The following is a 57,326-nucleotide window of genomic DNA, read 5'->3' as shown; positions in this document are numbered from 1 at the left end:
CCGTGAAGAGCCGCTGTGCACGGGGCCGGGCACGGCTGCTTCCCCTGCTCACCCATCTGCGCGGGGACACCGGGGATAACAGCAGAGACGAGGGGGGAAGGAACCGGACGCCGGGGACATCCGTCCCACCGGCGACGGGACCAAGGGACGCAGGAACGATTGATCCTGCTGCTGTGAAGGGCGGAGGTGGGCGCGCGTGACCTCCTCGACCGGTACGACTCAGCACCCGGACGTCTCTGAGATCTCCGATCTCACCGAGGGGCTCCTCCCACCGTCCCGTCAGACCGCGGTGCGGCAGCATCTGGACGGCTGCCCCCTGTGCACCGATGTACAGGCCTCCCTGGAGGAGATTCGCGGCCTCCTGGGCTCGCTTCCCGGCCCAACACGTATGCCGTCCGATGTCGCCGGTCGCATTGACGCGGCACTGGCCGCCGAGGCCCTGCTCAATGCCACCGCACCGGAGGAAGAACCGGTCGATGTTTCACGTGAAACATCGACCACGGCTCAGCAGAGCGAGAGCGCCCCTGGAGACCGCCCGGCCGGACGCCCCCGCGCGACCACAGGCCCCGGCCGGAGTCGTCCAGCCCGTCGTCGCCGTACCGCTGTCCTGGGCGCTGCCTTCGGCGCTGCTGCCGTAGGGGTCAGCGTGCTGCTGCTCCAGTCCATCGGCACCGGCAGCGACGAGGCGCAGAAGTCCGAGAGCGGCGTCAGCGCCTCGGACACTTCCGACTTCTCGGAGAGCAGGCTCGAGTCGCGCGTACGCACACTGCTGACCCCCGACACCGGGTTGCCGGAAGCCTCGCCGGGTGGAACAAAGCCACAGCCGCGCACGGACAGGGAAACCTCGCTCGGTATCGAAGCGAGCCCCAATTCCCCGTTGCGCACGCCGAACGCGGCGGTTCCTGCCTGTGTCCAGAGAGGTATCGGCCGGACCGAGCAGGCTCTCGCCGTCGATCAGGGCACATACGCAGGCACCAGGGCGTATCTCGTCGTGCTCCCGCACTCCAGTGACGGCTCTCGGGTCCAGGCCTATGTCGTCGATGCGAAGTGCGTCGACACGGCACCGAACGGCAAGGGAGAACTCTTGCTGACTCGGGCCTATCACCGTCCCTGAGATTGCCGCCGTGCCGCTCGTACCTGGCGGGAATGCGCGCCCCGTAGGATCCGTTGGGTGGGGTGAGAGTCGTTGACCCGGCCCCACTGGGCAGTAGGCAGTCTGCAGAGACGAGGAATAATCCCGTGAGCGACGTCCGTAATGTGATCATCATCGGCTCCGGGCCGGCCGGCTACACCGCGGCGCTGTATACCGCGCGTGCGTCGCTGAAGCCGCTCGTGTTCGAAGGCGCCGTCACCGCCGGTGGCGCGCTGATGAACACGACCGAGGTGGAGAACTTCCCCGGCTTCCGCGACGGCATCGTGGGACCGGAGCTGATGGACAACATGCGGGCCCAGGCCGAGCGCTTCGGTGCCGAGCTCATCCCGGACGACGTCATCGCCGTTGACCTGACCGGCGACATCAAGACCGTCACGGACACCTCGGGCACTGTGCACCGGGCCAAGGCCGTCATCGTCACGACCGGCTCCCAGCACCGCAAGCTCGGTCTGCCCAACGAGGACACGCTCTCGGGACGCGGTGTCTCCTGGTGCGCGACCTGCGACGGGTTCTTCTTCAAGGACCAGGACATCGCAGTTGTCGGCGGTGGCGACACCGCGATGGAGGAGGCCACCTTCCTCTCACGCTTCGCCAAGTCCGTCACGATCGTCCACCGCCGCGACAGCCTCCGCGCCTCCAAGGCCATGCAGGAGCGCGCCTTCGCCGACCCGAAGATCAAGTTTGCCTGGAACAGCGAGGTCGCCGAGATCCACGGCGACCAGAAGCTCTCCAGTCTGACGCTGCGGGACACCAAGAGTTGTGAGACTTCAGAGCTGCCGGTGACCGGTCTGTTCATCGCCGTCGGCCACGACCCGCGCACCGAGCTCTTCAAGGGTCAGCTGGACCTGGACGAGGAGGGCTACCTGAAGGTGGACGCGCCGTCCACGCGAACGAATCTGCCTGGTGTCTTCGGCGCCGGCGACGTGGTCGACCACACCTACCGGCAGGCCATCACCGCGGCTGGCACCGGCTGCTCCGCAGCCCTGGACGCCGAGCGATTCCTGGCTGCCCTGGCCGACGAAGAGAAGGCCGCGGCCGCCGTGACCGTCTGACGCTCGACCGGACTCTCAACGACCCCACACCCCACACCCCGTAAGTTAAGGAGGCCGCCGTGGCCCTGAAGACTGTGACCGACTCCAACTTCGAAGAGGAAGTCCTGAAGAGCGACAAGCCGGTGCTCGTCGACTTCTGGGCCGAGTGGTGCGGTCCCTGCCGTCAGATTGCCCCGTCGCTGGAGGCTATCGCCGCTGAGCACGGCGACAAGATCGAGATCGTCAAGCTCAACATCGACCAGAACCCGGCCACGGCCGCCAAGTACGGCGTGATGTCCATCCCGACGCTGAACGTCTACCAGAACGGTGAGGTCGCTCAGACCATCGTGGGCGCCAAGCCGAAGGCCATGCTCGTTCGTGAGCTCGATGCCTTCCTCGGCGATGAGGTCCCCCAGGCCTGACGTGACTGCGCCTCGTTTCACGTGAAACACGAATGGGCCAACCCCTTGAGGGTTGGCCCATTCGACGTCTTCGATCCCGATCAGCAGACGCTGTTTCACTGGTTCACAGGGGACGAAGTGCCGGTTCCTTCTGCACGGCCCCGAGGAGCCGATCCAGTGCCAGCTCCACATCTTCCTTCCATGAAAGCGTGGTACGCAGCTCCAGCCGCAGCCTCGGGTGGGCGGGATACGGACGGACTGTCTTGAAGCCGACCGCCAGAAGATGGTCGGCGGGCAGCACACAGGCCGGCTCGGTCCACCGGGCGTCCCCGAACGCCTCGATCGCCTTGAACCCTCGGCGCAGCAGATCCTTGGCGACGGTCTGCACCATCATCCGCCCAAGCCCCTGCCCCTGGTACCCGGGCATGATCCAGGCAGTCATCAGCTGCACGGCATCCGGCGACACCGGGCTCGTGGGAAAGGCCGTGGACCGCGGCACATAGGCGGGCGGTGCGTAGAGCACGAACCCGACCGGCACCTCGTCGACATAGACGACGCGGCCGCAGGATCCCCACTCGAGCAGAACGGCGGAGATCCATGCTTCTTTCTCCAGCTCGGGTCTACCCGCTTTTACTGCTGCTTCTCCGCTGACTGGATCAAGCTCCCAGAACACACACGCTCGGCAGCGCTTGGGGAGGTCTGAAAGGTTGTCCAGTGTGAGCGGTACGAGCCGACGCCCCATGAAGGCTGTTCCTCACTTCCTTCGACTGCCGCGCCAAGGGCAGCGGACAACACGCTCCGTTCCCGGAGCAGGCTGCCGATGAACCCGCCGACTGCGCCAATGCTCAGGCCGGCTGTCAGTAGCTGGCTGCGGCTCACCGATCGCATGGCTCGCCTTCCTCTGAGATGGGTAAAGGTGGATGCGCCATACCAGAACGCATCGTATCCACCCAGCGAGGACACGCCTACCGTGAGACGGCAAAGGGCGGATCGTGTTCCGCCGACTGCCGGACACGACCCGCCCTGATCACCGCATCGAGGTCCTAGACCTCGTCATCCTCCGTGCCGTCCTCGGCGAGTCCCTTCTCCATGACTCGCCCCTCACCCGGAGCGAGGGTCCCGAGGATGCGGTCCAGATCCTCTATCGATGCGAACTCGACGACGATCTTTCCCTTCTTCTGACCGAGGTCGACCTTCACCCGGGTTTCGAAGCGGTCCGACAAGCGGGACGCCAGATCGCTGAGGGCGGGCGAGAGGCGGGCACCTGCACGAGGTCCCTTCGCCTTGGCGGTGCTCGTAGGCCGCGAACCCATCAGGGTCACGATCTCCTCGACAGCCCGGACGGACAGGCCCTCCGCGACGATGCGGTGTGCCAGCCGGTCCTGCTCCTCCGAATCCTCCACGGAGAGCAGGGCCCGGGCATGACCGGCCGAGAGCACTCCGGCGGCGACCCGGCGCTGGACCGGGGGTGAAAGACGGAGCAGACGCAGCGTGTTGGAGACCTGTGGACGCGAGCGCCCGATTCGGTCGGCCAGCTGGTCATGCGTGCAGTTGAAGTCCTTGAGCAACTGGTCGTAGGCGGCTGCCTCTTCCAGAGGGTTCAGCTGGGCCCGGTGGAGATTCTCCAGAAGGGCGTCCAGCAGAAGCTTCTCGTCGTCAGTCGCCCGCACAATCGCCGGAATGCGCTCCAGGCCCGCTTCGCGGCAGGCCCGCCAGCGACGCTCACCCATGATGAGCTCATAGCGGTCGGGCCCCAATTGCCTCACGACTACGGGCTGAAGAAGGCCGACCTCATTGATCGAGGTGACCAGCTCGGCAAGCGCATCCTCATCGAAGACCTCGCGTGGCTGCCGAGGGTTCGGAGTAATGGCGTCCAGCGGCACCTCGGCGAAGTGCGCCCCGGCGGGGGAGACAACCTCAGACGCCGGCTCCGGCTCCGGCTCGGCGGACCTCGGCTCCGGCGTCAATGGCCCCGCCGACAGCGTGGCCACCTTGGCGGCTGCCACACCCCGCTCCGCCGTGAGAACCTGGCCGGCACCCGTAGATGCCGTGCCTCCATCGGAGGGCACCGGCTTCTCCTGCGGAGCGGCCGGGATCAGTGCACCGAGCCCACGCCCCAGCCCTCTACGTCGCTCGCTCACTGGATCCCCTCCGACATGCTCTGCTGATTGTTCTGCCTGACCACATGCGCGGCCTGGGCTTCGTAGTGAACCCCGACCCCTCGCAGTGCGATCTCACGGGCGGCCTCAAGATACGACAGCGAGCCGCTGGAGCCCGGGTCATAGGTGAGGACCGTCTGCCCATAGCTGGGCGCCTCCGAGATACGCACGGACCGCGGAATGCTCGTCCTGAGCACCTCCTCGCCGAAGTGGCTACGGACCTCGTCCGCCACCTGCGAGGCGAGCCTGGTGCGGCCGTCATACATGGTGAGCAGAATCGTCGACACATGCAACGCAGGGTTGAGATGGCCGCGCACCAGGTCGACATTGCGCAGAAGCTGGCCCAGACCCTCGAGTGCGTAGTACTCGCACTGGATAGGGATCAGCACCTCGGCCCCTGCGACCAGGGCATTTACCGTCAGCAGGCCCAGCGACGGCGGACAGTCGATGAGGATGTAGTCCAGCGGCTGCTCGTAGGCCTGGATCGCCCGCTGCAGTCGGCTCTCCCGTGCCACCAGCGACACCAACTCGATCTCCGCACCGGCGAGATCGATAGTGGCTGGGGCACAGAAGAGGCCTTCGACGTCCGGGACCGGCTGGACCACATCGGAGAGCGGCTTGCTCTCCACCAGGACGTCATAGATCGAAGGGACTTCGGCGTGATGGTCGATACCCAGGGCCGTGGAGGCGTTGCCTTGCGGGTCCAGGTCGATCACCAGGACTCGGGCGCCATGGAGGGCGAGAGAAGCGGCAAGGTTCACCGTTGTGGTGGTCTTACCGACTCCACCCTTCTGGTTGGCGACCACGATGACGCGTGTCTGCTCAGGTCGGGGGAGACCTTCACCGGCACGGCCCAGAGCCTCCACCGCCAGTTGGGCAGCACGACCAATGGGGGTGTCGTCCATCGGCGGCGGTGTTTCACGTGAAACATCCTCCCCCGCCGATTCGGTACGGGGACCAGGGACCGGGTCGGTCATCGGTCCCGCGATGTTGGCGTCGGACCGCAAGGATTCACTCTCCTCGACTTCAGGCTCGCAATGAACAGAGCCTCCCATGCTTTCGGGGTCGTGAACCAGCGAGGACGGTGGTTCTGTGGAGAATTCCACCTCTGTGGACAAGTCCGTAACCCTCGCGAGGGGCTTGCGGTCGCGCGGCGTGGCAGCGCGACCACGGCTGATGATTCCCTGCAGAAGTGAGCGACGTTTCACGTGAAACACGATGCACGCGCCACAGGGTCATATCGTTACGACACTCCGAAATGCGTACGTACGGGGACGTGGGCCGACGACCGGGCCGACCGGAACCCGGACAGGCTGCAGTCCTCAACGCCGCCGACGAGTGCGTCCCGTCCTGGCGGCCTTGGCCCGCTTGGCCGCGAAGCGCACCCCGCCGGGACTCTCTCCGACCTCGACCCGCACCACTGTGGACAGTGGATCGACGATCCCTTCCCCGACGTGCAGGACGGAGGTCTCCACAACACCGAGCTTGCTCAAGGCCGCACGGGCACCGCTGATCTCCTCCTCAGCGGTATCACCCTTGAGTGCCAGCATCTCGCCGTAGGGACGCAGCAGCGGCACGCCCCAGCCGGCCAACCTGTCCAGCGGCGCTACTGCTCGCGCCGTGACGACATGAACCGGTGGCAGCTTCCCGAGCATTTCCTCCGCCCGGCCACGCATCACCGTGACATGGTCCAGCCCCAGCAGTTCAACGACCTCTTGGAGGAAGTTGGTGCGACGCAGCAGTGGCTCAAGGAGCGTGATCTTGAGGTCCGGACGTACCAGGGCCAGCGGAATGCCCGGCAGCCCTGCGCCGGAACCGACATCGCAGACCGTGACTCCCTCCGGCACGACTTCGGACAGCACCGCACAGTTGAGCAGGTGCCGCTCCCACAGCCGGGGCACTTCGCGCGGACCGATCAGGCCCCGCTTGACCCCCGCGTCCGCGAGCAGCTCTGCGTACCGGACAGCCTCGGGGAAGAACTCACCGAATACCGTCCGCGCCTCTTCGGGCGCCTGGGGAAGCTCTGCTGCCTCCGTCACCGGAACCGTCCTTACCGCGCTCCCGCGCTGTGTGGCTGACTTACAGGCTGACAAAATTCGGCCCCGTCTGCGAACAGACGGGGCCGACAGGACAACGGAGGTCAGGCAGGGAGCACGACGACGAAGCGCTGGGGCTCCTCGCCCTCGGACTCGCTGCGCAGACCGGCGGCCGCGACCGCGTCGTGCACGACCTTGCGCTCGAACGGGGTCATCGGCTGCATCTTCACCGGCTCACCGGTGTTCTTGACCTCGTCCGCGGCCTTGGCGCCGAGCTCGGCGAGCTCGGCACGCTTCCTGGCACGGAAGCCGGCGATGTCCAGCATCAGCCTGCTGCGGTCACCGGTCTCCCGATGCACCGCGAGACGCGTCAACTCCTGGAGCGCCTCCAGCACCTCGCCGTCGCGACCCACGAGCTTCTGCAGATCACGGCTGCCCGCTTCACTGATGATCGAGACCGCGGCCCGGTCCGCCTCGACGTCCATGTCGATGTCGCCGTCGAGATCGGCGATGTCGAGCAGGCCCTCGAGGTAGTCGGCGGCGATCTCCCCCTCCTGCTCCAGGCGGGTAAGGGTGTCGCCACCCTCAGCGGCGGCGGAGGTGGTGCCTTCCGTCACGGATGGACTCCTTCTTACTTCTTGGACGACGGGTGCTTGGGCCGCTGCTGGCCCTTGCGCTGTCCGGACTTGGCTTGGCGGGCGGAACCGGGAGCGGTCTTGCCTGCCGGCTTCGGCTGAGCATCCTGCGGCTCTTCCCGCTTCTCCAGCGACGGCTTGGCCGCGGAGTCCTGCTGAGGACCACTGGACTGCTGGACACCACCGGACTGGCGCTGGGACTTGCTCTGACGCCTGGGCTGCTGGCGCCGCGCGGCACTGCCCCCCTCGGCCTCCGCAGTGATGGTGTCGCTCTTGATCACGGTTCCGTCCGCCTGCGCGGCAAAGCCCGCCTTGGACAGACTTGCGATGAACCGGCGCTCGTTCTCGTTGCGGTCCGCGCCCTTGGCGACGATGGCCTGCACGATATTGCGCTTGCGGCGGCCACGCACCTCACCATGAGCCGCGACGCCCTTCAGCAGACGCTGCAGGTAGTGGTCCTGAGCCTTGGAGCCCGGGGTGGGGTTCTGGTTGATCACATACATCTGCTGGCCCATGGTCCACACGTTGGTGGTCAGCCAGTAGACAAGAACACCCACCGGGAAGTTGATGCCCATCACGGCGAAGATCAGCGGGAAGATGTACATCAGCATCTTCTGCTGCTGCATGTACGGCGTCTTGACCGAGAGGTCGACGTTCTTCTGCATCAGCTGGCGCTGGGTGTAGAACTGCGACGCGGACATCAGGACGATCATGACCGCGGTGACGATGCGGACATCGGTAAGCGATGCGTGGAGCGCCGCGACCTTCTCCGAGGAGTCCGTGAACTTCGCGGCGATCGGAGCGCCGAAGATCTCGGCCTGTCGCGCACTGTCCACCAGGGTCTGGTTGAGTACGCCGATCGTCTTGCCCGAGGCAATGTTGCTCAGCACGTGGTAGAGCGCAAAGAAGAACGGCGACTGCGCCAGGATGGGAAGGCACGAGGACAGCGGGTTGGTACCCGTGTCCTTGTACAGCTTCATCATCTCTTCGGACTGACGCTGCCGGTCGTTCTTGTAGCGCTCCTGGATCGCCTTCATCTTCGGCTGGAGCGCCTGCATGTTCCGCATCGACTTGATCTGCTTCACAAAAAGCGGGATCAGACAGATACGGATCAGAACCACCAGGGACACGATGGACAGTCCCCAGGCCCAGCCCGTGTCGGGGCCGAAGATCGCCCCGTACAGCGTGTGGAACTGGACGATGATCCAGGAGACGGGTGTGGTGATAAAGCTGAAGAGACTTGCAATCGTGTCCACTAATCAGGCTCCTTGAGCATTGGGCGAGGTCTCTGCGGCCGGGCTGGTCTCAGGAGGTTGCCCGCCCTTGCCGCCACGCAGGTGGTCGCGTAGCAGCTCGTGCCAACGAGGTCGTTTTCGGGGAGGGACATGGTCCACGCCGCCGGGCGACCACGGGTTGCACCGCAGGATCCGCCAGGCGGTGAGGGCAGTGCCCTTCACCGCGCCATGCCGGTCGATGGCTGTGTATCCGTAGTGAGAACACGACGGGTAATACCTGCAGACGGGCCCGAGCAGCGGGCTGATCGTCCACTGGTACAGCTTGATCAGAGCCAGCAGCGGGTACTTCATCGCGCGCCCCCTCCCAGCAACCGCTGAAGAGCGGCGTCCAGGTCTTGGGCCAGCTGTGCATGATCGGCGTCGCCCGCCCCGGGCAGCGCCCGTACGACCACCAGGCTACCGGGGGGCAGCTCGGGCAGACGTTCGCGTATCAGATGGCGCAGTCTCCGCTTCACCTGGTTGCGAGTGACCGCCCCACCTACTGCCTTGCTCACGACGAAACCCGCACGCGTCAGGGGAGCGCTCTCCCCAGGCGCGTGCGGGTCCGTTGCACCGCTGCGTAGATGGACGACGAGTAGAGGGCGTCCGGCCCTGCGTCCCCGACGTACCGCGGTCGCGAAGTCCTCGCGCCGCCTCAGCCGATTTTCGGTAGGCAGCACGTCATGACCTGTTAACGATCAGGCGGACAGGTTGGCGCGACCCTTGCTGCGGCGGTTCGCCAGGATGGCGCGGCCGGCACGGGTGCGCATACGCAGGCGGAAACCGTGGGTCTTCGCGCGACGACGGTTGTTCGGCTGGAAGGTGCGCTTGCTCACTCGGGGGCTCCAGTAATGATTCGTGTGGCGGGGCGTCGCCTGGCTGTCACCGTGCGCCCACGAGTAGCTCGCAATACGCCCGAGTGCACCGCTTCACAATCACCGATCGTGATCTACTGATCGTGATCTTTGCCCATCGGAGGCAGGCGGCAGCAGCCATCGACAACTCGACCTGGTTACGGTACGCGCGGCTACGCCATTCGGTCAAACCAGGGCCACGCCGACCCTGGCTGTACACAGGCTGTGGACAACAACTTGAACCGCACGGGTCGCCCTGACTACCGTGGCTGAACTCGAAACCCTTTCCTACCCGCCTGCCGGGCCTGACCGACCCGTCCCGAGAACCACACATTCGTGGGACCTGTGAGAGAGCGTGCCTTGTGGCTGACGTACCTGCCGATCTTGCCGCAGTGTGGCCACGAGTGCTGGATCAACTCCTCGGAGACGGCCAGCAGGGCATCGAGCCCAAGGACAAGCAGTGGATCGAACGCTGCCAGCCGCTCGCGCTGGTGGCCGACACCGCTCTCCTCGCCGTCCCCAACGAATGGGGCAAGCGCGTCCTCGAAGGCCGGCTGGCCCCGCTGATCAGCGACACCCTCAGCCGCGAATGCGGCCGCCCGATCCGTATCGCGATCACTGTTGACGACTCCGCCGCCGAGCCGACCGCTCCGCCCGGCCCGCCCGTCCAGCAGCAGCCCCGATACCAGGGGCCGCAGCATGACGAGCCGCGTCAGGACGGTGCATATGAGAACTACGGGCACCGGCCCGCGAGCGACGACGGCATGCCGACCGCCCGGCCCGCCTACCCCGAGTACCAGCAGCAGCGCCCCGAGCCCGGTGCCTGGCCGCGCACCCAGGAGGACCTGTCCTGGCAGCAGCAGCGTCTCGGCGGGTTCCAGGAGCGCGACCCGTACGCGAGCGCCCACACCCAGCAGCCGCAGCACGACTACAGGTCGCCGGTACCGGGCCGCGGGCAGTACGACCAGCCCCGCCCGGACCGTCGTGAGATGCACGACCAGGGGACGCACCGGCACGGCGGCCCACCTCTCGGGAGCGCACCTGGCGGCGGTGCGCCGGGGCCCCTGGGCGCACAGCCCGCTCCGGCGCCGGGGCCCGGTGAGCCGCATGCCCGGCTGAATCCCAAGTACCTCTTCGACACCTTCGTCATCGGCGCGTCCAACCGGTTCGCGCACGCTGCGGCCGTCGCCGTGGCCGAGGCACCGGCGAAGGCGTACAACCCCCTTTTCATCTACGGGGAGTCGGGGCTCGGGAAGACCCATCTGCTGCATGCCATCGGGCACTACGCACGGAGCCTCTATCCGGGCACGCGGGTGCGGTACGTCAGCTCGGAGGAGTTCACCAACGAGTTCATCAACTCCATCCGCGACGGCAAGGGCGACGCGTTCCGCAAGCGCTACCGGGACGTGGACATCCTGCTGGTCGACGACATCCAGTTCCTCGCGAGCAAGGAGTCGACGCAGGAGGAGTTCTTCCACACCTTCAACACGCTCCACAACGCGAACAAGCAGATCGTGCTGTCCTCGGACCGGCCGCCCAAGCAGCTGGTGACCCTCGAGGACCGGCTGCGCAACCGCTTCGAGTGGGGTCTGACCACCGACGTCCAGCCGCCGGAACTGGAGACGCGGATCGCGATCCTCCGTAAGAAGGCGGTACAGGAGCAGCTCAACGCCCCGCCGGAAGTACTGGAGTTCATCGCCTCACGGATCTCGCGCAACATCCGTGAGCTGGAGGGCGCGCTGATCCGGGTCACGGCCTTCGCGAGCCTCAACCGGCAGCCGGTCGACCTCGGCCTCACCGAGATCGTCCTCAAGGACCTGATCCCCGGCGGCGAGGACGCCGCGCCGGAGATCACCGCGAGCGCGATCATGGCGGCGACCGCCGACTACTTCGGGCTGACGGTGGAGGATCTCTGCGGGTCCTCCCGCAGCCGTGTGCTCGTCACGGCACGCCAGATCGCGATGTACCTCTGCCGCGAGCTCACGGATCTGTCACTGCCGAAGATCGGTGCGCAGTTCGGCGGCCGTGACCATACGACCGTGATGCACGCGGACCGGAAGATCCGCGCGCTGATGGCCGAGCGGCGGTCGATCTACAACCAGGTCACCGAGCTGACCAACCGGATCAAGAACGGCTGACGACGTCGGCAGCGGCGCTGCCGGGCAAGCCGGCTTCCACAGGCTCACAGCCGACTGTGCATACGGCGCGGAGGGCGCCCCGGGAGGGATCCCGGGGCGCCCTCCGGCATTCCGGGCCATCGTCGCGCCATCGCGCCGCCACCGGCTCGCCACCGGGCTGTTCGAATACATACTGCCGTGAGGCCGTTCTCCACAGATGTACGGCCTGTCTTCCGTCCACAGCCTGGGGACTCCCCGGTTGTCCAGATCGTGTCCACAGACGTCGTTGCCGGGAACTCATCACACCAGGTCAGCCGGTTGTGGATTTGTGACCAACCGTGCTCCACAGACTGTGGACAGAGGGCTCGTCCACAGAGCCGGATCGGTGTTGTCCCCACTCGGCCCACAGGCGCGGCCATGTTGCCCACAGCTTCTCCACACCCCTGTCCACTGTTCGGCAACGAAACGCCCGAGCTCACCGGACCGAGTGAAAGGCGTCACACCAAGGTGCTGGGTTGGCCTGTGGGGAACCTGGGTAAAGCTGGGGACAGCGCTGGGGAGAAGTCCCCCCGGTCTGTGCATCGGGTGTGCAGAACTTTCGGGTGTCCACAGAAGACCCCGGTTGTCCACGGCCGTCACCCACAGGGCCGGTGGACAAAAAATCGGGCCTGACCTGCGTGGATGGCGTTATCCACGGTTTCCACAGGCCCTACTACTACTTCCACTCAGAGTTACCGGGGAATTCGCTTCGAAGAGGGGCCTGTGCACAACTCGGGGCCGGACCTCTGGCCACCGCTCGTCCCGACTTGACCCCGAGCCGCACCGAGTGTCGGTGCCGTACGTCAGACTGGTCTCCGGCATCGGCCCCTGCCCCGGCTGGGAGCCATGCCGACGACGAAGGCCAGAGGGCGAGCGAGCAACAGCAGGAGGCGGTTCCGGTGAAGATCCGGGTGGAGCGCGATGTACTCGCGGAGGCGGTGGCGTGGGTGGCCAGGAGCCTCCCTGCCCGTCCGCCGGCGCCCGTTCTCGCGGGCCTTCTTCTGAAGGCGGAGGACGGCGCCCTCAGCTTCTCCAGCTTCGACTACGAGGTCTCGGCGAAGGTCTCGGTCGAGGCGGAGGTCGAGGAGGACGGGACGGTCCTCGTCTCCGGCCGGCTTCTCGCCGACATCTGTCGTGCCCTCCCCAACCGACCGGTGGAGATTTCCACAGACGGTGTACGGGCGACCGTCGTCTGCGGTTCCTCGCGCTTCACCCTGCACACCCTCCCTGTGGAGGAGTACCCGGCACTGCCCCAGATGCCGACCGCGACCGGCACGGTCCCCGGTGAGGTCTTCGCCTCGGCCGCCGCCCAGGTCGCCATCGCCGCGGGCCGTGACGACACGCTGCCCGTCCTCACCGGCGTGCGGATCGAGATCGAGGGCGACACGGTCACCCTGGCCTCCACCGACCGCTACCGCTTCGCGGTCCGCGAGTTCCTGTGGAAGCCGGAGTCCCCGGACGCGTCCGCTGTCGCTCTGGTGCCGGCGAAGACACTCCTGGACACCGCCAAGGCGCTGACGAGCGGCGACACGGTCACTCTGGCCCTCTCGGGCTCGGGTGCAGGCGAGGGCCTGATCGGTTTCGAAGGAGCGGGCCGCCGCACCACCACGCGGCTTCTGGAAGGCGACCTTCCGAAGTACCGCACGCTCTTCCCCACCGAGTTCAACTCCGTCGCGGTGATCGAGACCGCGCCCTTCGTGGAGGCCGTCAAGCGCGTTGCGCTCGTCGCCGAGCGGAACACCCCGGTGCGGCTCAGCTTCGAGCAGGGTGTGCTGATCCTGGAGGCCGGTTCCAGTGACGATGCACAGGCTGTGGAGCGGGTGGACGCGCACCTGGAGGGCGACGACATCTCGATCGCCTTCAACCCGACGTTCCTGCTGGACGGCTTGAGCGCCATCGACTCCCCGGTGGCCCAGCTCTCCTTCACCACCTCCACCAAGCCCGCCCTGCTGAGCGGTAAGCCGGCGATGGACGCGGAGGCGGACGAGGCGTACAAGTACCTGATCATGCCGGTGCGGCTGAGCGGCTGAGCGGCCGGATCGGGGGCGGCTGATGCCCCGTCGCATGAGCGGCCGACCCCACAGGTGTGCACCCGTGTCCGGGCGTAGGCTCGGACGCGGGTACAAACTGCACACGACTTAAAGGAATCTCTGATGGAGCTCGGTCTCGTCGGCCTCGGCAAGATGGGCGGCAACATGCGCGAGCGGATCCGCCGCGCCGGCCACACCGTCATCGGTTACGACCGCAACCCGGACCTCGCCGACGTCCCCAGCCTCGAGAAGCTTGTGGAAAAGCTCGAAGGTCCTCGCGTCGTGTGGGTGATGGTCCCTGCAGGCTCCGCGACCCAGGCGACCATCGACGAGCTGGCCGGGCTCCTCTCCCCCGGAGATGTCGTTGTGGACGGCGGCAACTCGCGCTGGACAGACGACGAGAGGCACGCCGTCGAGCTCGGCATCAAGGGCATCGGCTTCGTCGACTGCGGTGTGTCCGGCGGTGTCTGGGGGCTGGAGAACGGCTATGCCCTGATGTACGGCGGCCAGGAGGAGCACGTCGCCAAGGTGCGGCCGATCTTCGACGCGCTGAAGCCCGAGGGCGAGTTCGGCGCGGTGCACGCGGGCAAGGTGGGCGCCGGCCACTTCGCGAAGATGGTCCACAACGGCATCGAGTACGCCATGATGCAGGCCTATGCCGAGGGCTGGGAGCTCCTGGAGAAGGCCGACTCGGTCACGGACGTGCGTGAGGTCTTCCGCTCCTGGCAGTCCGGTACGGTCATCCGTTCCTGGCTGCTCGACCTCGCGGTCAACGCGCTCGACGAGGACGAGCACCTGGAGAAGCTGCGCGGCTATGCGGAGGACTCCGGCGAGGGCCGGTGGACCGTTGAAGCCGCGATCGACCACGCAGTGCCGCTGCCCGCGATCACGGCGTCGCTGTTCGCGCGGTTCGCATCCCGGCAGGAGGACTCCCCGCAGATGAAGATGATCGCGGCTCTGCGGAACCAGTTCGGCGGTCACGCCGTCGAGAGCACCAAGTAATCCACAGGCTGTTGGTAGAGCCTGGCGGTGAGCTTTAAGCGGTAAGCCGGGGGAGGTCGGCGTTCCACATGCATGTCACGCATCTGTCGCTGGCCGACTTCCGCTCGTACGCCCGGGTCGAGGTCCCGCTCGACCCGGGCGTCACCGCGTTCGTCGGGCCGAACGGACAGGGCAAGACGAATCTCGTCGAGGCCGTCGGCTATCTCGCCACCCTCGGCAGCCACCGGGTCGCCTCGGACGCGCCGCTGGTACGGATGGGAGCGGAGCGGGCGGTCATCCGTGCGGCTGTCACCCAGGGCGAGCGATCTCAGCTGATAGAGCTGGAGCTCAATCCTGGCAAGGCGAACCGGGCAAGGATCAATCGATCGTCGCAGGTCAGGCCGCGGGATGTGCTCGGCATCGTACGAACGGTGCTCTTCGCCCCGGAGGATCTGGCGCTGGTCAAGGGCGATCCGGGCGAGCGCCGGCGTTTCCTCGACGAGCTGATCACCGCGCGCATCCCGCGGATGGCGGGGGTCCGGTCCGACTACGAGCGGGTGCTCAAGCAGCGCAACACCTTGCTGAAGTCCGCGGCCATGGCACGACGGCACGGCGGGCGGTCGATGGACCTGTCGACGCTGGATGTGTGGGACCAGCATCTGGCCCGGGCCGGGGCGGAACTGCTGGCGCAGCGGCTGGACCTGATCGCGACGCTGCAGCCGCTCGCCGACAAGGCCTACGAGCAGCTGGCGCCCGGGGGCGGGCCGGTCGCGCTTGAGTACCGGGGGTCGGCGGGCGCCGGGGCCCATGGCCGTGAAGAGCTCTACGAGCAGCTGATGACGGCGCTCGAGGAGGTGCGCAAGCAGGAGATCGAGCGGGGCGTCACGCTTGTCGGGCCGCACCGTGACGACCTGCAGCTCAAGCTGGGCGAGCTGCCGGCGAAGGGATACGCGAGCCACGGTGAGTCCTGGTCGTACGCGCTGGCGCTGCGCCTCGCCTCGTACGACCTCCTCAGGGCGGAGGGCAACGAGCCGGTCCTCGTGCTCGACGATGTCTTCGCGGAGCTGGACGCCCGGCGGCGGGAGCGGCTGGCGGAACTGGTGGCTCCGGGCGAGCAGGTGCTGGTGACGGCAGCGGTGGACGACGACGTTCCCGGGGTGCTGACGGGGGCGCGGTATGCCGTCGCGGACGGGGCGGTGGAGCGCGTATGAGCGAGAACGAGAACGCGTCCGCGGCGAAGGTGCCCGAGCCGTCAGGCATCGACCTGGCGCGGGTCGCGCTGCGCGCGGCCAAGGAGCAGGCCCGGGCGCGGGGCGCCGCGGCGCAGGAGAAGCGGCAGGCCAGGCGGGGCGGCGGACTGCGATCGGGAGCACGGGCCGACGGCAGGGATCCGTTGCCGCTCGGCGCCGCGATCAACCGGCTGATCACCGAGCGTGGCTGGGAGACGCCGGCGGCGGTGGGCGGAGTGATGGGGCGCTGGCCGCAGATCGTGGGCGAGGATCTCGCGAAGCACTGCGTTCCGCTGCGTTACGACGAGGATCCCGACGAGCGCGTGCTGACGGTGCAGTGCGACTCGACCGCGTGGGCCACGCAGCTACGGCTGCTGGCGCCGCGGCTGGTGGCGCGGCTCAACGAGGATCTGGGTCAGGGGACGGTCCGTCTGATCAAGGTCCTGGGCCCCGGCGGCCCCGCGCGACGGTTCGGCCCGCTCAGGGCTCCGGGCAGCACGGGCCCGGGCGACACATACGGCTGACAGCGCCCTCCCCGGCTCCTCCCCTCCGATCGGGAGGAGCCGCCTCCCCTTTCCGGTCCGGGTCCCCTTTCCGGTCCGGGTCCTCAGGCCCCTGACCAGCGCAGGAGCGGGCGCTTCCCATGATCCGTCCCGGCGCCCGGCCGTCCCCCGGTCCCGCATGCGCCGTGCCGAAGCGCGACTGTTCCGCCCGTGGCCCGGGCGCTGTGAAGGCTCCCGGCCCGCCCCCGGACACCACCCGAAACCTCCGTGACTCGTGAGGTGTCCCTCACCGTAGCCGGAGGTTGACAGGCCGAAGCGCTCAACGCCCGTGTGAGCCTCTTGGAGCCCCTTCCCGAATATGGGGAGTCGGTGGATGCCCGTTCAGGGCGGCACATGCGGACTCAGGTACCGGCAAACCCCCATTCGTGTCGGCGGTACCGGTAGACTGGTAGGGAATCCCGCCCGACGGGCGGGACCCGTCGATTAATGCCGAACGACGCAGCCGCTCCCGGTAGCCCGGAGAACGGCTTGTGCTGTGCCAGAAAGGGCGCTTCGTGGCCGATTCCGGCAACCCCAACGAGAACATTCCTTCCACTGCTGCCGACGGAAACGGCGGGTCCGGCTCGTCGTACGACGCCAGCGCGATCACCGTCCTCGAGGGTTTGGACGCGGTCCGCAAGCGACCTGGCATGTACATCGGCTCGACCGGTGAGCGTGGACTTCATCACCTCGTCCAAGAGGTCGTCGACAACTCCGTCGACGAGGCCCTGGCCGGTCATGCGGACACGATCGACGTCACGATCCTCGCCGACGGCGGCGTACGCGTGGTCGACAACGGCCGAGGCATCCCGGTGGACATCCACCCGGTGGAGAAGAAGCCGGCCGTCGAGGTCGTGCTCACCGTGCTGCACGCCGGCGGAAAGTTCGGCGGCGGCGGCTACGCCGTGTCCGGCGGTCTGCACGGCGTCGGCGTATCCGTCGTGAACGCGCTGTCGACCAAGGTCTCCGTCGACATCAAGCGGGACGGCTTCCGCTGGACGCAGGACTACAAGCTGGGCGTGCCCACCGCGCCGCTGGCGAAGCACGAGGCCGTCGAGGACTCCGGCACGACGGTCACGTTCTGGGCCGACCCGGACGTCTTCGAGACCACCGAGTACTCGTTCGAGACGCTCTCGCGCCGCTTCCAGGAGATGGCCTTCCTCAACAAGGGCCTCACCCTGACGCTGACGGACGAGCGCGAGTCCGCGAAGGCGACGGTCGGCGCCGACGACCCCGATGCCGAGGCGGCCGAGGAGCCGAAGGCGCGCACGGTCACGTACCACTACGAGGGCGGCATCGTCGACTTCGTGACGTACCTGAACTCCCGCAAGGGCGAGCTGATCCACCCCACGGTCATCGACATCGAGGCCGAGGACAAGGATCGGCTGCTCTCCCTCGAAGTCGCGATGCAGTGGAACTCGCAGTACAGCGAGGGTGTGTACTCGTTCGCGAACACGATCCACACGCACGAGGGCGGTACGCACGAAGAGGGCTTCCGTTCCGCGCTGACGGGTCTGGTGAACCGTTACGCGCGCGACAAGAAGCTGCTGCGCGAGAAGGACGACAACCTCACGGGCGAGGACATCCGCGAGGGTCTGACGGCGATCATCTCGGTCAAGCTGGGCGAGCCCCAGTTCGAGGGCCAGACGAAGACCAAGCTGGGCAACACGGAGGCGAAGACCTTCGTCCAGAAGGTCGTCAACGAGCACCTCACCGACTGGTTCGACCGCAACCCCAACGAGGCCTCGGACATCATCCGCAAGGCCATCCAGGCCGCCACGGCCCGCGTCGCCGCCCGCAAGGCCCGCGACCTGACCCGTCGCAAGGGCCTTCTCGAGAGCGCCTCGCTGCCCGGCAAGCTGTCCGACTGCCAGTCGAACGACCCCAGCCAGTGCGAGATCTTCATCGTCGAGGGTGACTCCGCCGGCGGCTCGGCCAAGTCCGGCCGCAACCCGATGTACCAGGCGATCCTGCCGATCCGGGGCAAGATCCTGAACGTCGAGAAGGCCCGGATCGACAAGATCCTGCAGAACACCGAGGTCCAGGCGCTGATCTCGGCCTTCGGTACCGGTGTCCACGAGGACTTCGACATCGAGAAGCTCCGCTATCACAAGATCATTCTCATGGCGGACGCCGACGTCGACGGCCAGCACATCAACACGCTGCTGCTGACGTTCCTCTTCCGCTTCATGCGGCCGCTGGTCGAGGCCGGACACGTGTTCCTGTCCCGCCCGCCGCTGTACAAGATCAAGTGGGGTCGCGACGACTTCGAGTACGCGTACTCGGACCGCGAGCGCGACGCACTCGTCGAGCTGGGCAAGCAGCAGGGCAAGCGGATCAGGGAAGACTCGATCCAGCGCTTCAAGGGTCTCGGCGAGATGAACGCCGAGGAGCTGCGCATCACCACGATGGACATCGAGCACCGCGTTCTCGGCCAGGTCACCCTGGACGACGCCGCGCAGGCCGACGACCTGTTCTCGGTACTGATGGGCGAAGACGTCGAGGCACGGCGCTCGTTCATCCAGCGCAACGCCAAGGACGTCCGCTTCCTCGACATCTGAGTCGGTCTCAGCTGACCGCACGAAAGGACTGAAGACCAGCAATGGCCGACGAGAACACTCCCGCGACCACCGGAACCGAAGAGGAAGAGCCGCAGGTGCGGATCGAGCCCGTCGGGCTCGAGACCGAGATGCAGCGCTCGTACCTCGACTACGCGATGTCCGTCATCGTGTCCCGCGCGCTGCCGGACGTACGGGACGGCCTCAAGCCCGTCCACCGCCGTGTCCTGTACGCGATGTACGACGGTGGCTACCGGCCCGAGAAGGGCTTCTACAAGTGCGCCCGCGTCGTCGGCGACGTCATGGGTACGTACCACCCGCACGGCGACTCCTCCATCTACGACGCGCTCGTCCGTCTCGCCCAGCCGTGGTCGATGCGGATGCCGCTGGTCGACTCCAACGGCAACTTCGGTTCCCCGGGCAACGACCCGGCCGCCGCCATGCGGTACACCGAGTGCAAGATGATGCCGCTGTCCATGGAGATGCTCCGGGACATCGACGAGGAGACCGTCGACTTCCAGGACAACTACGACGGCCGCAACCAGGAGCCGACGGTCCTGCCCGCCCGCTTCCCGAACCTGCTCGTCAACGGCAGCGCCGGTATCGCGGTCGGTATGGCCACCAACATCCCGCCGCACAATCTGCGCGAGGTCGCGGCCGGCGCCCAGTGGGCGCTGGAGCACCCGGAGGCCAGCCACGAGGAGCTCCTCGACGCGCTGATCGAGCGGATCAAGGGCCCGGACTTCCCGACCGGCGCGCTGGTCGTGGGCCGCAAGGGCATCGAGGAGGCGTACCGCACCGGCCGCGGTTCCATCACGATGCGCGCGGTCGTCGAGGTCGAGGAGATCCAGAACCGCCAGTGCCTGGTGGTGACGGAGCTTCCGTACCAGGTCAACCCGGACAACCTCGCGCAGAAGATCGCCGACCTCGTCAAGGACGGCAAGGTCGGCGGAATCGCCGACGTCCGCGACGAGACCTCCTCCCGTACCGGCCAGCGCCTCGTCATCGTGCTCAAGCGTGACGCCGTCGCCAAGGTCGTGCTCAACAACCTCTACAAGCACACCGATCTGCAGACGAACTTCGGCGCCAACATGCTGGCGCTGGTCGACGGTGTGCCGCGCACGCTCTCCCTCGACGCGTTCATCCGCCACTGGGTGACGCACCAGATCGAGGTCATCGTCCGGCGGACGAAGTTCCGGCTGCGCAAGGCCGAGGAGCGGGCGCACATCCTGCGCGGTCTGCTCAAGGCACTCGACGCGATCGACGAGGTCATCGCGCTGATCCGGCGCAGTGACACGGTCGAGGTCGCGCGCGAGGGCCTGATGGGCCTGCTGGAGATCGACGAGATCCAGGCGAACGCGATCCTGGAGATGCAGCTGCGCCGGCTGGCCGCCCTGGAGCGCCAGAAGATCGTGCAGGAGCACGACGAGCTGCAGGCGAAGATCAACGAGTACAACCAGATCCTCGCCTCGCCCGAGAAGCAGCGCGCGATCGTCAGCGAGGAGCTGGCCGTACTCGTCGAGAAGTTCGGCGACGACCGGCGCTCCAAGCTGGTCCCCTTCGACGGTGACATGTCCATCGAGGACCTGATCGCCGAGGAGGACATCGTCGTCACCATCACGCGCGGCGGCTATGTGAAGCGTACGAAGACGGACGACTACCGCTCGCAGAAGCGGGGCGGCAAGGGCGTACGGGGCACGAAGCTGAGGGAAGACGACATCGTCGACCACTTCTTCGTCTCCACCACACACCACTGGCTGCTGTTCTTCACCAACAAGGGCCGGGTGTACCGGGCCAAGGCCTACGAGCTGCCGGACGCCGGCCGGGACGCCCGCGGCCAGCACGTCGCCAACCTGCTGGCCTTCCAGCCGGACGAGCAGATCGCCGAGATCCTCGCGATCCGCGACTACGAGGCGGTGCCCTACCTGGTCCTCGCGACGAAGGCCGGTCTGGTGAAGAAGACCCCGCTGAAGGACTACGACTCGCCCCGCTCCGGTGGTGTCATCGCGATCAACCTCCGGGAGACCGAGGACGGCAGCGACGACGAGCTGATCGGCGCCGAGCTGGTGTCGGCGGACGACGATCTGCTGCTCATCAGCAAGAAGGCGCAGTCGATCCGCTTCACCGCGACGGACGAGGCCCTGCGCCCCATGGGACGCGCCACGTCCGGTGTGAAGGGCATGAGTTTCCGCGAGGGCGACGAGCTGCTGTCGATGAATGTGGTGCGGCCCGGTACTTTCGTGTTCACTGCCACTGACGGCGGGTACGCGAAGCGGACCCCCGTCGACGAGTACCGCGTCCAGGGCCGCGGCGGCCTCGGCATCAAGGCCGCCAAGATCGTGGAGGACCGCGGTTCGCTCGTGGGCGCGCTGGTGGTCGAGGAGAGCGACGAGATCCTCGCCATCTCGCTGTCCGGCGGTGTGATCCGTACGCGAGTCAGTGAAGTCAGGGAGACGGGCCGTGACACCATGGGCGTCCAACTGATCAACCTGGGCAAGCGCGATGCCGTGGTCGGTATCGCTCGCAACGCCGAGGCCGGTCGTGAGGCCGAAGAGGTCGACGGGGCCGGTGAGGCCGAGGACGAGGCCGTGGTTGACGACGCGGTCGTGGCCGAGGCAGTCGAAGCCGTCGAGTCCGCCGAGACCGGCGAGGGCACGGAGCCCTCGGCCGGGGAGCACGAGGAGTAAAGCGTGAGTGGAGCCACGGGCGCCGGTTCGGCCGCTGCCGGAGCTGCTGCTGGAGCGAACGGCGCCCCTGGCTCCGCCACGGACTCCCAGGGCGGTACGGAGACCCAGGGTGGGGGCGCCTCCGCCGAAGGCAGGGGGAATACGGTGACGGAGTCAGGGGGACCGCAGCCCCCGTACAAGACCTACGGCGGGGAGCAGTCGGTGCAGCAGCAGGGAACGCAGCCATACCACCCGCCCCAGGCGTACGCGTCGCCCCAGGGCGGCGCGGGAACCCAGGGCGGCCAGCAGCGCACCGCTCAGCCGGCACAGGCCGGACCGGCCGGTGGCCAGTCGGCGGCCCCCTCCGCCATGCGCCGACCGCGCACCGGAGCGACCACCCAGCCGCGGACGCGCAAGGCGCGGCTGCGGGTGGCCAAGGCCGACCCGTGGTCCGTGATGAAGGTGAGCTTCCTGCTCTCCATCGCCCTGGGCATCTGCACGATCGTGGCGTCGGCGGTGCTGTGGATGGTCATGGATGCCATGGGCGTCTTCTCGACGGTCGGTGGCACGATCAGTGAGGCGACCGGATCGAACGACAGCAACGGCTTCGATCTGCAGTCGTTCCTGTCGCTGCCGCGCGTGCTGATCTTCACCTCGGTGATCGCCGTCATCGATGTGGTGCTGGCCACGGCGCTGGCGACACTGGGAGCCTTCATCTACAACATCTCCGCCGGGTTCGTGGGCGGTGTCGAGCTGACGCTCGCCGAGGACGAGTAGGCGGAGGGCCCGGGGGGTAGGTAACCGATTTTGGGACTGCCCCCCACGTGCGCTAACCTTCAGGGGTCAGCGCGCAGCGCGGCGGGGCTATAGCTCAGTTGGTTAGAGCGCATCCCTGATAAGGATGAGGCCACAGGTTCAAATCCTGTTAGCCCCACAGTCACGATCGGCCCGGACGGACTTTCTCCGTCCGGGCCGATCTGTCGTTGCGGGACGGGAGTTGGCCCGTCCCGGGGCGGGTGCGGACGGGGACTCAGGTCACCGAACGGTATCGATCGGTGTGTATAGTCGGGCGCCAGAAGTCCTCATACGTCAAGGAAAGACGAGGTCGCGCGGTGAAGAAGCTTCTCCTGGTCGCACTGGCCGCCATCGGCGGGCTCCTCGTGTACCGCCAGATCCAGGCGGATCGCGCCGAGCAGGATCTGTGGACGGAGGCGACCGACTCCGTGCCCGCAGGTTCGGGTGTGTGAGACGCAAACGAGTTCGAGTGACAGAGCCCCGGCCGCTGAGCGGCCGGGGCTCTGTGCTGTTCGCGGGCGCTGTGCGGGAGGACGGCCGCCTGTTGCCGGACCGTGACACCGGGACCCTTGAGTTCACCTAAGCAAATCACTAACTTGCAGAAGCAAAGTCAGGGATGGGTGCGGAGGGGGAAACGTGACGTTACGACTGCGGCGCCGTATGAGGAAGGCGCTCATCACCGGCGGGGCACTGCTGGCCGTGGCCGGTGGGCCGCTGCCGGCCGTGGCGGCCACCGGAGCGGCTACGGCAGCCACGGCAGCCATGGCCGGCTCGGCGGCTGAAGGAGCCCGGTCCCACGGCGGCACGGCGGCCCCGGATGCGGCGGCCTCGCGCACCGATGCCAGAAGCAGCCTGGTGATGGTGCTCGACTCCTCCGGCTCGATGGCCGACGACGACGGTTCGGGACGCACCCGGATGGAGGCCGCCCGCAAGGCCGTCGGCACCGTGGTGGACGCGCTTCCCGAGGGCCACCCCACCGGTCTGCGGGTCTACGGCGCGGACCGGCCCAGAGGCTGTACCGACACCCGGCTGGTCCGGCCCGTGCAGGAGCTCGACCGGGGCGCCCTGAAGGAGGCCGTCGCTTCCGTACAGCCCAAGGGGGACACTCCGATAGGGCTGTCGCTGCGGAAAGCGGCCCAGGACCTTCCCGCGCCCGCCGAGGGGACAGTCGGCACGCGCACGATCCTGCTGATCTCGGACGGCGACGACAACTGCGGTACGCCGCGGCCCTGCGAGGTCGCCGGACAGTTGGCCAAGGACGGCATCGGGCTGCGTATCGACACCGTCGGGTTCCAGGTCCGCGGTGCCGCACGCAAGCAGCTCGAGTGCGTCGCCGAAGCCGGCAACGGGCGCTACTACGACGCGCCCGACGCCGAAGCGCTGGCGCGTCAGCTGCAGCGCTCCGCGCAGTTGTCCGCCGACGGCTACCGCTTCCGGGGCCGACAGGTCGCGGGCACGCCGGAACGGAGCGGAGCGCCCGCGCTCGTAGCGGGGCAGTATCTGGACACCATCGGGCCCGGAGAAGAACGGCACTATGCCGTCGACTTCGATGCCGTCTCCACCGTGCACTTCTCCGCGACGGCGGTGCCGCAGCCCGGGGCGGCGGTCGACACGTTCGACGCACTGCGCACCAGGATCGCGTACGGCACCGACAGTTCCTCAGGCTCGTGTGAGTCCAGCACCGAGCACTTCTTCCAGAAGGAGGGTGCGACACCACTGACCTCGGCAGTGGCCCGAGTCCCCAGCGAGAAGGGCTTCGGGAGCTGTGACAAGGCGGGGCGGTACTGGCTCGTCGTCGAGCGGGAGAGCAAGAAGGGCTCCGACGCCGCTCGCTGGCCGCTCGAGCTGACGTACGGGGCCGAGAAGCCGCTCGCGCGGGGCGTCACGCCCGCCGGGTCCCGGCCCGAGTACGGAAAGGGCGACAAGGACGCGGCACTGCCGCTCGGCGACCCCAAGGACGTGGCCGGCGGCACCGGTTTCAACGACGCCAGGGAGCTCGCCCAGGGCGTGTGGCGCGACCAGGTGCTGCCCTCGCAGACGCTCTGGTACAAGGTGCCGGTCGGCTGGGGCCAGCAGCTGCGGTACGACGTCGAGTTCGCCAACGAGCCCACACTCGAGCGGGGCTCGTCGGCCGTGTCGTACGGCGCCACCGAGGTGTTCACGCCTGCTCGGGCTCCGGTCGGCGGCGGTACCGGCGAGTTCGTCCCTGAGGCGGTCTACAACGGCCGCCCGGCCGCACTGAGGATGGGCACCGTTCCGGTCTCCTGGACGAACCGCCATGAGTCGCATCCCAACGTCATTCCCGTGCACAGCAAGGGCGAGTTCTACATCGCCGTCACGCTCGGCGCCGAGGCTGCCGAGATCGCGGAGAACCCGCGGATCGGTGTGGTGCTGCGGGTCGCGGTGATCGGAGACGAGAGGGCCGGGCCGCAGCAAGGCGCCCCCGCCCTCGCGGACAAGCCGCACAAGGATGCGGACAAGCAGGGTGATTCGGCCACGCGCGAAGACAGCGGTGGGACTGGCGGGGCAGGATGGACCGGCACTGCGACCGCCGCGGCGGCGGGCGGCGCGGTCGTCCTGGTCGCAGGACCGGCCTTCGTATACGTACGGACGCGGGCGGCGCGGCGCCGGGCGGCCACGGACACGACAAGGGGGAGCGCGTGATGAGGCAGCGCAGCAGGGGCCGGGTGACGCTGGCCGGGGTGGCGGCGATGTGCGCGGTGATGGCGCTGCCGGGCGGAACGGCCCGGGCGGAGGGCGGACCCGGTCCGTATGTCTTCGACGAGGAGGCCAAGAGGATCCAGGGCGCGGCGGTCAACACCAACGCTGAGCCGCTGGAGGCGGGGTCCACGTACCGGGACACCATCAAGAAGGACGGCAAGCTCTACTACCGCGTGGACCTGGACGCGAAGACGAACGCGTACGTCTCGGTGGTGGCCGTGCCCAAGCAAGGCGGCAAGGCCGAGTACGGCGACGGCATCAAGGTGAGCCTCGAGAGCCGTTCGAACTCCCAGTGCAGCTCGCAGGATGCGCTGTTCGAGTCGGCCGGGTACACGCGGCCCGTCGCCGCTTACGCGGACCGGACCGTCGACCCCGGCAGTTCCACCTGCCAGGAGCAGGGCGCGTACTACGTGCTCGTCGAGCGCACCTCGAAGGCCACGTCCGCCCCGGACGACTGGGAGCTCGAGATCCGGTACGACTCCGAGCCCGCCCTCAGGACGGCCGGGCCGACAGAGGCGCCGGAGGACTGGCCTTCCGCTTCACCGGCACCGCCCGAGGGCGGCCCGCAGAAGCGCGTGGGCGGCACGAGCTTCTCCGACGCGATGAGCCTCGGTCAGGGCGAATGGCGTGACGACATCAAGCCGGGGCAGACGCTCTTCTACCGGGTGCCGGTCGACTGGGGACAGCAGCTCTTCGTGGGCGCCGACCTCGGCACGAGCACCACGAGCGACAGCTACATCGGCAACGCGTTCGTGCTGTCGCTGAACAATCCGGCCCGTGGGTATGTCGACCGGAGCACCGTGTCGTACTCCGGCAAGCAGGCCTCTACGGCACTGGACCCGCTGCCACCGGTGGCCTACGAGAACCGCTACGACTCCGACAACGCGGTCCAGGCCGTGCGGTTCGCCGGCTGGTACTACCTGTCGGCGACGCTCAGTCCCGAGCTCGCGAAGAAGTACGGCGACAAGTCCGTGCCGCTGACGCTGCGCGTGAACGTGACCGGGAAGGCGAAGCAGGGGCCGGGTTACGACGGGGCCGCGGGGATCTTCGGCGTCACGGACGACGACCAGGAGGCGGCGGCCATCGGGCAGAGCGGCCCCGGTGCGGAGAGGAGCGGCACGATGAAGCTGGTCGCGGCAGCCGGGATCGGGGCCGGGGCCGTGCTGGTGCTCGGCCTTGGTGCATGGACGCTCCTGGCACGGCGGCGCGGCGCGCAGGGGCCGCAGCAGCCGGGCGGCTACGGACCTCCTGCGGCCTGGTAGACGACGGTCAGGCCTGGGTGAGTGCCCAGATGCCCACCGCGAAGCAGACAAGCGCCACGAGCAGCACCGGGATCGCCACCTTCGGGGGCGGTCCCGGACGCCTTTGCGGTGCGGTGGGGGCGGGGGTGTGCGGGGACGCGGGGGATACCGCGGACGCCGGGAACGCGGGACCGGGAACCTGCGGGCCGTGGCCGGTGTATTGACGAGTAGGAGCTTGTTCGTACGGCACCGCTGCCGTCCGTGCCTGTGCGAAGTCCGGTGCGGCGTTGTCATGGGGGGAGGCCGCATGCGCGGGGACGGAGGGCTGGGCCGGGGGCGGCAGCGGCGTGGGCTGCTCCGGCGGCGGGGGGAGATGGAAGGAGCCGGTCCCGGAGGGGGAGGGCATCGGCGGCGTCGGCCGGCCCTGGCCGGTGTGCGGCGCATGCTGCCCGGCTTGCCCGCCCATGTGCTCATCGGTGTGCTGACCGGTGTGGTGACCGGTGTGCTGTGCGTACGGAGCCGGCTGGGCACGCGGCACGTGCGCAGCCTCCTCCGCGACGGGAGTGGGAGCAGGGGCGGGGGCGGCGGGCCGGTCGGGCCCGTCGGGGCCGAAGCCGGTGGGCAGTGGCCCGAGTTGGTCGAAGACCTCCACCGGCTCGTCGTCGATGCCGGGTTCCGGGAGCATCTCGACCGCGGCGGTCAGCGCCTTGCGCGCGCCCGTTGCGGTACGGAACCGGGCCTGCGGGTCAGGCTGCAGCAGGCCCGCGAGGACCTGCCACAGAGGCTCGGGAATGCCCTGCGGGGCGCCCGGGGTGCCGTGTGCGGCGAAGTGCTCGACCAGGGCACGGGAGTCCGGCTTCTGGCCCTGGAGCAGATAGAGGGCGACCAGGCCCACCGCGAAGAGGTCGGCCGGGAAGTCCGGCTCCGCGCCCAGCATCTGTTCGGGCGCGAAGTAACCGGGGGTCCCCACGACATAGTTGGTCTCGGTCAGGCGCGGCTCACCCTTGCGCATCGAGATGCCGAAGTCGGACAGCCGCAGATGCGGCCGCCCGGTTCCGGTCGCCTCCAGCAGGATGTTGGCCGGCTTGATGTCGCGGTGCACGACCCCCTCGGCGTGCACCGCGGCGAGCCCGGACAACAACTGGTCGAGCAGGGTGCACACGAAGCGCGGCGGCAGCGGGCCGTAGTCGCCGATGACATGGGCCAGCGACCCGCCGCTCACCAGGTCCATGGTGAACAGCACCTTGTCGTCGTCCGCGGCCCAGCTGGCCGGGGCGAGGACATGGGGATGGTCGATCCGGAGCGCCTGTTCGCGGACGAAGCGCAGCAGTGTGTGCGCGTCGCTCTGCTGAAGGACCTTGGCGGCCACATAGCGCCGCCGCCGCTGGTCCCAGGCGCGCCAGACCGCGCCGACTCCACCGCGACCGATCGGGTCGATCAGCTCGTACCGACCCGCGAAGACCTCACCCATTGCGCTGCGCCCGCTCCCAGTTCCCTGTTCCGGCGTCGTGTCTCGTCCCGGTGCTGTGCTGCCTCGTTCAGCTCTGGTGCGACTCGTAGTGGGCGACCGCGTCCGCGGTGCGCCCGGCGCCGTACACCTTGAGGAACTCTGCCAGTTCGGGGTGGGTCGGTGCGAGGGTGTCCGCCGCATCGATGATGTCCCCGGCCGCGGACACCGACCGGAGCAGCGACTGGATCTCGCGGACCACCCGCCGCACCGTCGGCGCGCCCGAGCTGGTCGTGGTCTGGCCCGTGGCGGTGAGCACCGAGCCTCCCTGCGACTTCTTGATCTCGTCCATGCGGCCCGTGGCCTCTGCCGCGCTGATGCTGCCGTCGGCCACCTGTCCCGCCAGCTCCTGCAGAGCCTGGACGCGCTGGACCACGGCAGGGTTGCCGATCTTGGCCCGCTGGCCGCTCATCAGCTGGGAAAGCATGGGAGCCGACAGCCCGAGCACCGCCGCGAGCCGCGCCTGGTTCAGCCCCAGATCGTCGATCAGCCGACGGAAGAGCGCCCCCAACGGCTCTCCGTACCAGCTCCGCTGAAGCTCTCTGGCTCTGGCGGTCGCGTCCTGCTGCGCTGCATCCATCTGCGTCTCCCCATCGCTTCCCCATGCGTCGGCTTCGCTGCTGCGAACCCGACGAGCATCTTACGGAGAGTGGTCGGATACCGGGAGTCCCAATCCTTTTGCAGGATCCGGGGGGAGACCCGGTACTCTTGTCTCCGTTCCGGGGCCTTAGCTCAGTTGGTAGAGCGCTGTCTTTGCATGGCAGATGTCAGGGGTTCGACTCCCCTAGGCTCCACGGCACGAGAGGCCCCCTGGACTGCGGAAACGCAGCACAGGGGGTCTTCTTCGTGTCTGGATGCCGTCGGCTCGGGTCTCCCCCGCGGGCTCGCGGCACCGCGAGCCCGCCACCGCGACCCGCATCGCCACCCGGGCCCCGCCCGCCGCGTCCCACCCACCGCCGCCCGGGCCCCGCCCGCCGCCGCCCGCACCCTCGACGGCCCCCCACCTCTCGGACCACCGGGCCGCCCCGGTGTCGAGTTGCGCGCCAGGGCCCGCAGGGTTACGCGCCCGGTCCGTGCCGGTGCCGCGGGCAGATGTACGCAGGTCGGGCAGCAGGGCGTACCCAGGGCTCGGAAGGGCCCCGGCCCGGGGGGCGTAGGCCGGACGAGTGGTGTTCATCTGAAGATCGCCCGATATGTGGCGTCGCTCCCCCCATTCTCGAGATGCGTCCACATCATGAGGAAGGTATGTAAAACGCCCTACCTCGAAAGCGAGGGGTCATGGCCGCCGTCAAGGTCAAGAATGTGTGGACCGCCTTCATCTCCCTGCTTGTCGCACTGCTCGCCTCCCTGGGATTCGCACCCGCCGCCTCGGCCGCTCAGCAGCAGGCCGTGCGGCAGCCGGAGGAGCCCGCGGCGCAGAAGCGCCCGAGGAGCGCGGCCGCCGGGTACGGGACGTCGCAGGGGGTGGTCCGGCCCAGGGCATCGCGGGACCGGTCGCTGCCGCCGACGATCAAGCAGCGCATCGGAGCCGAGGCCCATGGCGCGTCACCGGCGGTACGTCATCTGCCCGCCGAGCCCGACCTCGCGGCGGCCATGGAAGGCCTCTCGCCCGTCGCCTACGCGGAACCGGCCACGGCGACAGCATGAGGCGCCGGGAAGCTCTCGCATCTCCCGGCGCCCGCTGCCCCGGCCGCCCCGTTGCCCGTGCTGCCTCGGCTGTCTCCGTTGCTCAGGCCGATCAGGCCGATCAGGTCGCCCGCGTCGCCCAGGCTGCTCCAGCCGCCTGCCTACCGCGTCCGGCAACGACCCGGGTGCGCCACCGCGTGGCCGCCCGCATACGGACCATGGCCGGCGTCAGCGCCGATCATCGCGGTCCGCCTCCGCCTGCTTCGCCTGAATCTCCGGGTCCAGCGCCGACTGACCACTCCCGTCGACCGATGCCAACGGACCATCGGGGTCCGAGACCTCGGTGGGAGCGGGAGGCTCGACCAGCCAGTCCGGGTTGGCCTGCTTGTCCCACCACTTCCAGGCGGCGAAGAGCCCGACGGCCAGCACCGAGAGCAGCCCCACGCCCTTGGCGACCCGGCCGGCCTTGGCCCGCCGCTCATGCTTCTTGACCAGCTTCTCGATCTCTTTCGCCGTAACCTGACCGCGCAGCGCGGCCAGGGCGGCTGTGGATCGGGCCGCGGCCTCCTGACCGACGGGCTGAGCCACCGCGACGGCGTGCTCGAACCGCGGCTTCGTGTAGTCCGCCGCCTGACGCGCGGCAGTCCGGGTCATGACGGCGGCCCGGTGAGCAGCGTCGTCAACCTTCGGTGGCACATGCGGGGCCACCCTGGAGTCGTACTGGACGCGAGCCTGATGGCGGGCCTGGTGCGCGGCCCGGGACACCTTCGGCGCGAGGTACACGCGAGCCTCGTGCGCGTACTGCGCGGCATGGTCCTTCGCCGTGCCGGCGTAAGGCCCCACCACTTCCGCGGCGTGCAGCACGCTTTCCTTGGCCGTATCGGTCGCGGCGCGCACGCTTTCCATGCGGGTCACGGGATCCTCCTCCTCGGTGGCGTGCGGGGTCTGGGGGTTGTCGTCCCAGGCAAGGCATGGTTTTCGCCTATCCGCCCTTTTCGAAATCATGCCCGCTCAGCGCTGGCTCGGCATGCGGGACGGGCATACGGGTCACGCTTTCTGTGCAGACGGCGCTTCCGTGCAAGGATCGGTGGACGTCAGAGAAGACTTGAGGAAGGCAGACCGTGGCCGAGCAGCTTTATGCCACCTTGAAGACCAACCAAGGCGACATCAACGTCCGGCTTCTGCCGAACCACGCGCCGAAGACGGTCAAGAGCTTCACCGAGCTCGCCACCGGACAGCGTGAGTGGACGCATCCGGCGACCGGTAAGAAGTCCACGGACAAGCTGTACGACGGCACGGTCTTCCACCGCGTGATCAGCGGCTTCATGATCCAGGGCGGCGATCCGCTGGGCAACGGTACTGGTGGCCCGGGGTACGAGTTCGGGGACGAGTTCCACCCGGATCTGGCCTTCGACAAGCCGTACCTGCTGGCCATGGCGAACGCCGGACCGGGCACGAACGGCTCGCAGTTCTTCATCACCGTGGCGCCGACCGCCTGGCTGACCCGCAAGCACACCATCTTCGGTGAGGTCGCCGACGAGGCCAGCAAGAAGGTGGTGGACTCCATCGCGACCGCCCGGACCAACCCGCGCACCGACCGCCCGGTCGACGACGTCGTGATCGAGTCCGTCGTCGTCGAGACGCGCGCGAGCTGATCCGCGAGGGCCGGTTCCGCCACGGAAACTTTCCGCCCCGCTCGTCCGTCAGACGAGCGGGGCGATGCATTGCGCAGGAGACGAGGGGACCTCATGGATCAGGCGCCAGGAAGCCCGGACCGGCCCCAGGCGGCACACGGGCTGCCGAGCTGTTACCGCCATCCCGGCCGTGAGACGGGCATCAGGTGTACCCGCTGTGAGCGGCCCATCTGCCCGGAGTGCATGGTCAGCGCCTCCGTCGGCTTCCAGTGCCCCGGGTGCGTGCGGGACGGGTCCGGCACGGGGCACGCCCCTGCCGCGAACCGGCCCCGTACGATCGCCGGCGGTACGGTCGCGGAGGGCGACCCGCGTCTGATCACCAAGATCCTGATCGGAATCAATCTCGCGGTGTTCCTGGTCGCCCTCATCGGCCAGGCCCGGGTGGTCAACGAGCTGATCCTGGTGGGGGCATGGCCGGCGCCACCGCACCTGGTCCTCGAAGGCGTCGCCGACGGGCAGTGGTACCGGCTTCTCACTTCGATGTTCCTGCACCAGGAGATCTGGCACATCGCCTTCAACATGCTGGGACTGTGGTGGCTGGGCGGTCCGCTGGAGGCAGCACTCGGCCGGGCGCGCTATCTCGCGCTCTACCTTCTGTCGGGCCTGGCGGGCAGCGCGCTGGCCTACCTTCTTGCCGCACCGACGACGGGCACGCTCGGCGCTTCCGGAGCGGTCTTCGGTCTGCTCGGCGCCACGGCCGTGCTGTTGCGCCGGCTCAACTACGACATGCGCCCGGTGATCGCGCTCCTCGCGCTGAATCTGCTCTTCACCTTCAACCCCTGGGCCAACATCTCGTGGCAGGCGCATCTTGGCGGGCTGATCGCGGGCACGGCCATCGCCTTCGGACTGGTGCACGCGCCGCGTGAGCGAAGGGCCCTCGTGCAGTACGGGACCTGTGCGCTGGTCCTGGCCGTGACCATCGGCATTGTGGTGGCGAGGACCCTCATGCTCACTTGAGCGCGAGCTTTCCCCAAAGTTGTCCACAGCGTGTGGCGGATCTTGTGCATCCCGTGGAGAACAGCTGTGCCCCTCGTCCCTGAACTGGGTTTTCCCAGGAGGGCCAAGGGGCGAGCGGTGAAGGCTGATGTCGCTGGAATGGCCGCCGCAGTCACACCGGCGTCAACACTCCCTGAGTTATCCACAGATCGTCAGACCTTTTCCCACTGCTGTGGACAACGCTGTGGATAACCTTGGGGCAGAGCTTGACAGCCGCCGTGGCGGCTACTTCCACTGGGTGGATACGGCGAAGCCGCCGGCGATGAAGCCGAAGCCGACCACGATGTTCCAGTTGTGGATGGACTCGATGGGCAGACGGCCGTCGGTGACGTAGAAGAGGACGATCCAGGCCAGTCCGATGAGGAACAGCGCGAGCATCACCGGCGCGACCCAGCTGCGGCTCGTCAGCTTGATGTTGGTCGCCTGCTTCGTGGCAGGCGGCGTGAAGTCGGCCTTCTTGCGGATACGTGACTTCGGCACGAGGGACTCTCCTGTCGATGCGCTGCGTGACCGCGCAGGGGAACTGTGGCTGGCGCCGGGGTGGGAGCGAGGGGGATCTCGGCCTCCCCCCGGGCGTCCGTTAGCGTAGTGCTTCCGCGGTCACCGTAGGAGTAAGGGTACGTTGAGCAATTCCGCCGACTCCCCCCAAGGGCCGACCCGCCGCTTCGCATGGCGGCCGGTCCGGCTGCTGACGGCTGCCGTTTTCGCGCTCGCCGGGCTGATCTTCGTCACCAGCTTCAACACGGCCAAGGGGACCAATCTCCGCACCGACGACTCGCTGCTGAAGCTGTCCGACCTGATCCAGCAGCGCAGCGAGAAGAACGCCGAGCTGGACGAATCCACCGGCGCGGTCCGCAAGGACGTCGACGCTCTCGCCCGCCGCGACGACGGTTCCACCAAGGCCGAGGACGACAAACTCCAGGGCCTGGAAGAGGCCGCAGGGACCAGGAAGCTCAGAGGCCGGGCCGTCTCGGTCACCCTCAACGACGCTCCGCCGAATGCCCAGGCCGCCCCGGGTTACCCGGAACCGCAGGCCAACGACCTGGTCATCCACCAGCAGGATCTGCAGGCCGTGGTGAACGCGCTCTGGCAGGGCGGCGCCGAGGGCATCCAGGTCATGGACCAGCGGCTGATCTCCACCAGCGCGGTGCGCTGCGTCGGCAACACGCTGATCCTCCAGGGCCGCGTCTACTCCCCGCCGTACAAGATCACTGCTGTCGGTGACCCCGGCAAGCTCAAGCGCGCGCTGACCGCGTCGCCCGCGATCCAGAACTACCAGCTGTACGTCCAGGCCTACGGACTCGGCTGGAAAGTCGACGAACACGGGGCGGTGACTCTCCCCGGCTACTCGGGCACAGTGGATCTCCACTACGCGAAGCCTGTGAGCTAGCTCCCGGGGAGGGGTCCGCCGGTGCCGGTGCGACTGATCGTCAGGACCTTCAGCGAGATCTGCATCACTGTCGGCACCGTCATCGTGCTCTTCGTGGTGTACGTGCTGTTCTGGACCGGCGTGAAGGCCGCGGACGCGACCGACGGGGAGATCGTCCGGCTCCAGGAGGAGTGGGCCCGGCTACCCGTGAAAACCCCGGCGGCGCCCGGGACGCCTGCGCCTGCGGCGACTCCCGGGCCGTACACGGCCGGGAAGCCCTTCGCGGTCATGTACATCCCCCGTTTCGGTGCGAGCTGGGACTGGCCGGTCCTGGAGGGCACGGGAGCCGGGACCCTGAAGAAGGGACTCGGCCACTACGCAGGGACCGCCCGCCCTGGCGACGCCGGGAACTTCGCGGTGGCCGGTCACCGCCGTACCTACGGGGACCCGTTCAAGGACTTCCCGCGGCTGCGGCCGGGGGACGCGGTGATCGTCACGGACGGAACGACGTGGTTCACGTACCGCGTCAAGCAGAAGCCCTATCGGACCGTCCCCGGAGATGTCGCCGTCATCGACCCCGTCCCCGGCCGGTCCGGGTTCGACGGGGCCGGCCGCTATCTGACCCTGACCACCTGCGATCCCGAGTGGGGAAGCAGCCACCGGCTGGTCGCCTGGGCGCACCTCGACGACACGCGACCCGTGACGGACGGGAGGCCCCCAGCTTTCCACAGCTGACCCACAGGCCCCCTGAGCCCTTTAGTCTGGTGCCGTACCGAACGGAAAGGGACGGCATGTACGGCTGGATCTGGCGGCATCTGCCGGGCAACGCATGGGCGCGGGCGTGCATCTCGCTCGTGCTGGTCCTCGCGGTCGTCTATGTGCTGTTCCAGTACGTGTTCCCCTGGGCGGAGCCGCTGCTTCCGTTCAACGATGTGACGGTGGACGGCCAGTGAGCGCGCGCATTCTCGTCGTCGACAACTACGACAGCTTCGTCTTCAACCTCGTCCAGTACCTCTACCAGCTGGGCGCGGAGTGCGAAGTCGTGCGCAACGACGAGGTGTCCACCTCGCATGCGCAGGACGGCTTCGACGGTGTGCTCCTGTCGCCCGGGCCCGGCGCGCCCGAACAGGCCGGTGTCTGCATCGAGATGGTCCGCCACTGCGCCGCGAGCGGCATCCCGGTCTTCGGCGTCTGCCTGGGCATGCAGTCGATGGCCGTGGCGTACGGCGGAGTCGTCGACCGCGCTCCCGAGCTGCTGCACGGCAAGACCTCCCTCGTGCTGCACGAGGGCAAGGGCGTCTTCGGCGGGCTTCCCTCCCCCTTCACCGCGACGCGCTACCACTCGCTGGCGGCGGAGCCGAGGACGGTACCGGACGAGCTGGAGGTGACGGCGCGCACGGAGGACGGCATCATCATGGGGCTGCGCCACCGTGAACTGGCCGTCGAGGGCGTGCAGTTCCATCCCGAGTCGGTTCTCACCGAACACGGTCATCTGATGCTCGCCAACTGGCTGGAGCAGTGTGGCGACACGGGCGCGGTCGGCCGCTCGGCAGGGCTCGCGCCGGTGGTGGGCAAGGCCCTGGCGTGAGCGGCGAGGGGGGTACGCCGTGGTCCTGGGCCGGGGGCGTTCCCCCGGGGCCCCAGGAGCCGCAGGAGTGGTCCGGCTACCCCCAGTACTCGGCGGACGACTCTGAGGAGTACCAGCGGGACTGGTACGGACAGCCAGAGTTCGCCCCGGAGCCGTTCTACGCGCACCCGTCCCTGCCCGGTGATGAGCCCACCTATGTGCCTGCGTCCGTGCCTTTGCCCGACGACGGGACGGGCGGGCTCCGCTCCGACGGCACGCACGGCAAACACCGGGCGGGAGGGACGCACCGGGCCGCCCCCACCGAGTCGCCCGAGGGGCCCGAGGCACCCACCGGAGGCCGCGCAGAGCGCCGGCGTGCCGCAGCAAAAGGACGTGGGCGGCGCAGGGCGGCTGCCGCACCGCCCACGCGCCCGGACACCACGCCTACGGACCGTACGGACAGCGGCGCCCCGCTCTCCCGGGTGGAGGCGCGCCGCCTCGCCCGCGCACAGAAGGACAGCCCGGCGGTCATCGCCAGCCGCGTCTTCGGTGAACTCTTCATCACCATGGGCGTGCTGATGCTGCTCTTCGTCACCTACCAGCTGTGGTGGACGAACATCCTTGCCGGACAGCAGGCCAACGCCGCCGCCGACAGGATCCAGGACGACTGGGCCAAGGGCCGGGCACCGGGAGTCTTCGAGCCGGGGCAGGGCTTCGCCATCATGCACATCCCCAAGCTCGATGTCGTCGTCCCCATCGCCGAGGGCATCGACAAACACGCGGTGCTCGACCGGGGCATGGTCGGCCACTACGCCGACGGCCGGCTCAAGACCGCGATGCCGTCCGACAAGCAGGGCAACTTCGCCGTCGCCGGCCACCGCAACACCCACGGCGAACCGTTCCGCTACATCAACCGCCTCACGCCCGGCGACCCGATCGTCGTCGAGACGCAGGACGCCTACTACACCTACACGATGGCGGCGATCCTTCCCCAGACCTCGCCCTCGAACGTCAGCGTGATCAGTCCCGTACCGCCCGGCTCGGGCTTCACCAAGCCCGGCCGTTACATCACGCTGACCACCTGCACGCCGGAGTTCACGAGTACGTACCGAATGATCGTGTGGGGCAAGATGGTCGGCGAACGCCCGCGCAGCAAGGGCAAGCCCGACGCGCTCGTCGGCTGACGTATGACCGGACTTCAGGACGACAGAAAACGGGGACAGGTGCAGTGGCACGTGCACGCAGCCGGATCGCCGGCGTCATCAGTGTCTTCGGCGAGCTGCTGATCACCGCAGGGGTGCTGCTGGCCCTCTTCGTCGTCTACTCGCTGTGGTGGACGAACGTCGTCGCCGAGCGGGAGGCCGCCAAGGACGGAAACCTGGTGCGTGACCGCTGGGCAGGGGGGCCGGGCGCGCTGGACACCAAGGACGGCATCGGCTTCCTTCACGTACCCGCCATGAGGAACGGCGAGGTGCTGGTCAAGAAGGGCACCGACCCCGACACCCTCAACCACGGCGTCGCGGGCTACTACACCGCCCCCATCAAGTCGGCCCTCCCGGCCGACAAGCTGGGCAACTTCACGCTCGCCGCGCACCGCGACGGTCACGGCGCCAAGTTCCACAACATCCACAAGCTCAAGACGGGCGACACGATCGTCTTCGAGACCAAGGACACCTGGTACGTCTACAAGGTCTTCAAGGACCTCAAGGAGACGTCCAAGTTCAACGTCGACGTGCTCCAGCCGGTCCCGAAGGAGTCGGGCAGGACCAAGCCCGGCCGCTTCATCACGCTGACGACGTGTACGCCCGTCTACACCTCCGACTACCGGTACATCGTCTGGGGCGAGCTGGAGCGCACGGAGAAGGTCGACAGGGACCGTACGAGGCCGGCCGAGCTGCGCTAGCGGTACGGGCGGGCTTGTGGGCCTCGCGGACAGCGGGCGGTTCCACCGACAGCCGACAGCCTCGCGGAGAGCGGAGGGCGGCGACAGCAGAGGGGCCCTGCGCACAGCGGAAAGCCCCGGCACCTGGGAGGTGCCGGGGCTTTTCCGTTTGCCGTCGGACGGGGGCTAGCCGCCTACGCCTCCGAAGAAGCCTCCGCCGTTGTTGTTCCCGCCCTGGTTGCCGCCGTTGCCGCCGTTGCCGCCGATCGTCTGGAGCGTGATCGTCGTGGTCGCCGGGTCTGCCGGGGTGTTGGGCTGCGGATCCATGGCGGTGACGATCGCGTTGTCGTCGTTGGCACTGCCGGCGGCGAGCTGGATGTTCGTGTAGCCGGCCTGGGCCAGGATCTGCTTGGCCTCGCCCAGACGCTTGGTCCTCACTTCGGGGACCTGTGTCTGTGGGGTCTGCGGGCCCTTGGAGACCTGCAGGGTGATCGTGGTGCCCTTCGGCTGCCTGGTGTCGGCCGCAGGGTCCTGCGCGACGACCTCGCCCGCGGGCTTGTCGGAGTCGACATCAGTCCGGACGACCGTGTAGCCGAGGGTCTTCAGCTGGTTCTCGGCGGCGGCGAACTGCGAGCCCACGACGTTGGGAACCGGCTTGGTGGCCTGCTTGGCGATCTTCAGGGTGACCTCGATCCCCTTTTCCGCCTTGGTGCCGCCTTCGGGGTCCTGGCTCACGACCGTGCCGGCCTCCTGGTCGGACTCGACCGACTCCGTCTTGACGTCGAAGCCCTTCTCCTCCAGCCGCGTTGTGGCCTTCTCCTCGGACTGCTCCGTGACGTCCGGTACCTCGACCAGGGGCGAACCCGAAGAGACGACGACCTGGATGGTCTCGCCCTCGTTCATCTTGGCGCCCTCGGCCGCGGCCGGAGTCTGGGTGCAGACGCTGCCCTTCGGCTCGTCGCAGCGGTCGGTCCCGTTCTTGACGACCTTGACCTTGGCGTTGACTCCGAGCTGCTTGGCCTCCTCGAACGGCTTCCCGACGAGGTTCGGAACGGCGATCTTGCCCGCGCCGTCGTCCCCGTCGAAGACCGCCTTGCCGATGAGGATCGCGCCGACGAGAACCAGGATGCCCGCGATCACGAGCAGGATCGTCGAGGTGTTCGACTTCTTCTGGCGGCGGCGGTCCGGGCGGTCGTCGTAGCCGTACCCGTATCCGCCGTCGTCGGGGTTCATGGGCGGCAGCATCGACGTCTGCCCGGCCGGGTCGGCCTGGCGCAGCGCCGTGGTGGGCTTGTCGTCGCCGTTCTGGGCGCCGTAACCGCCGCCGTAGCCGACGGTGCCCATCGCGGCTGTCGCCGCGACCGGCTGGCCGTCGAGGCAGGCCTCGATGTCGGCGCGCATCTCGTCGGCGGACTGGTAGCGGTAGTCGGGGTCCTTGACCAGGGCCTTCAGCACGATCGCGTCCATTTCGGGCGTGATCTCGGGGTCGAAGACGCTGGGCGGCTGCGGTTCCTCCCGTACGTGCTGATAGGCGACCGCGACCGGGGAGTCCCCGACGAACGGCGGCCGCACGGTCAGCAGCTCGTAGAGCAGACAGCCGGTGGAGTAGAGGTCGGACCGCGCATCGACCTGCTCGCCCTTGGCCTGCTCCGGGGAGAGGTACTGGGCCGTGCCGATGACAGCCGCGGTCTGGGTCATGGTCATGCCCGCGTCGCCCATGGCGCGCGCGATGCCGAAGTCCATGACCTTGACCTGACCGGTGCGCGTCAGCATGACGTTCGCCGGCTTGATGTCACGGTGGACGATGCCGTTGCGGTGCGAGTACTCCAGGGCCTGGAGGATGCCGACGGTCATCTCCAGCGTGCGCTCTGGCAGCAGCTTCCGCCCGGAGTGCAGCAGCTCTCTGAGCGTGGAGCCGTCGACGTACTCCATCACGATGTACGGGATCGACACGCCTTCGACGTAGTCCTCGCCCGTGTCGTACACCGCGACGATCGCAGGATGATTCAGCGAGGCGGCCGACTGGGCCTCACGGCGGAACCGGGCCTGGAAGGACGGGTCACGGGCGAGGTCGGCCCGCAGCGTCTTCACGGCAACGGTGCGGCCGAGCCGGGTGTCGTGGGCGAGGTAGACCTCGGCCATGCCACCACGGCCGAGCACCGAGCCCAGCTCGTACCGGCCGCCGAGGCGACGCGGCTCTTCCATAACTGTTCCAGCCCTCTCCGTCAGTCCCGACCGCACCCGTGTGTGGTCCGGCGGTGTGCTGTTCGCGCATACGCTACCGGCCACACCGCACGTGTTCCGCCCATGGCCCGGACCTGATATGCGACCGGTATCGCATTGTGCGTGTATGAGGCGGGACGACCCCGGGTCAGTGACATGCGTCACTCCTTGCTGTCGAGCACCGCTTTCATCACATCCTTCGCGATCGGCGCGGCGAGTCCGCCACCGCTGATGTCGTCACGCGCGGTGCCCGACGAGTCCTCGACCACGACCGCGACCGCGACCGGCGAGCCGTCGTCGGTCTTGGCGTACGAGATGAACCAGGCGTAAGGGCGCTTGCTGTTCCCGACGCCGTGCTGGGCGGTACCGGTCTTGCCGCCGACCTTGGCGCCGTCGATCTTCGCGTTCGTGCCGGTGCCGTTCTCGACGACGTTCTCCATCATCTGCTGGAGGCGCTGCGCGTTCTCCTCCGAGAGCGGGCGGCTCATCTCCTCGGGCTCGGTCCGCTCGAGCTCGTCGAGGTTGGGCGACTCGAGCCGGTCGATCATGTACGGCTTCATCAGCTTGCCGTCGTTGGCGATCGCAGCGGTGACCATGGCCATCTGGAGGGGAGTGGTCGCGGTGTTGAACTGACCGATGGAGGACTGCGCGTTGCCGCCGCGGTCCATGTTCTTGTCGTAGACGGAGGCGGAGGCGCGGACGGGGGTGTCGATCTCGGGGTTGTTGAAGCCGAACTTCTCGGCGGTCTCCACCATCTTGTCCCGGGTGACCTTGTCACCGAGGTTGGCGAAGACGGAGTTGCAGGAGATCTCCAGGGCCTTGTTCAGGCTCGCCTTCTCACAGCCGCCGTGCTGGTTGATCATCGGCCGGGTGGACAGCGGGATCTTGTACGGCTCGGGGGTGTCGGTCGGCGCGTTGATGTCCGAGACGACGCCGTGCTCGAGGGCGGCGGCGGCCGTGACGACCTTGAAGGTGGAGCCGGGCGGGTAGGTCTCGCGCAGCGCGCGGTTCAGCTTCGGCTTGTCCTTGTCCTTCTCCAGCGCGAGCCAGGCCTTCTCGTCCTTGCGCGAGTAGCCAGCGAAGGTCGAGGGGTCGTACGACGGCGTCGACGCGAGTGCCAGGATCCTTCCGGTGCGCGGGTCGATGGCCGCGACCGCGCCCTTCTTGTCGCCGAGGCCTTCGTACGCCGCCTTCTGCGCCTTGCCGTTCAGGGTGGTGACGACATTGCCACCCTTCTTCTTGTCGCCCGTGAACATCGCCATCGTGCGGTCGAAGAAGAGCCGGTCGTCGTTGCCGGTGAGGATTCCGTCCTCGAGCTTCTCGATCTGGTTGGCGTCGTAGGCCTGCGAGGCGTAGCCGGTGACCGGGGCCCACATGGGGCCGTCGACGTAGGTGCGCTTGTACTTGAAGTCGGTGTCGTCCGTCGCGACGGAGCCGGTGATGGGCTTGCCGTCGACGATGATGCTGCCGCGCTCGCTGGCGTACCGCTCGATCTGCACCCGGCGGTTCTTGCCGTTGGTGTTCAGATCATCGGCCTCGACGTACTGAAGCCAGTTGGTGCGGATCAGCAGGGCGAGGACGAGGAGCCCACAGAAGATCGCGATTCGGCGCAGGGGCTTGTTCACGGTCGGACCACCTGGGTCATCTCGGCATCGGGGGACGGGGCGGGCGCGGGGGCAGGACGGCGCGCGGTGTCGCTGATACGGATCAGAATGCCGATCAGAGCCCAGTTGGCGATCACGGAGGAACCGCCGTAGGCGACGAAGGGCATCGTCATACCGGTCAGCGGGATGAGGCCCATGACACCACCCGCGACGACGAAGATCTGAATGGCGAAGGCGCCGGAGAGGCCGATGGCGAGAAGCTTGCCGAACGGGTCGCGGGCGGCGAGGGCTGTCCGTACACCACGCTCCACGATCAGACCGTAGAGCAGCAGGAACGCCATCATTCCGGCCAGGCCCAGCTCCTCCCCGAAGGTGGCGAGGATGAAGTCGGAGTTCGCGGCGAACATGATCAGGTCGGAGTTGCCCTGGCCGAGGCCGGTGCCGAGAGTGCCTCCGGCGCCGAAGGCCATCAGCGCCTGTGCAGCCTGATCGCTCTGCGCGAGGGTCGCCGGCGCGAACGGCTCGAGCCACGCCTGGACGCGCTGCTGGACGTGAGACTCGAAGGACGCCACTCCGACCGCGCCGACAGCCGACATCAGCAGACCGAAAACGATCCAGCTGGTCCGCTCGGTGGCGACGTACAGCATGACGACGAACATGCCGAAGAACAGCAGCGAGGTGCCGAGGTCGGTCTCGAAGACCAGGATCAGGATCGACATGGCCCAGACGACCAGGATCGGTCCGAGGTCGCGGCCACGGGGCAGGTACAGGCCCATGAACCGGCGGCTGGCCAGCGCAAGGGCGTCCCTCTTGACCATCAGATACCCGGAGAAGAAGATCGCGATGATGATCTTCGCGAACTCACCGGGCTGAATGGTGAACGGCCCGAGGCTGATCCAGATCTTGGCGCCGTTCACCGCCGGGAAGAACACCGGCAGGATCAGCAGAATCAGAGCCGTGACCATCGAGATGTACGTGTAGCGCTGCAGGATGCGGTGATCCTTGAGCAGCAGGAGCACACCGACGAAGAGGGCGATGCCGATCGCCGAGTACAGCAGCTGCTTGGGGGCGTCGGGGCTGTAGCTGCCGAAGAGCCGCTCAGCACGCGCGATCAGCCTGGGTGACTGGTCCAGCCGCCAGATCATCACCAGGCCAAGACCGTTGAGCAGAGTCGCCAGGGGGAGCAGCAGCGGGTCGGCGTACTTGGCGAACTTGCGCACGATGAGGTGGGCCACGCCCGCGAGCAGTCCGAGACCGAGACCGTACCCGATCATTCCGGTGGGCACGCTGCCGGTGAGCGCGAGGCCCACATTGGCGTAGGCGAACACCGGAATGATCACGGCGAAAGCGAGCAGCGCCAGCTCGGTGTTACGGCGGCTCGGTGCTTCGATCGCGCCGATGGTGGTCGTGTTGGTGACAACGCTCATGGTGGAGAAAGGCCCCCTACGGGTTTACCGCTCTACCGCTTACTGCTTGTCGCAGTTCGAGGCCAGCTTCTGCTCGTCCTCCGAGAGGGTGGGGCCCGGAGAGGGAGCGGCTGCGGTGGTGTTGGACTTGGCGGACTGGGTCGTCGGGGGCTTCGTGCCGGTCGTACCGCCGGCCTCGCCCTCACCGGTCTTCGCGTTGGACGCGCGGTCCGCGGCGCGGCGCTGCTCGTCCTTCTTGCAGGCGGACGCCTGCACGGCGAGTTCCTCGATCTTGTCGCGCGCGTCGCCGAGGCTGCCCTCGGTGATCGTCTCCTTCACCTGCTTCTGCTGGTAGGGCGGCAGGTACTTGAGTTCGATCTCGGGGTGGTCCTTCTCGATGTCCGAGAGCGAGACCCAGGCCAGGTCCTGGCTGATGCCCCGGTAGAGCGCGACGTGCGTTCCCTTGGTGCCGACGAAGTACTGGGTCTGCGTCCAGCGCCAGGCGCCGTACAGACCGCCGCCGACGACGGCGAGTGCGACGACGGAGAAGAAGGATCTCTTCAGCCACTTCCGGCCGGAGCGCGGCTTGACGAAGTCCTCGTCGGAGTACGCCCCGAAGCTGCCCTCGGGCGGCATCCCGCCGTAGCCCATCCCGTCACCGCTGCCGGGAGGACCGAAACCGCCTCCGCCGTGGGTGGGGGGAACGGGGCGACCGAGGCCGGACGCGCGTCCCGCGGGGGTCTGCATGGCGCCGTTGTCGCCCAGCTGCACCTGGTTCTCGGCGACCGCGCCGACGATGACAGGGGTGTCGCTGAGCTGTCCGGCAAGGGTGTCGCCGCCGTCGACGTCGAGGACGTCCGCGACGATCACCGTGATGTTGTCCGGGCCGCCGCCGCGCAGCGCGAGCTGGATCAGCTCCTGCACGGTTTCCTGCGGGCCCTGGTAGCTGGCGAGGGCGTCCTCCATCGTCTGGTGGGAGACGACGCCGGACAGTCCGTCGGAGCAGATCAGATAGCGGTCACCGGCGCGGACCTCGCGGATGGAGAGATCGGGCTCCACATGGTCGCCGCTGCCCAGCGCGCGCATCAGCAGGGAGCGCTGCGGGTGGGTCGTGGCCTCTTCCTCGGTGATCCGGCCCTCGTCCACAAGACGCTGCACCCAGGTGTGGTCCTGCGTGATCTGGGTCAGCACGCCGTCGCGGAGAAGATAGGCGCGGGAGTCGCCGACGTGGACGAGACCCAGTCGCTGGCCGGTCCACAGCAGCGCGGTCAGGGTGGTGCCCATGCCCTCGAGCTGGGGGTCCTCCTCGACCATCGCCCGCAGCTGGTCGTTCGCCCGCTGCACGGCCGTACCCAGCGAGGTGAGGATGTCCGAGCCCGGTACGTCGTCGTCGAGCTGGACGAGGGTCGAGATGACCTCGGAGGAGGCGACCTCACCCGCGGCCTGGCCGCCCATGCCGTCGGCGATCGCGAGCAGACGCGGGCCGGCGTAGCCGGAGTCCTCGTTGCCCTCCCGGATCATGCCCTTGTGCGATCCGGCGGCGAAGCGCAGTGACAGACTCATGCGCACCTGCCCTGTCGAATCCGCTGCCTCGGGGTACAGCCGGTCTCGAGCCACACTGCCCACCCTCCGGTCGGGAGCTGCCCGTGCCGGCCCGCTGCCGGGACCGCTGCGGCGTCCCGTGTGGGGACCGCCGCGGCTCGCTCGCTCCGCTCGCTCATTGTCGTACTACTTCCGCAGCTCGATGACGGTCTTGCCGATGCGAATCGGCGCGCCCAGCGGAATCGGTGTCGGGGTGGTGAGCCGGGTCCGGTCGAGATACGTGCCGTTGGTGGACCCGAGATCCTCGACGATCCACTGGCCGTCACGGTCCGGGTAGATCCTGGCATGCCGGCTGGACGCGTAGTCGTCGTCCAGCACGATCGTCGAATCATGGGCACGGCCCAGCGTGATCGTCTGGCCCTGCAGCGCGACCGTGGTGCCGGTGAGGCTGCCCTCGGAGACGACCAGCTTGGTGGGCGCGCCGCGGCGCTGGCGCGTGGCCTGCTGGCGCTGCTGCGGAGGCGCGGCGGCCTGGCGCGGGGCGGCCTGCTGCGGTCGGGCGTCGGCGTTGCGGCGTGAGCCGCGCTGCGTGACGCGCGTACCGAACAGGTCGCTGCGGATGACCTGGACGGCCACGATGACGAACAGCCACAGAACGGCCAGGAAACCCAGCCGCATGACCGTCAGGGTCAGCTCTGACATTGCCCCCGCTTCACCCTTCGGCTTGCCGGTAAACGATGGTGGTGCTGCCCACGACGATCCGCGAGCCGTCGCGGAGCGTAGCGCGGGTGGTGTGCTGCCCGTCTACCACGATGCCGTTGGTGGACCCGAGATCCTGGATCGTCGAGGGCGTTCCGGTCCGGATCTCGCAGTGACGGCGCGAAACGCCGGGGTCGTCGATCCGCACGTCGGCCTCGGTGCTGCGGCCCAGCACCAGCGTCGGGCGGGAGATCTGATGGCGTGTGCCGTTGATCTCGATCCAGCGGCGCACCTGTGTCCCCGGCATGGCGCCGGGTGCCGCTGCCGTCGGGCGGCCGGCGGTGGGCGCGGGGCCCGGCCGGTTCATCCCGGGCGGCGGTGCGGCCGGCATGGGAGGTGCACCAACAGGAGGGTAACCGTAACCGCCGCCCTGCGGACCGCCCGCGGGGGCGCCCTGCAGGCCCGCCCCAGGTCCGGCGGGCGCGCGCTCGGGGGACTGTGACGTACTCGACGCGAGTGTGCGGCTGCGCACCCGGTACAGACCGGTGTCGAGGTCCTCGGCCTTCTCCAGATGGACCTTGATCGGGCCCATGAAGGTGTACCGCTGCTGCTTGGCGTAGTCCCGGACCAGGCCCGAGAGCTCGTCGCCGAGCTGGCCCGAGTAGGGGCTGAGGCGCTCGTAGTCCGGCGCGCTCAGCTCCACGATGAAGTCGTTGGGGACGACGGTCCGCTCACGGTTCCAGATCGTCGCGTTGTTGTCGCACTCGCGCTGGAGGGCGCCGGCGATCTCGACAGGCTGGACCTCGGACTTGAACACCTTGGCGAAGGTGCCGTTGACCAGACCTTCAAGTCGCTGCTCGAACTTCTTCAGGACTCCCATGAGGCACCTCCTCCGTTGCTGCCGTCCTGATACTGCTTACTGATCGTATCCACGCGTCGGGAAATCGGCTGGTTCCCCTTGTCTGCCCCGTCGATGAGTGTCACCTCTCACACGGATCTCCACACGGATCGTAGAGGCGGCCTCCTGACAGTGTCCCGCACTCGGGGTGCACCCAGGGGGACCGGGGGGAGGGCGCCCCGCTCCCTGCCCACTCCTTCTCCTCGACCGCTGTGGGCCGAAGCAAACGCATGTGAATCGACCCTCGGCAGCGTGCTAATGTTCTGCATGTCGCAAGGCGCCCACACCGAGCAGGTAGGGATGCCGCGGCAACACCCAATGCGCGGGTGGCGGAATAGGCAGACGCGCTGGATTCAGGTTCCAGTGCCCGCAAGGGCGTGGGGGTTCAACTCCCCCCTCGCGCACCAGAGAAACCGAAGAAACGGGTTCTCACCAGAGACGAAAGTCCTGGTGAGGGCCCGTTTCTCGTTTCCCGTTGCTGGAGAGCAAGGCTTGTCGGTGGCGCGGTGGCGCGGTGGCGCGGTGGCGCGGTGGCGCGGTGGCGCGGTGGCGCGGTGGGTCAGGGCCGGCGTCCGGGCGGATTTACGTGAATGTGCCCACAGCGTGGCATTCATCACGATATGGGGCCCGGGTCTCTGATTGATCTTCAGCGGGTGTGGGCGGACCGGTCACGGGCGGCGGTCACTACGTGCCGTCGGCCGGAAGCTCGAGCCGGAGTTCGTAGCCGCCGTCGGCCGTCGGGCCGGAGGTGACGGTGCCACCGAGGAGCGCGGCTCGCTGACGGAGACCGACCAGGCCGTAGTGCGCGCTGGGCAGCGGGAAAGCCGGCCGGGTCGGGACGGTATTGGTGACCGTGAGCCGGACGGTTCCGCCGTCGTGGCGGATGCGTACGGTCGCGTCGGCGCCGGGGGCGTGCTTGCGCACGTTGGTCAGCCCTTCCTGGACGGTTCGGTAGATGGCGCGCTGGACGGTCGGAGGAAGCCCGTCGGGCACATCCGTGTGCAGCTCGGCCTCGATGCCGCTGGTGTCGACCAGTTGCCGGAGGTCGGCGAGGGAAGGCTGCGGGGTCAGCTCCGTCGGGCGGCCCCCGGAGGCCCGCAGGACGCTGACCATGTGCCGCAGTTCGTCCAGTGTCTGCACGCTCAGCCGCCGGATCGTGGCTGCGGCTTCCTTGACTTCGGCGTCCTGCGAGCCGACCTGGAGCGCACCGGCCCGTACCGCGATCAGGCTGACCTGGTGGGAGACCACGTCGTGCATCTCACGGGCCAGCTGCGCGCGTTCCTTCGCCAGCGCGGTCTGGGCGGTCAGCAGCCGCTCGTGGTCACGTGCCTCGGAGATCTCGGCGATCCGCAGCGACAGATCGCGGCGGGTCTGCACGAGCTGGCCGAGGAAGACGGGGGCGGCCGCCGTCGCCGAGGTGTAGCCGAGGGTGATCAGGGTCGCGGGGTCCGACAGGTCGAAGGTCGGTGACGGCCACGAGGTCATGTCGCTGAGCGTGAACGCCAGGGCGCAGAGGGCCAGCAGGCCGCGGCGGCGGCTGAGGGAGGCGAGCGTGTACAGCGCGGCCAGCGCGGCGAAGATCGCGTCGGAGAGCACGACGGCGGGCAGCGTGATCAGGAATGTGAGCAGCGGCAGACGGCGGCGCAGCAGAAGACAGAGGCAAGCAGCCACGGCGAAGGCCAGGCGCAGCGGCTCGTCGGTGGTGACGTTGACCCAGACGTCCAGCAGCGAGACGACGACGAGGGCGGCGTCCACGAGCAGTGTGGCGGGCAGGCGGCGGGGGGTCATCCTCTCTCCCGGTGCCGCGGCGGCCTGAGCAGGCCGGCCCGTTCGGCAAGCAGGGCCGCCTGGACGCGGCTGCCCACCTCCAGCTTGGTGAGGATCGCGCTGACATGGTCCTTGACCGTGCCGGTACTCAGATGCATGCGGGTGGCGATGTCGCCGTTGGACAGTCCTTCGGCGATCAGGACGAGTACGGCGCGCTCGCGGTCGGTCAGCCGGCCGAGGCTGCGGGGCGGGGGTTCCTGGGAACCACTCTGCAGGTAGCCGTCCACGATCGTCCGGGTGACCTTGGACGACAGTACGGTGCCGCCGTCGGCCAGGGTGCGTACCAGGAACGGCAGTCCCTCCGGGTCGGTGTCCTTGAGCAGGAAGCCGGCGGCGCCCGAGCGAAGGGCCGTTTCCACGTACTCGTCCATGTCGAAGGTCGTGAGCATGGCCACCACCGGAGGATGCGGCAGCCGGCGGAGGCCGGCCAGGACGGTGAGTCCGTCCACGTCGGGCATCCGGATGTCCAGCAGGACGACGTCCGGATGCGTCTCCTGCGCCGTTACGACCGCCCGGCCGCCGGGAACCGCCGCCACGACCTCGATGTCGTCGGCGGCGTCGAGGATGTGCTGAAAGCCCGTACGGATCAGGGCCTCGTCATCGACCACCAGTACCCGGATCACGTGTGCTCCACTCGCCATCGGACCACTGTCCGATTCGTACCACGCCGGGGGACGACCTGCCTGGTGCACCGGCCTGGTGCCAGGCACCGAGCCCCGAACCCGGTCAGGTGGCGGGGTCGCGGCCGGTCACTCGGCGGGGCGGTTCCGGACACCTGCCGGATGGTTGTCGCCGGACGCCTCTCCAACCCTTGAGCGTATGACGCACGCCACATCGGCGACCGTGCTGTCCGAAGCGGCACCAGTGGCCTGGGCAGGCCGCTCCCGCTCCCCGACCGGGTCGCAGTCGACAGGCCGCGTGAGCGGTCTCGACCTGAACCACGGCCCGGCCGTTCGCGGCATGCACGCGAGCCACCTCGGCCCCGAACCGGCAGTCGGCGGTCCGGCGGTCGGCTGGAAGTCCGGAAGGTGACTGGAGGTCTACGGATGGACGCGCTCAGCTACCAGGGCAGCGACGGCTGTTCCTTGCATGCCGCCGCCCTCGGGAGGGGGCCGGCCGTGATCCTCTTGCACGGCGAGGGGTCGGATCACCACAGCCTCGTGCCCTTGGCCCGCCGGCTCGCCGAGAGCTACTCCGTCGTCCTGCCGGACATCCGTGGTTACGGACGCTCGGTATGCACCGACCCCGCGCGGCACACGTGGGCGCAGTACGTCGACGACGTCGCGGCACTCCTGAGCCATCTGGGACTCCAGGAGGTGGCCCTGGGCGGCGTCGGCATGGGCGGCACGGTCACACTTCGCGCGGCCGCGGCCTACCCGCAGCACATCCTGGCCGGAGTCGTCATCGGTGCCGAAGACGTCGACGCCGGTGTCAGGGACGGCGAAGCGGCGAGGACGGACAGCTGTGCCGCACACTTCCGCCACAACGGGACCGACTCCGCCCGGAAGTCCGTCCCGCCCGATCTCGCGCCGGTGACAGGGAATCCGGTTCGCGATGCCCTCTCCCGGTCTGACCCCGCCAGCATCGCCGCCGCCTGCGCAATCCGCCGCGATCGCGCCTTCACCAGCATTGCCGACTTCGCCGACATCCCGGTTCCCACACTGATCATTCCCGGCAGCGGCCATCGGCGACGCGCCGCCCTGGCCGAGGAGATCGCCCGCACCCTCCCCCATGGGCATCTCGCCGGCGTCACCGTCTCCGCCGATCTGTGCACCGCGGACGACCTGGCGCAGAGGATGGCCCCCGCACTGTGGGCCTTCCTCACCACCCACCTCACCATGCGCGCAGCCGCGCTCCCGGTCTGATCCAGAGCCCCCTGCGGGAGCTGGACCGGGGAAGAGAAAGCCCTCGGTGCCGAGTAAAGCCCTGGGCGCCGAGCGGGTGCCCACCGATGGACGGCGGCCCTGGTGCAACGACCAAGGTCGCGAGGTGGCGCGACGAAAGTGGGCCGCGGGCGGCGCCGGCCACTGACTATCGTGCGGGCGTGGACGCGTCATCGAACATACGGACCGGAGCCGGGGCCAGGGCCGGGACCCGAACTGTCCGGGCCCGGATACGGGCGGGCGGACAGTGGCTGGCTCCGCCCGAGTTGTGGTCCCGGCGCAGGGTCGCCGGTGAGCTCGTCGTCGCCCTCGTGCTGGGACTGATGGTCGCCGGCGTTGCCGAACTGCTGAGTGATTCGGCTATGGCTGTCGCCGGTCAGGGGGCGGGGGCCGCCGTGCTGTCGCTGATGCGGCGGAGGCTTCCCGCGAGCGTGCTCGTGGTGACGTCCGCGCTTACAGCGGTCGCCAGCGGGTTGTTTCCGCTGATGATGATCGTCGGCTGGTCGGCCGGTCGGCGGATCCCGGGTGCGGGCCGGGCACTGGCAGCGTTCACCGGCGCGTACGTCCTCTACATCGGTCTCACGCTGACCGACGGCTCGGCGCGGGACGGCGCGCTCACCGTGGTGCTGTTCACGACGCTGTTCTTCCTGGCGACGACGGTCGTGCCGGGCCTGGCCAGCCGCTACTGGACCCAACGGCGGACCCTGCTGCACACCCTGCAGGACCGTAACGTCCAACTGCTGCGCGAGCGCGAGATGGTGGCCGGGCAGGCGCGGCTGCGGGAACGGCAGCGGATCGCCCAGGACATGCACGACAGTCTCGGGCACCAGCTCGCGCTCATCGCCGTGCACACCGGCGCGCTCGAGGTGGACCGGGAACTGACCGAGCGCCAGCGAGAGGCGGTCGGAGTGCTGCGGGAGGCTTCGGTGACCGCGATGCACGAGCTGCGCGAGGTCGTCGGCATCCTCAGGGACGGAGTGGAGGCGCCCGCGCCCGCCGTGGACGAGGCGGGGCGGGCTGCACGGGGGACGGCCGGTATCGCGGGGCTGGTCGAGGCTGCCAGGGCGGCGGGCCCGGGTTACGCCGTGGAGCTGCGGCGCGTGGGAGAGAGCAGGCCGCTCGCGGCCGCCGCGGACCACGCGGCGTACCGCATTGCGCAGGAGGCGCTGACCAACGCCTTCAAGCACGCGCCGGGCGCGCCGATCGTCGTCGAGCTGCGGCACGAGCCGGACTCGTTCGTGGTGGAGATCGTCAATGCAGCCGCCCCGGGCGTCGTGGATGCCGTCGGCGAGGTCGTCAGCGGTGGTCAGGGGCTGACCGGGCTGCATGAACGCGCCCGGCTGGTGGGCGGGATGGTCCACGCGGGGCCCATCGACGGCGGCGGCTTCCGTGTGGCGGGCGTACTCCCGTATGGCGCTGTCGAGGCCGCGCCCTTCGTCGATGCGGCCGACGACTTCCGGCAGCAGTCGTCGCCGGTCACCTTCGGCAACGGTGTTCCGGTCATGGACTGGACCGTTTCGGAGAGGGAGCTCGCGATGGGTGGCAGGAACAGGAACAACGGGGTGGCGTTGGGATGCGGGATCGCTGTGGCCGCCGCGGTTCTGCTGGTGGTGGTCGGTCTGTTCGGACTGATCTTCCTGATGGGGTCGCTGGACAAGGGGATGATCGATCCTGATGAGTACGACGCCGTCGATGTAGGCATGGCGGAGAAGGACGTACGCAGTCAGTTGCCTGACGGCGACACCTTCGCGACGAGTGGCCTTGAGGGAACAGGCCCCAAGAAGCCGAAGGGGTCTTCATGTCTGGTGCTGCTTTCCTCCGCGACAGGGGGCAGCTGGGACAGCGAACCGGTGTTCCGGTTCTGCTTCAAGGACGGCAAGCTGGTCGAGAAAAAGTCGTACGACGCCAAGTAGCAAAGTAGGGGGATGTTTGTGACCGGGTCCGGGGGGTCGATCAGGGTCGTGATCGCCGACGACGAGCCGCTGATCCGCGCCGGGATCCGGATGATCCTCACCTCCGATCGGGAGATCGAAGTGGTGGCGGAGGGGACGAACGGCCGTGAGGCCGTCGACCTCGCCCGGTCGCACAGCGCGGATGTGGTTCTGCTCGACATACAGATGCCGGTCATGGACGGTCTCACCGCGCTCTCCGAACTGCGTAGAGCGGTGCCGTCGGCCCGGGTCATCGTGCTCACGACCTTCGGCGAGCGCGAGAACGTGCTGCGGGCGCTCGAGCACGGAGGCGCCGGATTCCTGCTGAAGGACACCGCCCCCGCGGAGCTGATCCGGGCCGTGCGGGCCGCCGTGGCCGGTGACGCCTATCTCTCCCCCGGAGCCACCCGCCATGTGGTGGACCAGCTGGCCTCGGGGCGGGCTGTGGCGCGCAGCGAGCAGGCCCGGGCGCGGGTGGCGGCGCTGAGCTCGCGCGAGCGGGAGGTGCTCGCGCTGCTGGGGGAAGGGCTCTCCAACGCGGACGCGGGGCGCAGGCTCCATATGAGCGAGGCCACCGTGAAGACCTATGTGAGCCGGATCCTGGCCAAGCTCGAGTGTGAGAACCGGGTGCAGGCGGCACTGCTGGCCCGGGACGCGGGGCTGTAGCCCGAAGCGGTTTGTGATGTTTCACGTGGAACATCGGCGGGACGGCCTGAGCCGTCCCGCCGATGCTGTCGGCCGCCGTCCCACGGTCGACGGTCGGTGGCGCCGGTCGCCCGCTACGCCGCGATGCGCGCCGCGAGGTCCTTCGCCTTCTGCGCGGCCTCCTCGAACGCCTTGGCGCGAGAGGCCTCGGCGAGCGGGACGAGCTCGGCCATCTCGGGCCTCATCGGAGCCAGCGTCAGCTCAGGAACGATGAAATCGACCTCTGCACCGAGCATTCCGGTGAGGACCTTCTCCATGTAGTTCTGGACGAACTCGAAGCTCTCGCGCGGCGTGCCGGGGGCGTACGAGCCGCCACGGCTGGCGACCACGGTGAATTGGGTGCCTGCCACCGGGCCGTCGGGGAGGGCAGCGTTGTGGCCCACGATGATCACCTGGTCCAGCCATGCCTTCAGCGTGGACGGAATCGTGAAGTTGTACATGGGGGCGCCGATCAGCACGGCGTCCGCCGCCGCGAGCTCGGCGGCAAGCTCGGCCCGGAGCGCGTCGTCGGCACCTGCGGAAGCGGCGGCGACGTCCAGATGGGGCAGCGGGTTCGCGGCCAGATCGCGGTAGACGACCTTGCCCTCGGGGTGCTCCTCCAGCCAGGACTTCACAAAGGCGGCAGTGACATCGCGCGATGCGGAGCCCTGCGGGAAGACGGCGGAATCGATGTGCAGCAGCGTGGCCATGACGTTCTCCAGAGGGTGCAGTGGGGAAGGGCGCGGTACCTAAGTTCCGTGCGTAACTATGAATAGCACAGTAGCTTACTTTTCTTCATCTGCTGGTGTGTGGGCAGTACGCTGGAGGCATGGCGGATCACAGCGAGCAGACGTGCAAGAAGGTCGACGTGGCGATCACGCGCGTCTTCGAACTGTTCGGCAAGCGCTGGACCGGCCCGATCGTCTCGGTGCTGATGCAGCGGCCGGTGCACTTCGCCGAACTGCGCAGGGCGATCCCGGGCATCAGCGAACGCATGCTGTCCGACCGGCTCACCGAGCTGGGAGCGGCCGGGCTGATTGTGCGCGAGGTCGACGATGGGCCGCCGCTGCGTGTCGCCTACCGGCTCACGGAGGCCGGTGCGGCACTGGAGCCCGCGCTCAAGGAGCTGGGCCGTTGGGCGGAGGCGTATCTGCCCGGGGGAATGCGGGTGGACGGGTCCTGCTGACGAGCCGCTGCGTCGGCGGGCGGGGCGTGCGCGTCGCGTGCAAGCAGGCGGGTCCTCCGAGGCGGTGAGAGGCCCACGAGGCTGTGCATGGAGGCAGAGAGGTCGCCGGCGGTCGACCGCGGGGCGGTGGTCCGGGCGGGACTCCATCAGATCGTCCGTGACGCCGCCGTTGTGGTTGTCCACAGGGGGAGACGGCCGCCAGACGTGGCGGTACCGTCGTTGGCAATTGATGTTGCACAACGTCGGGGGAGGCGGTCCAGCCATGGATGAGGACGAAGCAATGGCGCCGGTACAGCGGTCGGCTTCGGGGAGTGACCGCATTCCGGACGTTCCCGGGTTCGCCCGGCGTGCGGCAGGTCAGGACCCCGACTCCCCGAAGAAGGCCGGGAAGGCGTTGCGGGCCGTCGTGCCCCGGTCGTCGCACGACACCATGGTCATCGGGCCGGGTCGGCCGGATGCGGTGCAGGCCGTGGAGGAGTCCAACCGGGGCCGGGTGCCCGAGCTCACGCCGATCAGGGTGGGGCGGATGGCCGCGAGCCCGTTCGCGTTCATGCGCGGTTCGGCGGGACTGATGGCCCATGACCTCGCTGCCACGCCCGTCACCGGCGTCGTGGCCCAGATCTGCGGTGATGCCCACGCGGCGAACTACGGGCTCTACGGGGACGTGCGCGGCAATCTGGTCATCGATCTGAACGACTTCGACGAGACCGTCCTCGGTCCCTGGGAGTGGGATCTCAAGAGACTCGCCACCTCGATCGTTCTCGCAGGCCGTGAGGCGGGTGCCGATGAGGAGACCTGCCGCAGGAGCGCTTTCGACGCGGCCGGGACGTACCGCCGGACCATGCGCCTGCTCGCCAAGCTCTCGGTGCTCGACGCGTGGAACGCGATCGCGGACGAGGAGCTCGTCTCGCACACGGACGCCCGGGATCTGCTGGGGACGCTCGAGAGGGTCTCGGAGAAGGCCCGGAACAACACGAGCGCGCGGTTCGCCGCCAAGTCGACGGTGGTCGCGCCGTACGGCGGGCGCCACTTCGTGGACACCCCGCCCGTGCTGCGCCGGGTGCCGGACAAGGAGGCGGCCGCCGTGGCGGCCTCCCTCGCGGAGTATCTCGAGACGCTCTCAGAGGACCGGCTGCCGTTGCTCGCGCGATATGCGATCCACGATGTCGCCTTCCGGGTCGTGGGCACCGGCAGCGTCGGGACGCGGTCCTATGTGGTGCTGCTCATCGACCACCGGGGCGAGCCGCTGGTGCTTCAGGTGAAGGAGGCACGGCCGTCCGTACTGCTGCCCCACCTGGGGGCCGCCGGCTTCGAAGCGCCCGAGCCGATGCACGAGGGGCGCCGGGTGGTGCTGGGGCAGAAGCGGATGCAGGTGGTCAGCGACATCCTGCTGGGCTGGGCCACCGTGGAGGGCAGGCCCTTCCAGGTGCGCCAGTTCAGGAACCGCAAGGGCAGCGTGGACCCTGCCGCCCTCGCGGCCGACCAGATAGACGACTACGCCCGGATGACGGGCGCGTTGCTCGCCAGGGCACATGCGCACAGCGTCGACCCACGGCTGCTCGCGGGGTACTGCGGGAAGAACGAGGAGCTCGACGAGGCCGTGGCCGGGTTCGCGGTGCTGTACGCGGATCGAACGGAAGCCGACCACGCCGAGCTCGTCGCCGCGGTGCGGAGCGGGAGACTGGCCGCCGAGCTGGGCGTGTGACGGTCCGGGGCCCGGCCGCGCGAGGCGGCCGGCGCTCTGCCATACGCTGGGCGGGTGACCGAGGACCCTCCCGGGGCGCCGACGACCCGGACCGACGACGAGCAGGACGACCACCGCGTGGACGAACAGAGCAGCGTGGACCAGCAGGGCGTACAGGGTGCGCAGGGCGCGCAGGGTGCGTCCGGGGCTCAGGGCGATCCGCACGGCCAGGAGGCCGGCGCGGCGGGTGGTGAGCGGCCCGAGGCGCGGCTCGAGCGCGCGGTACGCGTTGCCGAGCAGGCGCTGATCGAGTTCGAGATCGCGGTGGAGACCTTCCGCGTCGAGGTGGAGAACTTCTCCCGCCTGCACCACCAGAAGCTGGGCCCGATGTACTCCAGGCTCGACGAGCTCGACGCCCTGATCGCGGAGGCCCACGCCGCCCGCACCCAGGACCCCGAGGATCTGCGCAGGGCGAAAGAGGCGCGGGCCCTGGTGATGCCCATGCCGGGCGTCGACGAGCTCTTCCACGACTGGATCGATTCGGACGGTCTCTCGCCGGAGGCCGCCGCCATGCTGACGGACCAGCCCGTGCAGCCGCCGAAGCGGGTCAGGCCCAGCGAGGAGGCCCGGAAGCTGTACCGGGAGCTCGCCCGCAAGGCCCATCCGGATCTGGCCCAGGAGGAGACGGAACGGGCTCGGCGGGAGGAGTTCATCACGCGTGTGAACGCCGCCTACGGGCGCGGGGACGAGACCCTCCTGCGAGAGCTGTCGCGGGAGTGGGACGCCGGTCCGGTTCCGCAGCCCCCGCAGCTCAGCGAGAGCGAGGAGCTCTACGCCCGCCTGGAGTGGCTGGCTCAGCGCAAGGAACTGCTGACCGTGATCGCCAAGGAGCTGGAGGACAGTGCCATCGGTGCCATGCTGAAGATGGCACCGGACGACCCGGACCGGCTGCTGGACGAGATCGCCGAGCAACTGCTGGCGCAGGTCGCCCAGCGTGAGGCAGAGCTGGCCGGCCTGGTGCAGTAGGTTTCCCAGGAACGTCCGTCATGCGCGCTACGCGCCCCAGCGGGCCGGTACGCGCCCCAGGTACGAGAGAAGGCCACCACCCATGAACTTCGCCCAGCTGCCCTCGATCGACGCCGTGTCCGTCCCGGCCGACGGTCTGGTGCTCGACGTCCGTGAGGACGACGAGTGGGCGGCCGGTCATGTCCAGGGTGCTCTGCACATCCCGATCAGCGACTTCGTGGCCCGCTTCGGTGAGGTCACCGAGGCTGTGTCAGAGGGCCGCCGCGCCCATGTCGTGTGCCGGGTCGGCGGCCGCTCCGCGCAGGTCACCCAGTATCTGGTGCAGCAGGGCATCGACGCCGTGAACGTGGACGGCGGAATGCAGGCCTGGGAGGCCGCCGGGCGCCCGATGGTCACCGAGGGCGGCAGCAAGGCGTACGTGCTGTAGCCGCTTTTCCTGGGCGCGCCGGCTTCCAGGACCTCGGTCAGCCGAGGGGATGGGCGGCCAGCAGGTCGCCCAGTGCCTCTTCATGGGCCGCTGCCGGGCCGAGCGAGAGCTCGAGCTGCTTGGCCCAGGCGTGGTAGCGGTGGAGCGGGTAGTCCGTGTCGGCGCCGAAGCCGCCGTGCAGATGCTGCGCGGTCTGCACGATGCGGCGAACCCCCTCAGCCGCCCAGATCTTCGCCACCGCGATATCACCGGACGGCGGCAGGGCCCCGCCCGCTCCGGAGGCGATCCGCCAGGCGGCCTGCCAGAGAGTCACCTCCATCGCGCGCAGATCGATGTAGCGGTCGGCAGCCTGGACAGCGACGGCCTGGAAGGTTGCGACGGGGAACCCGAACTGCTCGCGCTTGCTGGTGTACTCACCCGACATCGACAACACGCGCTCGCCGAGGCCCAGGGACAGCGCACAGGTTCCGGTGGCGAGCAGCCCGCGCAGCCACTCCCAGGCTCCCTCGGCGCGGATGAGCGAGGCGGCTTCGATCCTCACGGACTCGAGCCGGGCCTCGGCGAACAGCTCACCACTGGTGGAGAACTGCCCGGCGAGCGTCAGGCCCGCATGGCCGCGGGGCACGAGAGCGAGCACTGCGTGCCCGTCATCGGTGTGCGCGGGGACGGCGATCAGATCGGCGCACTGAGCCCAGGGCACCCCTGTCTGTATGCCGTCGAGCACCCAGGAGCCGCCGTCCTGGCGGGCTCCGACGGCAAGCTCGGCACCGTCATGGCCGGTGCGGCCGTTGGCCGCGACGGTCAACACCAGTTCGCCGCGGCCGACCCTGGGAAGCAGGTCGTCGCCGAGTTCGGCACTGCCGAAGCGCTCCACCGCCATCGCGACCGCGCTCGACTCCAGCAGCGGCACACGAGCCAGCACCTTCGCCGACTCGCGCAGGACCAGGCAGAGCGCGATGGGATCCAGTCCCGCCCCGCCGTGTTCCGGAGCGAGTACCAGACTCAGCAGGTCGGCGCTGGCGAGTGCGGCCCACAGCGGCCGGTCGAACTCCTCTGCCACCGCGCCCGCAGTGAGCGCGGGGCTCGGCACGCCGTCGGGCGCGACGCCCGAGAAAACCGCCTTCGCCGCCTCGACGGCCGCCTGCTGCTCCTCGGTGAAGGTGAAGTCCACTGCCCAGTCCTCCCGCGCACCGGTCGTCCGTA

The 57,326-nt window shown here is 68.7% G+C and carries 55 protein-coding genes and 3 tRNA genes (1 of these 58 cut by a window edge); 35 read left to right on the top strand and 23 right to left on the bottom strand.

Features of this window, described 5'->3' with window-relative positions; all coding sequences use genetic code 11:
• The 4 genes from sigM to trxA all read left to right on the top strand — a co-directional run.
• Positions 1-200: the 3' end of an RNA polymerase sigma factor SigM gene (gene sigM / locus ACFU5O_RS16990; RefSeq protein ID WP_384240904.1), read on the top strand. 505 nt of this gene lie to the left of the window's left edge; 200 of the gene's 705 nt are visible here — the last part of the coding sequence; the start codon falls outside the window, past its left edge; its stop codon occupies positions 198-200.
• Entirely contained in the window at positions 197-1,114 is a 918-nt protein-coding gene (locus tag ACFU5O_RS16985) for a hypothetical protein (RefSeq protein ID WP_384240902.1), read from the top strand. The genes sigM and ACFU5O_RS16985 overlap by 4 nt, the downstream gene beginning before the upstream one ends.
• A 125-nt stretch (positions 1,115-1,239) precedes the next feature.
• Positions 1,240-2,205, top strand: a complete 966-nt coding sequence (gene trxB / locus ACFU5O_RS16980) for a thioredoxin-disulfide reductase (RefSeq protein WP_384240900.1) — start codon at positions 1,240-1,242, stop codon at positions 2,203-2,205.
• Between the two features lie 59 nt (positions 2,206-2,264).
• On the top strand, positions 2,265-2,606 hold the full coding sequence (trxA, locus tag ACFU5O_RS16975; protein WP_384240898.1) for a thioredoxin: 342 nt from the start codon (positions 2,265-2,267) through the stop codon (positions 2,604-2,606).
• Between the two features lie 103 nt (positions 2,607-2,709).
• Here trxA and ACFU5O_RS16970 read toward each other — a convergent pair whose 3' ends face one another.
• The 9 genes from ACFU5O_RS16970 to rpmH all read right to left on the bottom strand — a co-directional run bounded on the left by ACFU5O_RS16970 (position 2,710) and on the right by rpmH (position 9,525).
• Positions 2,710-3,327: a GNAT family N-acetyltransferase gene (locus ACFU5O_RS16970; protein WP_384240896.1), complete on the bottom strand. Its 618-nt coding sequence runs from the start codon at positions 3,325-3,327 to the stop codon at positions 2,710-2,712.
• Positions 3,328-3,628: 301 nt separating this feature from the next.
• Positions 3,629-4,726, bottom strand: coding sequence for a ParB/RepB/Spo0J family partition protein (locus ACFU5O_RS16965; protein WP_384240895.1), 1,098 nt, complete (start codon positions 4,724-4,726; stop codon positions 3,629-3,631).
• Entirely contained in the window at positions 4,723-5,799 is a 1,077-nt protein-coding gene (locus ACFU5O_RS16960; RefSeq protein ID WP_384241107.1) for a ParA family protein, read from the bottom strand. Before ACFU5O_RS16960 ends, ACFU5O_RS16965 begins: the two co-directional genes overlap by 4 nt.
• Positions 5,800-6,066: 267 nt before the next feature.
• Entirely contained in the window at positions 6,067-6,783 is a 717-nt protein-coding gene (gene rsmG, locus ACFU5O_RS16955; protein WP_384240893.1) for a 16S rRNA (guanine(527)-N(7))-methyltransferase RsmG, read from the bottom strand.
• Positions 6,784-6,884: 101 nt separating this feature from the next.
• Entirely contained in the window at positions 6,885-7,397 is a 513-nt protein-coding gene (locus tag ACFU5O_RS16950) for a protein jag (RefSeq protein ID WP_384240891.1), read from the bottom strand.
• Between the two features lie 14 nt (positions 7,398-7,411).
• Entirely contained in the window at positions 7,412-8,671 is a 1,260-nt protein-coding gene (gene yidC / locus ACFU5O_RS16945) for a membrane protein insertase YidC (RefSeq protein ID WP_384240889.1), read from the bottom strand.
• 3 nt (positions 8,672-8,674) lie between these two features.
• Entirely contained in the window at positions 8,675-9,001 is a 327-nt protein-coding gene (gene yidD / locus ACFU5O_RS16940) for a membrane protein insertion efficiency factor YidD (protein WP_109295069.1), read from the bottom strand.
• Positions 8,998-9,369 carry a ribonuclease P protein component gene (rnpA, locus tag ACFU5O_RS16935; RefSeq protein ID WP_384240886.1) on the bottom strand — a complete coding sequence of 124 codons (372 nt, stop codon included), beginning with the start codon at positions 9,367-9,369 and terminating at the stop codon, positions 8,998-9,000. The genes yidD and rnpA overlap by 4 nt, the downstream gene beginning before the upstream one ends.
• A gap of 18 nt (positions 9,370-9,387) precedes the next feature.
• A complete protein-coding gene (gene rpmH, locus ACFU5O_RS16930; protein ID WP_018846094.1) occupies positions 9,388-9,525 on the bottom strand; it encodes a 50S ribosomal protein L34 in 138 nt (45 codons plus the stop codon).
• A 380-nt stretch (positions 9,526-9,905) separates the two neighbouring features.
• Here rpmH and dnaA point away from each other — a divergent pair, with 380 nt between their 5' ends.
• The 12 genes from dnaA (at position 9,906) to ACFU5O_RS16870 (ending at position 26,483) form a co-directional block, all read left to right on the top strand.
• Entirely contained in the window at positions 9,906-11,681 is a 1,776-nt protein-coding gene (gene dnaA, locus ACFU5O_RS16925; protein WP_384240884.1) for a chromosomal replication initiator protein DnaA, read from the top strand.
• 917 nt (positions 11,682-12,598) lie between these two features.
• Positions 12,599-13,729 carry a DNA polymerase III subunit beta gene (gene dnaN, locus ACFU5O_RS16920; RefSeq protein WP_384240881.1) on the top strand — a complete coding sequence of 377 codons (1,131 nt, stop codon included), beginning with the start codon at positions 12,599-12,601 and terminating at the stop codon, positions 13,727-13,729.
• A 123-nt stretch (positions 13,730-13,852) separates the two neighbouring features.
• Positions 13,853-14,731, top strand: coding sequence for a phosphogluconate dehydrogenase (NAD(+)-dependent, decarboxylating) (gnd, locus tag ACFU5O_RS16915; RefSeq protein ID WP_384240879.1), 879 nt, complete (start codon positions 13,853-13,855; stop codon positions 14,729-14,731).
• A gap of 68 nt (positions 14,732-14,799) precedes the next feature.
• Entirely contained in the window at positions 14,800-15,921 is a 1,122-nt protein-coding gene (gene recF, locus ACFU5O_RS16910) for a DNA replication/repair protein RecF (RefSeq protein ID WP_384240877.1), read from the top strand.
• Positions 15,918-16,463, top strand: coding sequence for a DUF721 domain-containing protein (locus ACFU5O_RS16905; protein ID WP_384240874.1), 546 nt, complete (start codon positions 15,918-15,920; stop codon positions 16,461-16,463). Before recF ends, ACFU5O_RS16905 begins: the two co-directional genes overlap by 4 nt.
• A gap of 509 nt (positions 16,464-16,972) precedes the next feature.
• Complete coding sequence (gene gyrB, locus ACFU5O_RS16900; protein ID WP_384240873.1) at positions 16,973-19,042, top strand: DNA topoisomerase (ATP-hydrolyzing) subunit B; 2,070 nt, start codon at positions 16,973-16,975, stop codon at positions 19,040-19,042.
• 41 nt (positions 19,043-19,083) lie between these two features.
• Positions 19,084-21,726: a DNA gyrase subunit A gene (gyrA, locus tag ACFU5O_RS16895; protein ID WP_384240871.1), complete on the top strand. Its 2,643-nt coding sequence runs from the start codon at positions 19,084-19,086 to the stop codon at positions 21,724-21,726.
• Positions 21,727-21,729: 3 nt separating this feature from the next.
• A complete protein-coding gene (locus tag ACFU5O_RS16890) occupies positions 21,730-22,482 on the top strand; it encodes a DUF3566 domain-containing protein (protein ID WP_384240868.1) in 753 nt (250 codons plus the stop codon).
• A gap of 83 nt (positions 22,483-22,565) precedes the next feature.
• A tRNA-Ile gene (locus ACFU5O_RS16885) sits at positions 22,566-22,639 on the top strand.
• Between the two features lie 178 nt (positions 22,640-22,817).
• On the top strand, positions 22,818-22,952 hold the full coding sequence (locus ACFU5O_RS16880; RefSeq protein WP_003958712.1) for a DLW-39 family protein: 135 nt from the start codon (positions 22,818-22,820) through the stop codon (positions 22,950-22,952).
• A gap of 208 nt (positions 22,953-23,160) precedes the next feature.
• Positions 23,161-25,164: a VWA domain-containing protein gene (locus ACFU5O_RS16875; RefSeq protein WP_384241105.1), complete on the top strand. Its 2,004-nt coding sequence runs from the start codon at positions 23,161-23,163 to the stop codon at positions 25,162-25,164.
• The gene (locus tag ACFU5O_RS16870; RefSeq protein ID WP_384240867.1) at positions 25,164-26,483 is read left to right on the top strand and encodes a hypothetical protein; all 1,320 of its coding nucleotides are present in this window, start codon (positions 25,164-25,166) and stop codon (positions 26,481-26,483) included. Before ACFU5O_RS16875 ends, ACFU5O_RS16870 begins: the two co-directional genes overlap by 1 nt.
• Positions 26,484-26,490: 7 nt before the next feature.
• Here ACFU5O_RS16870 and ACFU5O_RS16865 read toward each other — a convergent pair whose 3' ends face one another.
• Positions 26,491-27,933: a protein kinase gene (locus tag ACFU5O_RS16865; RefSeq protein WP_384240865.1), complete on the bottom strand. Its 1,443-nt coding sequence runs from the start codon at positions 27,931-27,933 to the stop codon at positions 26,491-26,493.
• Between the two features lie 67 nt (positions 27,934-28,000).
• Positions 28,001-28,549, bottom strand: coding sequence for a helix-turn-helix domain-containing protein (locus ACFU5O_RS16860; protein ID WP_384240862.1), 549 nt, complete (start codon positions 28,547-28,549; stop codon positions 28,001-28,003).
• A 141-nt stretch (positions 28,550-28,690) separates the two neighbouring features.
• Between ACFU5O_RS16860 and ACFU5O_RS16855 the strand changes: the two genes are divergently transcribed.
• Together ACFU5O_RS16855 and ACFU5O_RS16850 are read left to right on the top strand one after the other, a co-directional pair.
• Positions 28,691-28,763, top strand: a tRNA-Ala gene (locus ACFU5O_RS16855).
• Positions 28,764-29,247: 484 nt separating this feature from the next.
• Positions 29,248-29,616, top strand: coding sequence for a DUF6344 domain-containing protein (locus tag ACFU5O_RS16850; protein ID WP_384240861.1), 369 nt, complete (start codon positions 29,248-29,250; stop codon positions 29,614-29,616).
• Positions 29,617-29,823: 207 nt separating this feature from the next.
• Here ACFU5O_RS16850 and ACFU5O_RS16845 read toward each other — a convergent pair whose 3' ends face one another.
• Positions 29,824-30,510 (bottom strand): DUF5324 family protein, encoded by a 687-nt coding sequence (locus tag ACFU5O_RS16845; protein ID WP_384240859.1) that lies wholly within the window; start codon positions 30,508-30,510, stop codon positions 29,824-29,826.
• A 206-nt stretch (positions 30,511-30,716) separates the two neighbouring features.
• On the opposite strand from ACFU5O_RS16845, the gene ACFU5O_RS16840 reads away from it, so the two are divergent.
• Together ACFU5O_RS16840 and ACFU5O_RS16835 are read left to right on the top strand one after the other, a co-directional pair.
• On the top strand, positions 30,717-31,250 hold the full coding sequence (locus tag ACFU5O_RS16840; RefSeq protein WP_384240856.1) for a peptidylprolyl isomerase: 534 nt from the start codon (positions 30,717-30,719) through the stop codon (positions 31,248-31,250).
• 93 nt (positions 31,251-31,343) lie between these two features.
• Complete coding sequence (locus tag ACFU5O_RS16835) at positions 31,344-32,246, top strand: rhomboid family intramembrane serine protease (RefSeq protein ID WP_384240854.1); 903 nt, start codon at positions 31,344-31,346, stop codon at positions 32,244-32,246.
• Between the two features lie 264 nt (positions 32,247-32,510).
• Here ACFU5O_RS16835 and crgA read toward each other — a convergent pair whose 3' ends face one another.
• Positions 32,511-32,765 (bottom strand): cell division protein CrgA, encoded by a 255-nt coding sequence (gene crgA, locus ACFU5O_RS16830; protein ID WP_384240851.1) that lies wholly within the window; start codon positions 32,763-32,765, stop codon positions 32,511-32,513.
• 142 nt (positions 32,766-32,907) lie between these two features.
• On the opposite strand from crgA, the gene ACFU5O_RS16825 reads away from it, so the two are divergent.
• Genes ACFU5O_RS16825 through ACFU5O_RS16800 form a run of 6 tightly spaced genes read left to right on the top strand, consistent with a single transcriptional unit; the run spans position 32,908 to position 37,124 of the window.
• Positions 32,908-33,675 (top strand): DUF881 domain-containing protein, encoded by a 768-nt coding sequence (locus tag ACFU5O_RS16825; RefSeq protein ID WP_384240849.1) that lies wholly within the window; start codon positions 32,908-32,910, stop codon positions 33,673-33,675.
• Between the two features lie 21 nt (positions 33,676-33,696).
• On the top strand, positions 33,697-34,389 hold the full coding sequence (locus tag ACFU5O_RS16820; protein WP_384240847.1) for a class E sortase: 693 nt from the start codon (positions 33,697-33,699) through the stop codon (positions 34,387-34,389).
• A gap of 56 nt (positions 34,390-34,445) precedes the next feature.
• Positions 34,446-34,607 carry a hypothetical protein gene (locus tag ACFU5O_RS16815; RefSeq protein ID WP_384240844.1) on the top strand — a complete coding sequence of 54 codons (162 nt, stop codon included), beginning with the start codon at positions 34,446-34,448 and terminating at the stop codon, positions 34,605-34,607.
• Complete coding sequence (locus tag ACFU5O_RS16810) at positions 34,604-35,242, top strand: aminodeoxychorismate/anthranilate synthase component II (RefSeq protein WP_384240842.1); 639 nt, start codon at positions 34,604-34,606, stop codon at positions 35,240-35,242. Before ACFU5O_RS16815 ends, ACFU5O_RS16810 begins: the two co-directional genes overlap by 4 nt.
• Positions 35,239-36,405: a class E sortase gene (locus ACFU5O_RS16805; RefSeq protein WP_384240840.1), complete on the top strand. Its 1,167-nt coding sequence runs from the start codon at positions 35,239-35,241 to the stop codon at positions 36,403-36,405. Before ACFU5O_RS16810 ends, ACFU5O_RS16805 begins: the two co-directional genes overlap by 4 nt.
• A gap of 44 nt (positions 36,406-36,449) precedes the next feature.
• Positions 36,450-37,124 (top strand): class E sortase, encoded by a 675-nt coding sequence (locus tag ACFU5O_RS16800; RefSeq protein WP_384240838.1) that lies wholly within the window; start codon positions 36,450-36,452, stop codon positions 37,122-37,124.
• A 165-nt stretch (positions 37,125-37,289) separates the two neighbouring features.
• On the opposite strand, the gene pknB is transcribed toward ACFU5O_RS16800, so the two are convergent.
• The 6 genes from pknB to ACFU5O_RS16770 all read right to left on the bottom strand — a co-directional run bounded on the left by pknB (position 37,290) and on the right by ACFU5O_RS16770 (position 45,457).
• The gene (gene pknB / locus ACFU5O_RS16795) at positions 37,290-39,308 is read right to left on the bottom strand and encodes a Stk1 family PASTA domain-containing Ser/Thr kinase (RefSeq protein WP_384240835.1); all 2,019 of its coding nucleotides are present in this window, start codon (positions 39,306-39,308) and stop codon (positions 37,290-37,292) included.
• Between the two features lie 179 nt (positions 39,309-39,487).
• Positions 39,488-40,951, bottom strand: a complete 1,464-nt coding sequence (locus tag ACFU5O_RS16790) for a peptidoglycan D,D-transpeptidase FtsI family protein (RefSeq protein ID WP_384240833.1) — start codon at positions 40,949-40,951, stop codon at positions 39,488-39,490.
• Positions 40,948-42,357, bottom strand: a complete 1,410-nt coding sequence (locus tag ACFU5O_RS16785; RefSeq protein WP_384240830.1) for an FtsW/RodA/SpoVE family cell cycle protein — start codon at positions 42,355-42,357, stop codon at positions 40,948-40,950. Before ACFU5O_RS16785 ends, ACFU5O_RS16790 begins: the two co-directional genes overlap by 4 nt.
• A gap of 39 nt (positions 42,358-42,396) precedes the next feature.
• A complete protein-coding gene (locus ACFU5O_RS16780) occupies positions 42,397-43,899 on the bottom strand; it encodes a Stp1/IreP family PP2C-type Ser/Thr phosphatase (RefSeq protein WP_384240828.1) in 1,503 nt (500 codons plus the stop codon).
• A 165-nt stretch (positions 43,900-44,064) separates the two neighbouring features.
• Positions 44,065-44,580, bottom strand: coding sequence for an FHA domain-containing protein (locus ACFU5O_RS16775; RefSeq protein WP_384240826.1), 516 nt, complete (start codon positions 44,578-44,580; stop codon positions 44,065-44,067).
• Positions 44,581-44,590: 10 nt separating this feature from the next.
• Complete coding sequence (locus ACFU5O_RS16770) at positions 44,591-45,457, bottom strand: FhaA domain-containing protein (protein WP_384240824.1); 867 nt, start codon at positions 45,455-45,457, stop codon at positions 44,591-44,593.
• 338 nt (positions 45,458-45,795) lie between these two features.
• Between ACFU5O_RS16770 and ACFU5O_RS16765 the strand changes: the two genes are divergently transcribed.
• Positions 45,796-45,882, top strand: a tRNA-Leu gene (locus ACFU5O_RS16765).
• A gap of 277 nt (positions 45,883-46,159) precedes the next feature.
• Here ACFU5O_RS16765 and ACFU5O_RS16760 read toward each other — a convergent pair.
• Together ACFU5O_RS16760 and ACFU5O_RS16755 are read right to left on the bottom strand one after the other, a co-directional pair.
• A complete protein-coding gene (locus tag ACFU5O_RS16760) occupies positions 46,160-47,263 on the bottom strand; it encodes a sensor histidine kinase (protein WP_384240822.1) in 1,104 nt (367 codons plus the stop codon).
• Positions 47,260-47,925, bottom strand: a complete 666-nt coding sequence (locus tag ACFU5O_RS16755) for a response regulator (RefSeq protein WP_384241102.1) — start codon at positions 47,923-47,925, stop codon at positions 47,260-47,262. The genes ACFU5O_RS16760 and ACFU5O_RS16755 overlap by 4 nt, the downstream gene beginning before the upstream one ends.
• Before the next feature lie 196 nt (positions 47,926-48,121).
• Here ACFU5O_RS16755 and ACFU5O_RS16750 point away from each other — a divergent pair, with 196 nt between their 5' ends.
• The 4 genes from ACFU5O_RS16750 to ACFU5O_RS16735 all read left to right on the top strand — a co-directional run bounded on the left by ACFU5O_RS16750 (position 48,122) and on the right by ACFU5O_RS16735 (position 51,782).
• Positions 48,122-48,334, top strand: coding sequence for a hypothetical protein (locus tag ACFU5O_RS16750; protein ID WP_384240821.1), 213 nt, complete (start codon positions 48,122-48,124; stop codon positions 48,332-48,334).
• Positions 48,335-48,348: 14 nt separating this feature from the next.
• Entirely contained in the window at positions 48,349-49,167 is an 819-nt protein-coding gene (locus ACFU5O_RS16745) for an alpha/beta fold hydrolase (protein WP_384240818.1), read from the top strand.
• Positions 49,168-49,415: 248 nt separating this feature from the next.
• On the top strand, positions 49,416-51,098 hold the full coding sequence (locus ACFU5O_RS16740; RefSeq protein ID WP_384241100.1) for a sensor histidine kinase: 1,683 nt from the start codon (positions 49,416-49,418) through the stop codon (positions 51,096-51,098).
• Positions 51,099-51,116: 18 nt separating this feature from the next.
• Positions 51,117-51,782, top strand: a complete 666-nt coding sequence (locus tag ACFU5O_RS16735) for a response regulator (protein WP_384240816.1) — start codon at positions 51,117-51,119, stop codon at positions 51,780-51,782.
• A 113-nt stretch (positions 51,783-51,895) separates the two neighbouring features.
• Here the strand turns inward: ACFU5O_RS16735 and ACFU5O_RS16730 are convergent, their stop codons facing one another.
• A complete protein-coding gene (locus ACFU5O_RS16730; RefSeq protein ID WP_384240814.1) occupies positions 51,896-52,510 on the bottom strand; it encodes an FMN-dependent NADH-azoreductase in 615 nt (204 codons plus the stop codon).
• A 119-nt stretch (positions 52,511-52,629) separates the two neighbouring features.
• Between ACFU5O_RS16730 and ACFU5O_RS16725 the strand changes: the two genes are divergently transcribed.
• The 4 genes from ACFU5O_RS16725 to ACFU5O_RS16710 all read left to right on the top strand — a co-directional run bounded on the left by ACFU5O_RS16725 (position 52,630) and on the right by ACFU5O_RS16710 (position 56,123).
• Complete coding sequence (locus ACFU5O_RS16725; protein ID WP_384240811.1) at positions 52,630-52,986, top strand: winged helix-turn-helix transcriptional regulator; 357 nt, start codon at positions 52,630-52,632, stop codon at positions 52,984-52,986.
• A 262-nt stretch (positions 52,987-53,248) separates the two neighbouring features.
• Positions 53,249-54,691: a DUF2252 domain-containing protein gene (locus tag ACFU5O_RS16720; RefSeq protein ID WP_384240809.1), complete on the top strand. Its 1,443-nt coding sequence runs from the start codon at positions 53,249-53,251 to the stop codon at positions 54,689-54,691.
• 54 nt (positions 54,692-54,745) lie between these two features.
• Complete coding sequence (locus tag ACFU5O_RS16715; RefSeq protein WP_384240808.1) at positions 54,746-55,696, top strand: hypothetical protein; 951 nt, start codon at positions 54,746-54,748, stop codon at positions 55,694-55,696.
• 82 nt (positions 55,697-55,778) lie between these two features.
• Positions 55,779-56,123 (top strand): rhodanese-like domain-containing protein, encoded by a 345-nt coding sequence (locus tag ACFU5O_RS16710; protein ID WP_384240806.1) that lies wholly within the window; start codon positions 55,779-55,781, stop codon positions 56,121-56,123.
• 37 nt (positions 56,124-56,160) lie between these two features.
• Here the strand turns inward: ACFU5O_RS16710 and ACFU5O_RS16705 are convergent, their stop codons facing one another.
• Entirely contained in the window at positions 56,161-57,294 is a 1,134-nt protein-coding gene (locus ACFU5O_RS16705; RefSeq protein ID WP_384240803.1) for an acyl-CoA dehydrogenase family protein, read from the bottom strand.
• Between the last annotated feature and the right edge of the window lie 32 nt (positions 57,295-57,326).

The sequence above is a fragment of the Streptomyces sp. NPDC057445 genome, from assembly GCF_042802855.1.
Taxonomy (GTDB): domain Bacteria; phylum Actinomycetota; class Actinomycetes; order Streptomycetales; family Streptomycetaceae; genus Streptomyces.
Note: the sequence above shows the minus strand (reverse complement) of the source record. Positions and strands in the feature narration are given on the sequence as shown.

Bases quoted from the DNA above. Each gene is read 5' to 3' on its own strand.
- ACFU5O_RS16745 (WP_384240818.1), top strand. From the start codon at position 48,349: ATGGACGCGCTCAGCTACCAGGGCAGCGACGGCTGTTCCTTGCATGCC.
- ACFU5O_RS16970 (WP_384240896.1), bottom strand. From the start codon at position 3,327: ATGGGGCGTCGGCTCGTACCGCTCACACTGGACAACCTTTCAGACCTC.
- ACFU5O_RS16905 (WP_384240874.1), top strand. From the start codon at position 15,918: ATGAGCGAGAACGAGAACGCGTCCGCGGCGAAGGTGCCCGAGCCGTCA.
- ACFU5O_RS16960 (WP_384241107.1), bottom strand. From the start codon at position 5,799: ATGGGAGGCTCTGTTCATTGCGAGCCTGAAGTCGAGGAGAGTGAATCC.
- recF (WP_384240877.1), top strand. From the start codon at position 14,800: ATGCATGTCACGCATCTGTCGCTGGCCGACTTCCGCTCGTACGCCCGG.
- ACFU5O_RS16835 (WP_384240854.1), top strand. From the start codon at position 31,344: ATGGATCAGGCGCCAGGAAGCCCGGACCGGCCCCAGGCGGCACACGGG.
- gnd (WP_384240879.1), top strand. From the start codon at position 13,853: ATGGAGCTCGGTCTCGTCGGCCTCGGCAAGATGGGCGGCAACATGCGC.
- ACFU5O_RS16720 (WP_384240809.1), top strand. From the start codon at position 53,249: ATGGATGAGGACGAAGCAATGGCGCCGGTACAGCGGTCGGCTTCGGGG.
- ACFU5O_RS16770 (WP_384240824.1), bottom strand. From the start codon at position 45,457: ATGGGAGTCCTGAAGAAGTTCGAGCAGCGACTTGAAGGTCTGGTCAAC.
- yidD (WP_109295069.1), bottom strand. From the start codon at position 9,001: ATGAAGTACCCGCTGCTGGCTCTGATCAAGCTGTACCAGTGGACGATC.
- ACFU5O_RS16750 (WP_384240821.1), top strand. From the start codon at position 48,122: ATGACGCACGCCACATCGGCGACCGTGCTGTCCGAAGCGGCACCAGTG.
- ACFU5O_RS16760 (WP_384240822.1), bottom strand. From the start codon at position 47,263: ATGACCCCCCGCCGCCTGCCCGCCACACTGCTCGTGGACGCCGCCCTC.
- ACFU5O_RS16815 (WP_384240844.1), top strand. From the start codon at position 34,446: ATGTACGGCTGGATCTGGCGGCATCTGCCGGGCAACGCATGGGCGCGG.
- ACFU5O_RS16850 (WP_384240861.1), top strand. From the start codon at position 29,248: ATGGCCGCCGTCAAGGTCAAGAATGTGTGGACCGCCTTCATCTCCCTG.
- ACFU5O_RS16775 (WP_384240826.1), bottom strand. From the start codon at position 44,580: ATGTCAGAGCTGACCCTGACGGTCATGCGGCTGGGTTTCCTGGCCGTT.
- pknB (WP_384240835.1), bottom strand. From the start codon at position 39,308: ATGGAAGAGCCGCGTCGCCTCGGCGGCCGGTACGAGCTGGGCTCGGTG.
- ACFU5O_RS16780 (WP_384240828.1), bottom strand. From the start codon at position 43,899: ATGAGTCTGTCACTGCGCTTCGCCGCCGGATCGCACAAGGGCATGATC.
- gyrA (WP_384240871.1), top strand. From the start codon at position 19,084: ATGGCCGACGAGAACACTCCCGCGACCACCGGAACCGAAGAGGAAGAG.
- ACFU5O_RS16785 (WP_384240830.1), bottom strand. From the start codon at position 42,357: ATGAGCGTTGTCACCAACACGACCACCATCGGCGCGATCGAAGCACCG.
- ACFU5O_RS16870 (WP_384240867.1), top strand. From the start codon at position 25,164: ATGAGGCAGCGCAGCAGGGGCCGGGTGACGCTGGCCGGGGTGGCGGCG.
- ACFU5O_RS16730 (WP_384240814.1), bottom strand. From the start codon at position 52,510: ATGGCCACGCTGCTGCACATCGATTCCGCCGTCTTCCCGCAGGGCTCC.
- ACFU5O_RS16875 (WP_384241105.1), top strand. From the start codon at position 23,161: ATGAGGAAGGCGCTCATCACCGGCGGGGCACTGCTGGCCGTGGCCGGT.
- ACFU5O_RS16725 (WP_384240811.1), top strand. From the start codon at position 52,630: ATGGCGGATCACAGCGAGCAGACGTGCAAGAAGGTCGACGTGGCGATC.
- ACFU5O_RS16865 (WP_384240865.1), bottom strand. From the start codon at position 27,933: ATGGGTGAGGTCTTCGCGGGTCGGTACGAGCTGATCGACCCGATCGGT.
- ACFU5O_RS16860 (WP_384240862.1), bottom strand. From the start codon at position 28,549: ATGGATGCAGCGCAGCAGGACGCGACCGCCAGAGCCAGAGAGCTTCAG.
- ACFU5O_RS16710 (WP_384240806.1), top strand. From the start codon at position 55,779: ATGAACTTCGCCCAGCTGCCCTCGATCGACGCCGTGTCCGTCCCGGCC.